The 57671-nt window shown below is 47.4% G+C and carries 55 protein-coding genes (1 of these 55 running past the window's edge); 50 read left to right on the top strand and 5 right to left on the bottom strand.

Annotated elements, in window-relative coordinates:
• Positions 1-70: the 3' end of a hypothetical protein gene (locus tag MKY98_RS06020; protein ID WP_029516151.1), read on the top strand. Its footprint begins 698 nt before the window's first position; 70 of the gene's 768 nt are visible here — the last part of the coding sequence; the start codon falls outside the window, past its left edge; it ends in the stop codon at positions 68-70.
• 71 nt (positions 71-141) lie between these two features.
• Positions 142-1119, top strand: coding sequence for a helix-turn-helix transcriptional regulator (locus MKY98_RS06025; RefSeq protein WP_029516152.1), 978 nt, complete (start codon positions 142-144; stop codon positions 1117-1119).
• 46 nt (positions 1120-1165) lie between these two features.
• Here the strand turns inward: MKY98_RS06025 and MKY98_RS06030 are convergent, their stop codons facing one another.
• From MKY98_RS06030 to MKY98_RS06045, 4 genes are all read right to left on the bottom strand, one after another.
• Positions 1166-1837: a 3'-5' exonuclease gene (locus MKY98_RS06030; protein ID WP_029516153.1), complete on the bottom strand. Its 672-nt coding sequence runs from the start codon at positions 1835-1837 to the stop codon at positions 1166-1168.
• 235 nt (positions 1838-2072) lie between these two features.
• The gene (locus MKY98_RS06035; RefSeq protein WP_069011546.1) at positions 2073-3974 is read right to left on the bottom strand and encodes a 5'-nucleotidase C-terminal domain-containing protein; all 1902 of its coding nucleotides are present in this window, start codon (positions 3972-3974) and stop codon (positions 2073-2075) included.
• A 194-nt stretch (positions 3975-4168) separates the two neighbouring features.
• Positions 4169-4594, bottom strand: a complete 426-nt coding sequence (locus MKY98_RS06040; protein WP_069011547.1) for an ImmA/IrrE family metallo-endopeptidase — start codon at positions 4592-4594, stop codon at positions 4169-4171.
• An 11-nt stretch (positions 4595-4605) separates the two neighbouring features.
• Complete coding sequence (locus tag MKY98_RS06045; RefSeq protein WP_069011548.1) at positions 4606-5079, bottom strand: helix-turn-helix domain-containing protein; 474 nt, start codon at positions 5077-5079, stop codon at positions 4606-4608.
• Positions 5080-5378: 299 nt separating this feature from the next.
• On the opposite strand from MKY98_RS06045, the gene MKY98_RS06050 reads away from it, so the two are divergent.
• The 28 genes from MKY98_RS06050 (at position 5379) to MKY98_RS06185 (ending at position 31513) form a co-directional block, all read left to right on the top strand.
• The gene (locus tag MKY98_RS06050) at positions 5379-5855 is read left to right on the top strand and encodes an ArpU family phage packaging/lysis transcriptional regulator (RefSeq protein ID WP_029516157.1); all 477 of its coding nucleotides are present in this window, start codon (positions 5379-5381) and stop codon (positions 5853-5855) included.
• A 339-nt stretch (positions 5856-6194) separates the two neighbouring features.
• Positions 6195-6329: a hypothetical protein gene (locus tag MKY98_RS06055; protein WP_256026078.1), complete on the top strand. Its 135-nt coding sequence runs from the start codon at positions 6195-6197 to the stop codon at positions 6327-6329.
• Positions 6326-7186, top strand: a complete 861-nt coding sequence (locus tag MKY98_RS06060) for a hypothetical protein (protein ID WP_069011549.1) — start codon at positions 6326-6328, stop codon at positions 7184-7186. The genes MKY98_RS06055 and MKY98_RS06060 overlap by 4 nt, the downstream gene beginning before the upstream one ends.
• Positions 7187-7196: 10 nt before the next feature.
• Positions 7197-7415, top strand: a complete 219-nt coding sequence (locus MKY98_RS06065; RefSeq protein WP_069011550.1) for a hypothetical protein — start codon at positions 7197-7199, stop codon at positions 7413-7415.
• A gap of 2 nt (positions 7416-7417) precedes the next feature.
• On the top strand, positions 7418-8884 hold the full coding sequence (locus MKY98_RS06070; protein WP_029516160.1) for a phage tail sheath family protein: 1467 nt from the start codon (positions 7418-7420) through the stop codon (positions 8882-8884).
• 122 nt (positions 8885-9006) lie between these two features.
• Entirely contained in the window at positions 9007-9414 is a 408-nt protein-coding gene (locus MKY98_RS06075) for a phage tail tube protein (RefSeq protein WP_069011551.1), read from the top strand.
• A gap of 76 nt (positions 9415-9490) precedes the next feature.
• Positions 9491-9925 (top strand): phage tail assembly chaperone, encoded by a 435-nt coding sequence (locus tag MKY98_RS06080; protein WP_007429164.1) that lies wholly within the window; start codon positions 9491-9493, stop codon positions 9923-9925.
• 23 nt (positions 9926-9948) lie between these two features.
• Positions 9949-10080, top strand: coding sequence for a hypothetical protein (locus tag MKY98_RS06085; protein ID WP_019686368.1), 132 nt, complete (start codon positions 9949-9951; stop codon positions 10078-10080).
• A 21-nt stretch (positions 10081-10101) separates the two neighbouring features.
• Positions 10102-12114 (top strand): hypothetical protein, encoded by a 2013-nt coding sequence (locus tag MKY98_RS06090; RefSeq protein ID WP_069011552.1) that lies wholly within the window; start codon positions 10102-10104, stop codon positions 12112-12114.
• Between the two features lie 36 nt (positions 12115-12150).
• Positions 12151-12795 carry a LysM peptidoglycan-binding domain-containing protein gene (locus MKY98_RS06095; protein WP_069011553.1) on the top strand — a complete coding sequence of 215 codons (645 nt, stop codon included), beginning with the start codon at positions 12151-12153 and terminating at the stop codon, positions 12793-12795.
• Positions 12792-13769: an XkdQ/YqbQ family protein gene (locus tag MKY98_RS06100; RefSeq protein WP_069011554.1), complete on the top strand. Its 978-nt coding sequence runs from the start codon at positions 12792-12794 to the stop codon at positions 13767-13769. The genes MKY98_RS06095 and MKY98_RS06100 overlap by 4 nt, the downstream gene beginning before the upstream one ends.
• The gene (locus MKY98_RS06105; protein ID WP_014280222.1) at positions 13762-14169 is read left to right on the top strand and encodes a hypothetical protein; all 408 of its coding nucleotides are present in this window, start codon (positions 13762-13764) and stop codon (positions 14167-14169) included. Before MKY98_RS06100 ends, MKY98_RS06105 begins: the two co-directional genes overlap by 8 nt.
• A complete protein-coding gene (locus MKY98_RS06110) occupies positions 14162-14626 on the top strand; it encodes a DUF2634 domain-containing protein (RefSeq protein ID WP_039269491.1) in 465 nt (154 codons plus the stop codon). The genes MKY98_RS06105 and MKY98_RS06110 overlap by 8 nt, the downstream gene beginning before the upstream one ends.
• Complete coding sequence (locus MKY98_RS06115) at positions 14626-15777, top strand: baseplate J/gp47 family protein (RefSeq protein WP_069011555.1); 1152 nt, start codon at positions 14626-14628, stop codon at positions 15775-15777. The genes MKY98_RS06110 and MKY98_RS06115 overlap by 1 nt, the downstream gene beginning before the upstream one ends.
• A complete protein-coding gene (locus MKY98_RS06120; protein ID WP_069011556.1) occupies positions 15770-16444 on the top strand; it encodes a YmfQ family protein in 675 nt (224 codons plus the stop codon). The genes MKY98_RS06115 and MKY98_RS06120 overlap by 8 nt, the downstream gene beginning before the upstream one ends.
• A 1-nt stretch (position 16445) precedes the next feature.
• Positions 16446-19043, top strand: a complete 2598-nt coding sequence (locus tag MKY98_RS06125) for a hypothetical protein (RefSeq protein WP_069011557.1) — start codon at positions 16446-16448, stop codon at positions 19041-19043.
• A gap of 12 nt (positions 19044-19055) precedes the next feature.
• Positions 19056-19673 carry a hypothetical protein gene (locus MKY98_RS06130; protein ID WP_069011558.1) on the top strand — a complete coding sequence of 206 codons (618 nt, stop codon included), beginning with the start codon at positions 19056-19058 and terminating at the stop codon, positions 19671-19673.
• A 58-nt stretch (positions 19674-19731) separates the two neighbouring features.
• Positions 19732-19998, top strand: a complete 267-nt coding sequence (locus MKY98_RS06135) for a hypothetical protein (RefSeq protein ID WP_069011559.1) — start codon at positions 19732-19734, stop codon at positions 19996-19998.
• An 87-nt stretch (positions 19999-20085) separates the two neighbouring features.
• Complete coding sequence (locus tag MKY98_RS06140) at positions 20086-20532, top strand: phage holin family protein (RefSeq protein WP_039269501.1); 447 nt, start codon at positions 20086-20088, stop codon at positions 20530-20532.
• Between the two features lie 153 nt (positions 20533-20685).
• The gene (locus MKY98_RS06145; RefSeq protein ID WP_069011560.1) at positions 20686-21651 is read left to right on the top strand and encodes a glycoside hydrolase family 25 protein; all 966 of its coding nucleotides are present in this window, start codon (positions 20686-20688) and stop codon (positions 21649-21651) included.
• A 754-nt stretch (positions 21652-22405) separates the two neighbouring features.
• Positions 22406-24061 carry an ABC transporter substrate-binding protein gene (locus tag MKY98_RS06150; protein ID WP_069011561.1) on the top strand — a complete coding sequence of 552 codons (1656 nt, stop codon included), beginning with the start codon at positions 22406-22408 and terminating at the stop codon, positions 24059-24061.
• 29 nt (positions 24062-24090) lie between these two features.
• Complete coding sequence (locus MKY98_RS06155; protein ID WP_029516174.1) at positions 24091-25095, top strand: ABC transporter permease; 1005 nt, start codon at positions 24091-24093, stop codon at positions 25093-25095.
• Positions 25096-25130: 35 nt separating this feature from the next.
• A complete protein-coding gene (gene nikC / locus MKY98_RS06160; RefSeq protein WP_029516175.1) occupies positions 25131-26042 on the top strand; it encodes a nickel transporter permease in 912 nt (303 codons plus the stop codon).
• A gap of 233 nt (positions 26043-26275) precedes the next feature.
• Positions 26276-27418 carry a hypothetical protein gene (locus tag MKY98_RS06165; RefSeq protein ID WP_165144627.1) on the top strand — a complete coding sequence of 381 codons (1143 nt, stop codon included), beginning with the start codon at positions 26276-26278 and terminating at the stop codon, positions 27416-27418.
• Positions 27419-27431: 13 nt separating this feature from the next.
• Positions 27432-27821, top strand: a complete 390-nt coding sequence (locus MKY98_RS06170; RefSeq protein WP_185156333.1) for a hypothetical protein — start codon at positions 27432-27434, stop codon at positions 27819-27821.
• Between the two features lie 262 nt (positions 27822-28083).
• Positions 28084-29499, top strand: a complete 1416-nt coding sequence (locus tag MKY98_RS06175; protein ID WP_069012216.1) for a deoxyguanosinetriphosphate triphosphohydrolase family protein — start codon at positions 28084-28086, stop codon at positions 29497-29499.
• Between the two features lie 69 nt (positions 29500-29568).
• Positions 29569-30513, top strand: coding sequence for an MsnO8 family LLM class oxidoreductase (locus MKY98_RS06180; protein WP_069012215.1), 945 nt, complete (start codon positions 29569-29571; stop codon positions 30511-30513).
• Between the two features lie 13 nt (positions 30514-30526).
• Positions 30527-31513 (top strand): methyltransferase domain-containing protein, encoded by a 987-nt coding sequence (locus MKY98_RS06185; RefSeq protein WP_069012214.1) that lies wholly within the window; start codon positions 30527-30529, stop codon positions 31511-31513.
• Between the two features lie 4 nt (positions 31514-31517).
• On the opposite strand, the gene MKY98_RS06190 is transcribed toward MKY98_RS06185, so the two are convergent.
• Positions 31518-32474 carry a D-2-hydroxyacid dehydrogenase gene (locus MKY98_RS06190; RefSeq protein ID WP_069012213.1) on the bottom strand — a complete coding sequence of 319 codons (957 nt, stop codon included), beginning with the start codon at positions 32472-32474 and terminating at the stop codon, positions 31518-31520.
• A gap of 225 nt (positions 32475-32699) precedes the next feature.
• On the opposite strand from MKY98_RS06190, the gene thpR reads away from it, so the two are divergent.
• The 20 genes from thpR (at position 32700) to MKY98_RS06290 (ending at position 57628) form a co-directional block, all read left to right on the top strand.
• The gene (gene thpR / locus MKY98_RS06195; protein ID WP_069012212.1) at positions 32700-33275 is read left to right on the top strand and encodes an RNA 2',3'-cyclic phosphodiesterase; all 576 of its coding nucleotides are present in this window, start codon (positions 32700-32702) and stop codon (positions 33273-33275) included.
• Positions 33276-33376: 101 nt separating this feature from the next.
• Positions 33377-34189: a cell wall hydrolase gene (locus MKY98_RS06200; protein WP_029516185.1), complete on the top strand. Its 813-nt coding sequence runs from the start codon at positions 33377-33379 to the stop codon at positions 34187-34189.
• Positions 34190-34344: 155 nt separating this feature from the next.
• Positions 34345-35028 carry a metal-dependent hydrolase gene (locus MKY98_RS06205; protein ID WP_029516186.1) on the top strand — a complete coding sequence of 228 codons (684 nt, stop codon included), beginning with the start codon at positions 34345-34347 and terminating at the stop codon, positions 35026-35028.
• A gap of 463 nt (positions 35029-35491) precedes the next feature.
• Entirely contained in the window at positions 35492-40090 is a 4599-nt protein-coding gene (gene gltB / locus MKY98_RS06210; protein WP_029516187.1) for a glutamate synthase large subunit, read from the top strand.
• A gap of 315 nt (positions 40091-40405) precedes the next feature.
• Positions 40406-42043: a sensor histidine kinase gene (locus tag MKY98_RS06215; protein ID WP_029516188.1), complete on the top strand. Its 1638-nt coding sequence runs from the start codon at positions 40406-40408 to the stop codon at positions 42041-42043.
• A gap of 116 nt (positions 42044-42159) precedes the next feature.
• Positions 42160-42798 carry a response regulator gene (locus tag MKY98_RS06220; protein WP_029516189.1) on the top strand — a complete coding sequence of 213 codons (639 nt, stop codon included), beginning with the start codon at positions 42160-42162 and terminating at the stop codon, positions 42796-42798.
• A gap of 281 nt (positions 42799-43079) precedes the next feature.
• Positions 43080-43823 (top strand): YveK family protein, encoded by a 744-nt coding sequence (locus MKY98_RS06225; RefSeq protein WP_029516190.1) that lies wholly within the window; start codon positions 43080-43082, stop codon positions 43821-43823.
• A complete protein-coding gene (locus tag MKY98_RS06230; RefSeq protein WP_029516191.1) occupies positions 43807-44445 on the top strand; it encodes a CpsD/CapB family tyrosine-protein kinase in 639 nt (212 codons plus the stop codon). The genes MKY98_RS06225 and MKY98_RS06230 overlap by 17 nt, the downstream gene beginning before the upstream one ends.
• A 39-nt stretch (positions 44446-44484) precedes the next feature.
• A complete protein-coding gene (galU, locus tag MKY98_RS06235) occupies positions 44485-45378 on the top strand; it encodes a UTP--glucose-1-phosphate uridylyltransferase GalU (protein WP_013309151.1) in 894 nt (297 codons plus the stop codon).
• A gap of 16 nt (positions 45379-45394) precedes the next feature.
• Positions 45395-46093: a sugar transferase gene (locus MKY98_RS06240; protein ID WP_013309152.1), complete on the top strand. Its 699-nt coding sequence runs from the start codon at positions 45395-45397 to the stop codon at positions 46091-46093.
• Entirely contained in the window at positions 46093-47028 is a 936-nt protein-coding gene (locus MKY98_RS06245; protein ID WP_029516193.1) for a glycosyltransferase, read from the top strand. The genes MKY98_RS06240 and MKY98_RS06245 overlap by 1 nt, the downstream gene beginning before the upstream one ends.
• A gap of 10 nt (positions 47029-47038) precedes the next feature.
• Positions 47039-48376, top strand: coding sequence for an O-antigen ligase family protein (locus tag MKY98_RS06250; protein WP_039269528.1), 1338 nt, complete (start codon positions 47039-47041; stop codon positions 48374-48376).
• 4 nt (positions 48377-48380) lie between these two features.
• On the top strand, positions 48381-49151 hold the full coding sequence (locus MKY98_RS06255) for a WecB/TagA/CpsF family glycosyltransferase (protein WP_013309155.1): 771 nt from the start codon (positions 48381-48383) through the stop codon (positions 49149-49151).
• 5 nt (positions 49152-49156) lie between these two features.
• Positions 49157-50599 (top strand): O-antigen ligase family protein, encoded by a 1443-nt coding sequence (locus MKY98_RS06260; protein ID WP_069012211.1) that lies wholly within the window; start codon positions 49157-49159, stop codon positions 50597-50599.
• Between the two features lie 5 nt (positions 50600-50604).
• Positions 50605-51984, top strand: coding sequence for a lipopolysaccharide biosynthesis protein (locus tag MKY98_RS06265; protein ID WP_029516196.1), 1380 nt, complete (start codon positions 50605-50607; stop codon positions 51982-51984).
• Positions 51985-52006: 22 nt separating this feature from the next.
• Positions 52007-52846, top strand: a complete 840-nt coding sequence (locus tag MKY98_RS06270; RefSeq protein WP_039269533.1) for a glycosyltransferase family 2 protein — start codon at positions 52007-52009, stop codon at positions 52844-52846.
• Positions 52833-54020: a glycosyltransferase family 4 protein gene (locus tag MKY98_RS06275; RefSeq protein WP_069012210.1), complete on the top strand. Its 1188-nt coding sequence runs from the start codon at positions 52833-52835 to the stop codon at positions 54018-54020. Before MKY98_RS06270 ends, MKY98_RS06275 begins: the two co-directional genes overlap by 14 nt.
• A complete protein-coding gene (locus tag MKY98_RS06280) occupies positions 54017-55165 on the top strand; it encodes a glycosyltransferase family 4 protein (RefSeq protein ID WP_029516198.1) in 1149 nt (382 codons plus the stop codon). The genes MKY98_RS06275 and MKY98_RS06280 overlap by 4 nt, the downstream gene beginning before the upstream one ends.
• A 28-nt stretch (positions 55166-55193) precedes the next feature.
• Positions 55194-56294, top strand: a complete 1101-nt coding sequence (locus MKY98_RS06285) for a glycosyltransferase (protein ID WP_029516199.1) — start codon at positions 55194-55196, stop codon at positions 56292-56294.
• 5 nt (positions 56295-56299) lie between these two features.
• Entirely contained in the window at positions 56300-57628 is a 1329-nt protein-coding gene (locus MKY98_RS06290) for a UDP-glucose dehydrogenase family protein (RefSeq protein ID WP_029516200.1), read from the top strand.
• Positions 57629-57671: the final 43 nt, after the last annotated feature.

The following is a 57671-nucleotide window of genomic DNA, read 5'->3' on the forward strand; positions in this document are numbered from 1 at the left end:
TAAAGTCTTTTTCAATAAGGCAATATCGCTAGAAGATGTTCATTTTACTGAAAATGATACTTTGAGATAGGCAATTATGCTAGTTTATTTGTGTAATATAGTGAGTCTAATTTACTATCTTTTTGTAAAGGAGAGACTTCCTTGACTGATCGGTTGATACGTTTAATGCGGATTATTACTATTGTTCAGGCAAATCCAGGGATATTGGCAAGAGAGCTTGCCGAACGTTGTGAAACATCAGAACGTACCATATACCGAGATATGGAGGCGCTAAGCGCTATGCATATACCGATTGCGAATATGGGGCATGGCAAGGGGTACATTTTTATTAGCAATTTCGCTTTGTATCCTCTGAATTGGACGGAAGAAGAGGCAGAGGCTTTTACTAAGCTGGGAGAGATTATGGAAACGGTAAAGCCTCTTTTACCGCCAGCTTTTGAAAGTGCTTATGAGAAAGTGATGGCCTCTAGTCAGAAAAAAAAGATGGAACAGACGAGCTTCGCGCAGGAAATGAAAAATATTGTCCGGCTCGGCTCGACACTTGATCGGGAAAACCAGCCCTATCTGCTCAGGCTGATTGTTTTAGCGAGTCTTACGCAGCAGACGATTGAAGCGGAATACAGCTCACCTCAAAATGAAGATGTATCACTCGTTCAGGTGGATCCTTATTGCTTGGTCCCGCAGGATCGGCGATTCTATATGCTTGGTTTTTGTCACAAGCAATCCGCGATGAGAACCTTTCGGATCAGCCGATTTCGGAACATGAGAATTTTGCCGTATACGTTTCAAAAAAATACAACTGAAATGGAAATGTTTTTTAAAGGGACCTGGTCGGTGACCAAAGGAAATCAGAATATCCGGTTTGTGGTACGTTTTTCTGCCGAGTCTGTATATCGGGTCAAAGAAGAGGAGCTGTTCATCAAGCCTTTTCTTAAGGATTTGCCGGATGGAAGTTTGTTGTTTGAGGTGACGGTCAATCATGACCGTGAATTTTTGGATTGGCTCACTTCCTATGGAGCTGAGGCCGAGATCCTGGAGCCTTTACGGTACCGCAAACGAATGCAAGAAATGCTGCGGACCTGGGGGGCATTCTATTTCGATAAAAAGGCAGGAAATTAAGAATAACAGGGGGAGATCCCCCGGAACGGGCCGGGGAGCTATCCGCTTAACGGTCCTTAAACAGGTTGGCGAGATTGCCAAAAGGACTGTACTGTTCCTGCTCTTCTTCTGGTGAGGAGTAGACGAGCTTCGATCCACGGCTTTCCTCATCGTCAGCAGCATTATGAACTAATGTAATACGATCAAAATGGTACATGAAAACCTGAGCGGTGTTCACGGCATCATCCAGTGCCCGGTGTTGTTGACCGTCAAAGTCAATGTTGCACAATTCCAGCGCCTGAGACAGGCTCAACTGACGGTACTTTCCATTGGAACCAAGCAGACGGGAAATCTGCTTCTGTATATCATTTGTATTATGAATCCATCCGAGATCTACATGATGGGTACGACAATGGGATACCAGCTTCTGACGGTCATCCGGGCCCCATGCGCATAAATAATAAGGGGAATCCGTACCGAGCCAGGCTATGAACTCCTTCACAGCTTCAGGAAATAGTGGAGCGGCATCAATGTCTCGTTGAGTAATACCCGTGAACTGAACGGTATCAGTAGAGAGTACAGGTCGATTCGAGGGTCTTACAAAACTGTGAAACGTATCCGCAACGTATAGGCCATCGTCTCCCTGAACAACTTTGACGGCACCGATATCAATGATTTCGGAGGAATATCTGGCGTTACGACTAACGGTAAATTCAAGATCGTAAATAATGTATTGCATTTCTGGACTCCTTCCACACATATAACTGATCCCGATGGGGATCGGGACGAATGTTCTTGCCCGAGTGACTCTTCTCCATCATACCTCTCGGTTCACAACTTGTCAGCGGTTAAAAGGTTTGCTTTTTAAAAAAATATGCGATGTCCAAATGAGCTTGGACTATCGCATATCTATAAACGCCTGACCTACGGCAGCATCCGGAACCACTAGGATGCTGCCTTTGCTAGCTATCAAATTAGGCCGGGAGATCTAACTTTTGTCCGGGATAAATACGGTGAGGATTCTTCAACTTATTCAACTGTTGAAGCTGTTGCCAGGTGGTACCATGTTTGCGGGAAATGTCATACAGCGTATCCCCGGATTTCACAACATATACATGGCTATTTGTAACTTGTGCAGAATCGGATGTCTGCTGTGGCTTGGCTGTTTGAGACTTTGCCGGTGCAGGTTTTGCGGGCGCTGGTTTCGCAGCCGGTGTAGAGACGGATTGCGGCTTTTCCTGCACAGGTGCGGGTGTTGCGGTTGAAGCAGATGGCGCAGCTTGTGTGGCAGGGACAGACATTTTACCGTCAGCCTTGGCTTCTTGAATGCGACCGTCTGCTTGTACTTGCAGGCTAGCGGAGCCCACCTTTTGCATGTAGCGGATTAACGCCTCATCAAGCGAGCCGAACATACCTGCCTGTGGATATTTAGCGAACATCGTATATTGGTCACCACCTACGGCAGTAAAATCATTGGTGGCCAGTGTATATGTTGCCTCAGGATCAAGTGTCTTTCCGCCGATCAGAATGGAATGAACACGGCTGCCTTTGGCTGCTGATGTGTCTATTTTGAACGAGATACCTGATACCTGCGGGAAACCTCCGCTTGGCTCTGGATAGGAGGCTGTACCATTTTCCAGTGCGGCCTGAATGTCAGAGCCTTTCACCTTCAAGGTAACGATCTGGTTGCCGAAAGGTAGCACAGTGATGACGTCTCCCTTGGTTACCGTTCCCGTCTTGATGGAAGCCCGGATGCCGCCACCGTTCGTTAAAGCCACATCTGCTCCCGAAACGTCACGCATAGCATCGGTGAGCAGGTCACCGAGATTGGTTTCACTTGCACGTACCTTTTCGCGTGCTCCTTCCAGATCCACACTCGTTTGCGTTACAACCTCTTTAAGAATAGGTTCCTGGTCCTTCTGAATGGAGGCGATCAATGCAGCAATTTCAGCGTTGGGCTGAACGTCCACTGCTTGAGTCGAATCAATCAGCTTGGCTTGCTTTTGCGTAACCTTACCGCCGTCGACCCATAAGTCCACAACACCCAAATACTTGGTGTATTCACCTGCGCTAGCGATCAATGTATCATTGTCACTAACCAAGCCTTTTTCCAGTACAGTATGGCTGTGTCCATCGATGAAAATATCAATGCCAGGCACTTCCTTAACAACTTTGAGGCTGGTGTCCTTACTAGACGCATCCTGCCCCAGGTGACCAAGAACAACAACGACATCTACTTTGCTGCGGATTTCATCAACAGCCGCTTTGGCCTCAGCCGCAGGATCGGTGAATTGAATACCCTCAACATTTTTGGGATTCGTCTTATATGCTGTTTCTGGCGTAGTCAGACCGATAATACCGATTTTAACGCCATCCACTTCTTTAATAACATAGGGTTTGAACAAACGTGTTCCGTCTGTTTGTTTAATATTGGCGCTGAGCACAGGGAACTGAATTTCCTTACTTAGCTCGACAAGATGCTTCCAACCATAATTAAACTCGTGGTTACCCGGAACCATAGCATCATAGCGCAGCTTGTTAATCACTTTCACAATGCTCTCACCGTAAACCAAAGTAGCGAAGGTCGTTCCATGAACGGTATCCCCGTCATCTAGCAGCAGTGTATTGGGATTAGAAGCCCGGTACTGATCAATGATACCCGCCAGCTTGGCGAATCCCATTTCCTTGTCATTCGCGACCACGTGGGCATGGGTATCGTTCGTATGTAGGATGGTGATGTGTTTACCGCTGACTGGAGTCGTTGCCGTTCCCGCTGTTCCCACATGGGTTGCTGGGTCTGCTGCTGCTGTACCGAGACACCCAAGTAAAAGCGCGGCAGTCGTCAGGATCGACGAGAGTTTTTTCCATGAGTTCATGTTGTTCCTTCAACCTCCCATAAAATGAATGAATTAGAGAAACCGCTTACGACCACATTTTATCAGATGATTGTAAAAATAACTTCTATTTTATATCAAAGCACTAAAATTTTTTGATATATCGGTTGTTAAACCCATCGTCTAGTTACCTATATTATAGAGGAAGTAATAAACAGTAACCTACGGGTGGGGAACTAGTGTTCTGTTTTGCGATCAAAAAAAAGGGCAGTCTCTTTGGGCAGCCCAATGCGGGGTAAATAGTGATCCAACGTTTCGTCAGCTAGTGGCGGTTTTCCTTCACTCAACAAAAGCACGGCAAACCGATTGGCCTGCTGTTCAAATTTTCCTGGGGAAAAGTAGGAATGCTCCTCCATAAAAAAGCGGCTGATGCCTTTATGCAGTCGGTCATGTCCCAATTCATGCGCACAGACGAACCGTTCCCATTCGGGTGTGAGGCCATTGTGGATAACGATAAATCTTCTACGTAGCTTGTGGTAATACAGCCCTTTGGTTGTGGGGCCTAGATCGCAGTATCGGATATGGATACCCAGGGCTTTCGCAATATCGAAGGGGCAGTTGGTACGGTATTTTCGGACAAGTTTGTGAATGAGTTCGTTCATACGCTCACCTGCTATCCCTGATCTTTGCCCGCTTGGGGCTCTTTGGGCTTTTTATGTTTGTTCATCTGTTTGGCTTCCCAGAACAGACCTGTCAGAACGTCCTTGATCCGTTGACGATCTTTTTCATCCAGCGGAATGCCATCGAACATTAATTCGTCGTCTTCCTCCAGCATTTTTTTAAAATCCCGGCGGTCTTTAGAGGTTGCCCATTCCGGTACAGTAGAAGGATAAAGTTCATATGGACTTTGCTCCATTGAATCATCGTCTCCCCAATATCCGGCGGCCTTCATCATTTCGGTATAGGATACGCTGAGCGCGTCCGCTATTTTGCGGAGAGTGGAGGGTTTGGGAATTCCGCGCAGTCCATTTTCAATGCGGGAAATTTGTGAATTGCTAATACCTGCGGCGTCTGCCAATTGGTTGATGCTCAAGTGTTTGTGCTCGCGCTGCTGTTTTAAGTAAGTTCCGAATGCTGGCTGTTCCACAATGGGGGCTCCTTTCTGCAAGAGAATCATAGATATTGCTTTTATTATACCATTAGGTAAATAGTAAAAGCACGTAATATGCCAAAAGGCATAGGAAAATAAAGCGAATATCCTGTTTTTGGAGCTATACTGCTTTTTTTGAGGATGGATACCTATCCTAAATAATGTTATGTTATACTCAAGATACGAACAAAAGGGGAACACAATGTAAACATGAGCGTTTTCTATTTGAGGATTTTGCAAAATCTTCATTTAAAAATACATCATTGTCAAAAGGCATATAAGGAGTGTTGCTTTACATGAGAAATAACTTACCCGAATTGGACCGTCGCAAAACGCAGAATGCATTGGAGGGTGTGTTTGAGAAATACCGAATTTATAAAACGATTACCTTTATGGATCGGGAGAGCTTTATTACGGCTGGCTATACGGATCGCCCGAGCGGCCCAACAAATGTGACAAGCGATCCAACGGCCCGGACAGCCGTATATAATGTAGATGCTCCTGCCGCCCGCTTGGCCTACTGCGAAATGGTGGATGCCGTAGTGAGCCGCTTGAATGAACGCGAACAGCTGCTTATCCGTGAACGTTATTTAAAGGATGACGATGTGTTCGATTACAAGGTTTACAATTATGTGTTAGACCCGCCAGTCAGCAAGGATACGTATACGAAGCTTCGCACGCGTGCTTTTTACAAAATGGCGCTTGCACTGGCGGACCAAGGCGTTTTAAATTTGGCAGGCTTGCAGAAGGGCGCGGATCGAAAATTGGGTTGATGTAATAATTATCCACTTGTTCTCATTTCTATTTTAAAATGGTTTCCTAAAAGGCTTTGATTTCCTGTAATAACAGGGGTCAAGGTCTTTTTTTACGATACGAACATGTGTTCTCAAAAAACCTCCCAACATCATCCCTATCCTCTGCTTTTATCGTCCATTTCCCCGGCAACGCATTCGTTATTAGGGTGTAAGATTATATCATCGGGAATCAAGACAAGAGGACATACCGAAGACACACACAGTCAAACGTTAGCCGGCCATTAGGGCCGGTTTTTTCATGCGGTGATCGTCTCTGTCGGTTCCCGGGAATTCGTTGAATAGAAAGGAGGAGTCGTGTTGCCTAAGCAAGGGATGCTGCAATGCATGAGTATGGAGCTGCGCCGGATGAGAACACGGAAGTGGAAAAAAGCCTGGCTGAATAGCCACAACATGCGAACGCAGGGTACGCAAAGGTGGCATGCCGCAGAATGAGACAAGCCTTTAAGCAAAAGCTCATTGAAATTATTCCAGCGCTGCAAGGGCGTGTATACGATGTTCAGCCACCGTCGCAGACGGCAGAGGAGCCGTATGCTGTTATGGCGCTGGGCGAGGAAATCTGGAAGTCTTCCTGGGCCGGCTATCGGCAGGTTGTCCGCATCATGCTGTACGCAGGACAAGCCGGACTGGCGCAGGCTGACGTATGGGCGAATGCCCTGATTGCCGGGCTGCACCGGGAACCCGTGACAGGTGCAGGTGAGGATACATCGACTTTTACCGCGCACTATTTGGGCGTGCGGGATGCAGAAAAGCTGGACACCGTTACGGGCAAGGCCTATAGAACGCTTCGTTTTGGCGTGTATGTGCCTGAGACGGAAGGTGGTTTGGCCGTTCCAGCAAGCGGTGCTACACAGCCGGAAGAGTGGCTGGCCGCGCTGGTCCGCTGGACGCAGAAGCAACTGGGTGAAACGTGGTCGGTATACGCCGACGCATGGCCCGCACAGCCGGGGCGGCAAGCGGTACTATGGCGGATGAGCGGCTGCGAAACTAGGATGGCGGGAGCCTCCATGTATGAGCTGCGCAAACGGTTCATCGGGCATATTACCGCCCCGGACACCACCGAGGAAAACCGCGCAGCTTTCGCACTGATCGAGGGCTTTGCCGCTCAAATCCAGCTTCCTCTGGATCAGGACAAGGGCCGTTATATGTCTACAGCTGAAGCTTCAGCCGATTTGCAGGCAGATGCCATTTTAGATGGTCAGCTTCGGCTGATGTTAGTACAGCGGCGTATGCGTCCGGCTGAGGAAGCGGCGTTGATTCGCAGAGTGGAAATTCATCCTATTTTGAAATGAGGTGGTCCGAGTGACCTTGGAAAACCATGAGAAGGCCCCGGTATATGCCGGGCAAGAAGCAAGTGGCCCTCGCTATACGCTGGAGGAGCTAAAAGAGCACGCAGAACCATTGTTTTCCGTGAAAGAAGAAGTGCTGGCAGGCGCCTTTTTTGGCACACAGGACAAGCTGTTTACGGTAGCAGAAGCACACACTAAAATCGAACAATTTATGAAAGCGAAGGTGGACTAATTATGGCAGGCGGAACATGGGAAAACACGAATAAACCGGTATTGCCGGGTTTGTATATGAATTTTCAGGCAGCAGCAGCTTCAGCGATTCAAGGTGGGTCGCGTGGTACGGTCGTTGTGCCCGTTAAGGCGAATTGGGGCCCTGTACGTGAGTTTGTAGAGATCGGCAGTGAAACGGCAATCAGCCAAATCTTTTCGGGTGACAGTCTGGACGGTGCGACCGCGTATTCGACGCTGTATCTGGCTTTGCTGGGCGGTCCGAAAAAGCTCTTAGCCTACCGTTTGGCAGATGATACAGCTGCTGAAGCATCTGTGACGCTGAAAAGCGGCGGTGCGACCCCGGCGGATGTGCTGCGTCTGAAGGCTTTGTACACAGGTAGCCGCGGTAATGGTTTTGCTGTAACTGTACAGCCAACTTTGGGTGATGAGCAAGCTCGTGAGGTGCGCCTCTATGAAGGAACCAAGCTGCTCGGCACGTACAAAGGCAGTGACGGTACGGCTGCCTCTATCGCCAAGGCGATGAACGAGAACAGCGAAAATGTATGGGTGAAGGCCGAAGTTGTCGGCGACGGCGGCATTCCGGTGGATGTCAGCGGCGTACACCTCACTGGCGGCAACAGCGGCAATAGCAAGCTGGTTAATGCCGATTACATCGCGATGCAGGAGGCACTTGAAGGGCAGGAATTTAATGTCTTGGCTCTGGATTATGCAGCTGATCTGGCATTGCTGCAAAGCTTCGCTGCCTGGATCAAGCGTGTCCGGGGCGAAGGTAAAGGCGTAATCGCTGTATTCGGCGGTTCTGCGGCAGATGATGTGTCCAAAACGGCTGTTAGCTTGGCCTCTGCACGTTCCCTGGCGCTGAACCATGAAGGCATCGTGAACGTCGGTACAGGCGTACGTCTGGCAGGTACGGACTACAGTTCTGCCCAAACGGCTGCTTATGTAGCCGGACTGATTGCAGGCCAACGTCTGAATCAATCGGCGACTTATGCGGTTACGCCTTTTGAGGATGTAACCCGCCGCTGGACACGCTCTGAGCAGGAGCAGGCTGTTCGTAATGGTGTCTTCCTGCTGTTCTTCGACGGCCGTCAGGTCAAAGCGCTGCGCGGGATCAACAGCTTGGTGAATCCATCTGCCGGGCAAAACAACGCATGGAAGAAAATTCGTTCCATCCGTGTCATGGACGCTATTAACGCTGACTTGCAGCGTGCAGCTGAAGAGACTTACATTGGCAAAATCAACAATACGGTGGAAGGCCGTCTGGCACTTATCGGTGCAATCAAAGAATACTTGGCACAGCTGTCGCTGAGCAATGTCATCGAAGCAGATGGCTACGATGTCATTCTCGACCCGGCTTACTACGGCGATGCGCCAGTCATCAAACCGGAGCCGGATCAAGTGTTCCTGCAATGGAACGTGAAGCTCACCGACGTGATGGAGCAGCTGTTCGGCACATTTTACGTGCAATAAATAAGCATTTTACGTGTATAAGCATTTTGCAGGCAATCGGCAGAAATGAAGTAGCTTTTTAACAACGAGGATTTTATGAAATCCCGAACTATATTATGGATTATTTTGAGGAGGAAAAAGAAATGTTGGATGCTTCAAGAGTCATTTTAGGTACGTTTGGTCAGGCGCATGTGGACGGGGTGTGGCAGACGAATATCAATAAGCTGGAAGCTAGCGTAGAAATGGAAAAACGCGAGCTGAATCTCGTGGGCAACGAGTGGAAGGTGCACAAGCGTGGTATCAAAAAAGGGACGGGAACAATGAGTGGCTACAAGGTCACATCCGATATGATTCGTCGCGGTTTTAACCGTTTTGAGATTATTACTAAATTGGATGATCCAGAAGCCTTCGGACATGAAAGTATTCGTCTTATTCGTTGCACTCCTGACAAAATCCAGCTGGCCAACTGGACAGCAGGTGAAGAAGTACAGGAAGAAACGACCTTCACCTTCGAAGGCTATGAGCTGCTGGATCCGATTGTAGCGAACTAAATTGGAAAACGGGGGATGGGATGCTGTCAGGCGTTCCGTTCCCCAAATACAAATGAACAATAAGGGAGAATGACTTATGAGCTTGAATGAGAATATGACAGAAGAACAAATTTTGGACAGCCTGTTTGAAGCTGCTGAAAAACTACCAGAGGAAACGGTACGTATCAAGCGCCTCGATATGAAAATTGTACTGCACGGTTTGACCTCCAGCAAAGTGGACAGCATTCGTGAACGCTGCACAATTCGCCGAACCGTGAAGGGGGCTGTAGATGAAAAAGTAGATACTGAAACGTTCAACGCCTTGTTGATTTCGGAAGCTACCGGCAAGCTGGAAGTGAAAGGCTTGTCCCTTAATGGTTGGGGCGATCCCCGTATTACAAGCCGCTTAAAGCTGTCCGGTGGCGAACAGTCTGTCCGCCGTATGCTGCTGGCGGGTGAGCTGGATGCAGTAGGGGATAAGGTGCTGGAGCTGTCCGGTTTTGGCGTTGAGATTGCTGACCTAAAAAACTAATCGGCTCCGGGGGAATGACGACGATGCTGTACCACTTGTGGGTCCGGCACCACCTCCGCCCCGGAGACTTTTGGCGGCTTCCCCGCGGTGAGCGTATGCTGCTGCTGGCGTTTGCCGAACAGGAAATGGATAGCATAGCAGCTTCAAAAGCATAAACAAGGAGGTGAACATGATAGATGGCAGAAGCATTAAATTACCGCATGAACCTTGTGATTGATCCTAAAAACGTCATTAAGGCGAACAGAGAATTGCGCGCAATGGAACGTTATTTTGAGCGGATTCAAGGACGTGTGTTGAAAATCGGCCGCACTCGCATGGCCCCGGAAATTGTGCTGAACGATATGGCTTCCAAAGGCTTGGATAATCTGTTAAACAAGATTAACCGGGTTAAATCCCAGATTATTAATGCCTCGGGCAGTGTGAATTTGAAGGTAAGCAGTAGCAGTAGTGTGTCCATCGACGGCATTAGTGGTCTTATAACAGCGTTGGAGAACAACACGAAGGCAGTTAGAGGCAACACTGGTTCAAACATACTAAATAGTACAAAACCTAAAGCAGAAGAGGAAAGTAAACTTCCTGCTTGGGCTGAGGCACTGCAAAAGTATAATGAACCTGCTAAGGTTGTCCAGGAAGTGTACAAAGGGGTTACAGGTGAAGATTTAAGTCTTCAAACGTTTAAAAAGATGCCCGCCGCTTTTATGGAAACCAGACAAACGTGGAAGGAAGGCGGAGCAAAAGGAGTACTTAAAAAATTCTTTTTTCCAGATAAGAAAGAAGATGCTGCAGAAGGAAATGCTGAAGGCGCTTCAGGCAATAAAGACCTTTCGGAGATTAAAGAGTTAATTCAGAAATTAATTCAAGTTACCTCAGATAAATCTACTGGCGGGTTTGGCGGTGGCGGCGCAAGTAGCCCGGGAAGAAGGAACAAACGTTCAGGGGGTAGAAGATCTGGTAATAGAGGCGGTAGTCGTCGGTCTTCGAGTAGTCAAAGAGATTTTAATTCAAGAGCCGGAGAGATAGCAAGAATTAATATTAGAGATCGGAACTCGATACAAGGAAACAGAAGCGGACGACAAAACGCTGGAGGTTCAGCAGAATCCAATCCTCGGATTAACCCTGCCCGAAGGGTTCCAAGCCCAAGAAATCATCCGAGAAATCCTGGTAATCGCCGCTCTTCCAAGTCGGGTGGTATTCTTAGCTTTGCAGGCGACTTGCTAACGGGTGGAACAGATATAGATGCTTCTTCTGTCCTAGATATGGTGAGCGATAGCGGATTAGTTGAAAAAGTGAGTAAGGGCCTGGGCGTAAGCAAAAAGTTCATTAGTGGGCCTTTGGGGGTTCTGGCAGATGCAGCAAGCATAGCTACAGCAGCTCCGGGCAAGGAACGCGCACAAGCGATTGGTTCCACCGTAGGTGGGGCGGTTGGGAGTACGGTAGGCGGAGCAATTGGAACATTTTTGCTTCCAGGTGTCGGCACTGCTGTTGGCTCATATGTGGGCGGTTTAGCAGGTGACTTTTTAGGGGGCAAAGTGGGCGGTTGGATTTCAGACCATGGCTCTGAAATAAAGGAAAAGGCATCCAAAGTAACCGGATGGCTTTCTGAGAAGAGCGAAGCCTTTGGTGATAGCATCTCTAACTTCTTCTCTTTTGGTAAAAAAGATGAACCTAAGAAAGCCCCAGCTAAGCCGCCTGAAGTACCTAAACCTGCTATACCACCTCAACCTGCTGTAGCTGTGGCTACCAAACCGTTAACACCTATGCCACCATTTCCGGGGTTACCACCCGGCTCTCAAGTGATGTATGGACCTCAGCAACCAGGTGCAAAAGGTGTCCCTAATCCTTATGGACCGATGGCTATAGCTAACCAGGGAGTCAATCCCAACCCACTACTGAATACTGCGGCTCATGCGAATAATGGAGCCAAAGCTAAAGGCAAAGGTAATGGTAATCCGACACCTCAAGTAGTACAGATCAGTCCTGAACAAATGGGAACACTGTCTGGCTTTTTGAAGGATTTTAAAACGGAAACCACCAACCAATTCAATCTTCCTGCGGGGGCTGTACAGGTCACTGTACATGAGAACAAGCTGGATGTGGATGGGCTTATTATGCAAATTGGCCACCGTCTCAAAGCTGAAATTCTGCGTGCAACGCAGAACACCAAGCCTGTAGGCGCTGTAGCTAAGTAATACAGTAGATGGGAGTAATGGGGAGGGAGGAAAGAGATGGAATTTAGTTTGACGGATGGTAAAGGAAAAAAGTTTCAGTTTCCGGTAAATCCTGAGGAAGTGACGATCTCACGGCAAAAAGGGTTTGATACAACGACGATTTTATCCTATGGGGAGTTTGACTTCCCGCAAGGGGAGAAGGTGAAGGAAATTTCCTTCTCTTCTTTTTTTCCGAAAGAATACAATCCAGCGTATTGCACATACAAAGATATTCCTGATCCGCAGGAGGCCATGAACACGTTGAATGGCTTTTTGTTATCTAAGAACCCGCTACGTTTTATTATTACGGAGACAGCCGTGAATGTGCCAGTAATTGTGGCATCTCATAATTCGATCTTTCGCGGCGGCGAGTATGGAGATGTGAATTTTGATCTGTCACTGCGGACCTGGAGTGATATGAAAGTTGCCAAAAAAGCTGGTGGCACAGGAAGTAAGGCGGCTACGGTTAACAAAAAGCCCCGCACAGATATGAAAGAAAAGAAAAAAATATATACGGTTAAGTTCGGGGATTCCTTGTCCAAAATTGCCAAGCTCGAATTGGGGGATAGCTCGCAATGGAGTCGTATTTATCAGCTTAACAAAAAGGTTATTGGGCAAAATCCGAATGCAATTAAACCGGGGCAAAAGCTGGTGTTGTCATGAGCTATAAAGTCATTTTACAGGATAAATATGATTTGTCGCCGCTTGTGGAGAACATTAATTTGAGGGACTCGCTGGAACAAATCGCCTATCAGGGAACCGTCAATCTAGTCGTTACGTCGGATATGCCCGCTATTTCCCCTGGGATGTCCATTCGGGTTAGCGGGATTCCTTATGGTAAAAAAGATTATGTTCCCTTGTTGTCCCCTGCCGTGATTTGGGAAGTAGAAACATCTAACAACGGGCTTAAACGCATGACGCTGACGTTGTATGACCGTACAGTGTATTTGGACAAGTCAGAGGATGAATATTTACTCCCTGCCAAGCAGACGGCTACTCAGCGTTTTCAGAAGTATGCTAGGGACTGGAAGTTGAAAATCGCTTCATTGCCAGATACGAAAAAAACGCTGGGACGCGCCGTATACCGCACACAGTCCATCTATTCTATGATGCTGGGAGATCTGCGCGAAACGGCAAAGGCGGGGGGAAAGCTGTATCATCCGCGGATGATTTCTTCCGGGTTGGATCTGTACGAGCTAGGAACGAACAAAGACGTGTATGTTTTGGAGAGAGTGACTGATACGACACAGTCCCGCACGCTGGAAGGTGCAGCTACGAGGGTGAAAGTGCTGGCTACGGCGGCTAGTGAAACAGGTAATGAGGTTCCTTCCAAGGTGATGGCGCTTGAGGAAAAGGACATTGCCAAATATGGGACACTTCAGGTGATCGTGCAGGATGACGAGGTCAAGTCCGGTGCAGCAGCCCGTGAGCTGGCTAAAAGTAAGCTGAGAGGCATACAGCAAACGATATCGGTAAATGCACCAGATATGAACACGATTCGAGCAGGAGACGCAGTGATGCTAGGTTCCATAAAGCTACTGGTCATTTCAGTGAGCAGGGAATTGGGCAACCCCGGCAGTATGTCGCTGGAGCTCGGAACGTATGACGATGTAAAAAGGAGGTTTTACCTTGAATAAGGACCCCTACGGGCATTTGGCTACTGCGCTGCAATCTTCATTTCATAAGCACACCAAGCAAGCGCTGAGTGGAGTGGGCGCGGTACTAGGCACGATCACCTCCACGGGACTCAAGCTGGACGATTTTAAACATGAGCTTCAGGATTATCTGGTCGCGGAGCTGCCGGGACTGCTATCTGTACCACGCCATATGTACAAAGGTACCTCAACCGCAGTGGAATCAGAAAATTGGGAAGGTAAAGAGCTGAAAACTTCCTTTTATATCGGGGAAGACGAGCTGGAGGATGTGAATCTCAGTTTGAACGAAGGACTCAAGCCTGGAGATCGTGTACTGGCGGTTCGGGTGAATAGCGGCAATGATGTGGTGGTCGTGTGCAAGGTGGTGAGTGGACGTGGCTAATTTATTTCCCGAAACAGATGATATGATCTGGACAGACAGGGATATGACCGACCCGGATATACTGGAGGATAACCGTGCAGTATTTGGGCGAAGCTGGAGGTTTGATTTTGAAGCCGGCGAGTTTGTTATGAGCCCTAGTCGTAAAATCGTGACTACAGGGGAGAAAGAAGCGTGGGTACAGTGGTGTGAAAAAGCGATTCGCACTCCTCGCTACCGGCATGTGATCTATTCACCTGACTATGGGAGTGAGCTGGAGGAGCTCATTGGCAGCAGCTATGGGCACGGTGTGCAGGAAAGTGAAATTAAACGCATGGTCACAGAGGCGCTACTAGCAGATGCACGTACGGCTAGTGTGGATCAGTTCACGTTTCGCTGGGAAGGCGAGGCGTGCCATTTTAGCTGCCAGATTACGAACGTGCGGGATGAAACGGAAATTGTGGAAAGTGTGGTGATCTAATGGCAGACTTGCCGGAATATTTGGTAGACCAGACGGAAGAGGAAATTTTAAATCGAATGCTGGAAAAAGTGCCTTCGGATATTGATAAGTCCGAGGGCTCTTTTATTTGGGATGCGCAGGCGCCGGTGGCATTCATGCTCTCGGAAGCGGCGATCTGGGCGCAGGAGCTGCTGCGTCGGGGCTTTGCCAGCACAGCAGCCAGCGACAACCCGGATTTTCGTTCGCCGGAGCTGGATTTGCGGACAGCAGAGCATGGGGTGACACGGCGAGAAGCGGTTGCGGCCTCAGGTATGGTTACGTTCACGGGCACAGCGGGAACGACTGTCCCGGCGGGAACCTTGGTGGCGACCCCGGCAGATGATGTATCCGGGGAAGCTTCTATTGAGTATGCGACCACGGCTTCGGTCACGCTGGATGAACAAGGTGCCGGGGAAGCGGCTATTCGGGCGGTCAACCCCGGGCGCAGCGGTAATGTACCTGCGGGCGTCATCCAGGTGATGGCCACTCCGATTAGCGGGGTTGCCTCTGTGATCAATACGGAGGAAACCAAAAGCGGTACAGACGTTGAGAGCGACCAGCTATTGCTGGAGCGTTTTTATGCCAAGGTGCGGAACCAGGGCACAAGCGGCAACAAGGCGCAGTATACTCAGTGGGCGAATGAGATTGCTGGAGTGGGTGGCGTGGAAGTAGTTCCGCTCTGGAAAGGACCGGGAACAGTGGGGTTATATGTGCTGGATACGGATAAACGCGCAGCCAGCCCAGATATCGTCGCTGCGGTGCAGAAGTACATCGATCCGACGCAGGATGGACAAGGAGAAGGACTGGCGCCAGCGGGCCCTGTGGTGACGATCATGCCAGCAGCAGAAGTGGAGATTAACATCTCAGTCAAGGTACAGCGTACCAAAGAGAAGCCGTCCACACTGGATGAAATCAAAAAGCTCATCGAGAGCGGTGTGCGGACGTATTTGAAGCAGCTTGCCTTTTACAAGGAAGACCCGTTGGTACGGTATACCCGGATTTCTGCTGTTTTGCTCGATATTCCGATTATTATTGATTTCTCTGAACTGAAAATCAATGGACAGAGCAATCAGAATATTGAGATTGGCTCAGGCCAGGTAGCCGTGCTGGGGACGGTGAGCGTCAGTGAGTAACAATGGAACGAACAGTTTTGGCGATTTATTGAATAACCCAGACCAGGGAAAACATGCAAACCGTAGTGGCACTTTGGTTAATCGAGTAACGATAGCGGAAGATACAGTGGGCCAAATGAGCAGCGAGCGAGGACGTGAGCTGCTTTCCTATTTGCCTTCCTATTACGAAACCTCACGCGTGATGCGTTCCGATATGGATGCTAAAGGAAGCGAATTGGACGCCTTGTATCTTGCAATGGATGCAACGGTGGGACAGTTTTTTGTACGTACCGCCACATGGGGGTTGGAACGCTGGGAAATGGAGTTGGGGATTGAAACCGATCTGGCGAAGCCATTGGACCAACGGCGTGCGGTGGTGGAGTCGAAGCTGCGAGGGGCAGGAACTTTTTCCGGTCGGCTTGTCAAAAATGTAGCAGAGGCGTATGACGGAGGTACGGTAGATGTTATTTTTCACCCTGCCGAATGGGGATTTACGGTCAAATTTATAGATACCATCGGGATTCCACCCAACGTAGATGATCTTAAAGCAGCCATCGAGGAGATCAAGCCCGCCCACATGGCAGTGGAGTACAAACTACGCTACCTGACCATTGCCGAAGTGGAGTCTATGACCCTCTATGAAAATGAACATACAACACAGGATAGATATTTAGGAGGTGGCGCATAACATGGCAAGTGAAAAAACACCGAATCTTGGTTTAAATCAAATTGACCGCACATCGCCCAAAACCACGTATTTTGATTTGGAGAAGTATTTGGACCAAAACTGGCGGGCTGTTGATGAATTTGCTGGTGACGTGAATGATGGTGTGAATGCGATCAAGAAGCGTTTGGATACGACAGAGCGTAAGACGGTAACTCTCGAACCCGGGGTGCAGATGGTTCATACGGAAAAGGCTGCGCCATTTTCGCTGACGGGGCTGAGCGGGCGTACGTTGGTGAATTTGTTGGGACGGATGGGTAGCTGCGAGACAGTGAGCGAATGGTCCTCAAACGTAGCTATTGCAATAGACTCTAACAGCAAAACCAACGGCAGCAGTTCATTTAAAATTACGCTGGGTAGTGCGTCTGCAACTGCGTCTGCAAGTTTTTTGACCACACCTGGACGAAAATATATCGCAATAGCGGACGTGAAAAGTGGTAATACCAGCAAGGTGGCGATATCAATAAATGGTATTGCTGGTGCTGTGGGTAACGAGGTAACTTCTGCCTCTGTTTTTGCTCCGTCTGTTGTACGGTTCACGACGAAGGACTATTTTCACATTGTTACAGTCACAGGCACGGGTGCAAGCGGCAATACGTTTAATATGGACAGTGTGCGCGTATACGAGATCAGCGAGGCAGACTACACAGCAGCTGCAAGTTATACGCCAGCACAAGCAGCAGCCAAATGGCCCTATGTTGACAGTTTAATGCCCGTTCGTAATCCATATGCGATACGGTACGGGGAAAACCTATTGCCGAGCTTTTATGAATGGTCCACCGTTGCGCAGGCGGGAACGGCAACAACTATAGGTCCTAATCAGGTGCGGCTAGATAAATCGACGGGGCTGTCTGGCTTTAATACACTGGGGTATAAAGTCAATGCGGTACCAGCAACAGACTATACATTATCGGTCACGGTTGATGTGTCTAACATAGGCGGTACTATTGGATCAGGGGCATACTGGAACTTACAAGCCATGGGAAAGAATGGGGAAGTGTTAGCGGACTTCACAACTGGTCCGTTTGCCACATCCAACGGAACAAAAACAATGGTTAAGAGTTTCACAACGCCAGCCAACACGTCATATTTACAGGTGATTGTAGGTCTTGATATTGCCGCAACAGGTACGGCGGTATTCCGTGATGTTTCTATCAACATCGGCAGCGCAGCCAAACCATTCAAACCACGCGAAGACTCAATGTTAGCGTTGCAAACAGACCTGTACGCCGACCCAGTTACGGGGGCTAATGCGGATACAGTGTTTGAACGTGATGGTCAATACTTCAAGTCCAAGAAGTGGCATGGGGTTACGTTAGACGGGAGTTTAGCATGGGTACAAGGCGAAGGCGGCGCTACTAACGGGAATAGACAGGTTAAAGTGTCGGGGCTGTCGGCTGGAGCGGTAGCGGGTAGCGGCATTGGTACAAAGTTCGACGGTAAGATATTGCCACAAGGCAGTACGGGCAATACACCCGATTCAAACGCAGTCACAGCAGCCGGAGAAATTTACCTAGGCATCCCACTTGCCGATAGTGGATGGGCAGACAGCTACGGCCCGGACCAGAATGACATCAAAGCATACTTTTACGGGTACAAGGCGTACGATGCTAACACCATCACTCCTGCGAATGCTCAAACCATGACCACGGCAACGTGGAACGGTACAGGCACTAAGTATTGGGTTCAGCGTGTAGGCGCACCTAACTTTACCCAATCCGTACCGCAACAATCCTATGCAGGGTATACGCCGTATCAACTTGTATATCAACTTGCAACGCCTACCGTGGAGCCTATCATATCAGAGGGTCAACTTTCCTTTACTGAGGGAGACAATCAGGTTGAAGTAGGCACAGGGATTGTGTTGCGTGAACGGGCTAATCCGGTATTTGAGAGTAACGGCAACTACCAAATAAATAATGCTGCCTTACCGGGTTCGAATCTGTCTAAAATGACAGAAAAGATACTGGCTGTATACCGTGGAAATGTCGTTGATAATAGGTTCAGTCTTATCAGTTTTGCGTCGGCTTATGGTAAACAGATGGCTATAATATACACAAGCAACTACGACCAAGCGGCAACATACACCGCTACGTACCTTATGCTTGACCGTTCGCCAGTCGTGCCGTTTATAGGCTCATATGCAGCCAACGAAAAAACGCTACTTGCGGATTTGGTAGATAGCGTTCAGCAGAACACGGCGCGTGTGTCGGTGCTGGAGAACAAGAAGGCTGACAAGGATAATCCTGCTTGGTTAACACCTACATTGCTTAATGGGTGGTCTTCTTCTTCCGTAAAGTACCTTAAAATGAACGACGAACTTGTCGTTATTAGAGGCATCACAACAGGCGGTGTAGTAGCACCAGGAACGTTGCTGTTCACCTTGCCAGTAGGATACAGACCTGGAAACCTAACAGAAATAAGAGTGCGATCTAGCAACGGGAGCGGGGTCGAATCCCCCAATGCTACAATAATGATAGATTCAGCAGGACAGGTAAAGACGCAGAATACAACCTATATGACCGTCTGGTTAGATGGGCTGTCATTCCTTGCAGAAAAATAAGGAGGTCACAACATGAAAGTAGTTCCTAAAGTAAATACAGAAGGCCTCTATCTGGAGGACGAACTGGTGGACGACACCTTTTCAGGTATCGTCCCTTTTTACACTCTATCTTCGCCTACGCAATCTGAATCTGATACAAACCAACAACTAGACACCCATCGGCTTGCTGACAGTAGCTCTAGTACCACAGATGTAACAAGTTCAGAAAGCATCCCTGCTGGTTATACAGTAGGGATTTCAGTACCACCTGGTCTATACCATCCTCGTTTTGACATCCAAGGTTGGCTGACCTATGAAGCAGTATACGCAGAAAAACTGTTAGAAGCACAAAACGCATACGAGCAACTTAGCAAAGAGGCTCATGCAACGTTTCAGAAGCTGCATGGTGAATGGCAAAACAAGCCTGAAAACGAACGTGGAGACGAACCTGTATATTCTGCTCAGACATTCACGGCCCCAGAGCGCAGAGACCCCACGACATTTTGGAGTGAAGGATTGAGTGAGGAAGCAATTAAGGAACTGACACAAAAAGCAGAGCAACAGCCGAGTGAGACAGATCAATTGAAGCAACGTATTGCAGATCTCGAAGTGACACTGACCCAGCTCATGCTTGGTAACGCAGGAAAATAAGGTGTACTGACAATTATTCGTAATAGAAAAATTTATAAAAAGAGGTGAAGTTATAGTTATGGCCGCTTTATCAGAGGCTCAAATGCGTATTTGTGCTCATGCTTGCATCACTCGCTATGAGCGGGGTGAGGGCGATATAGCAACGATCATGGGAAGTTACGTTTTAGATGAAGAACAGCGTGAACAAGTAATGAAGATTATTTTATCCAAGCGTTCTGATCTAATAGCGGGCAACGTAGAAGGATCGTCATCAACCGATGCTTTAAATGAACAGGAAGAAACGGTTAAATGGTATACCTCTATTTTCCGTAAAAAAACAGTATAGAGAACAAAATAAAAATCATTGTTTTTATGCCCTTGGATCAGTCCAAGGGCATTCACTTTACACCTAGGTTCAAAAGGGGGAACAAATATGCATGAAAAGATCGATCAGATTTGGCTGGGGCTTTCCACGGGGACCTTGATCGGTTATTTTTTCGGGGGGTGGACCACAATGTTGACGTTGCTGTGGTGGATGGTCGTGATCGACTTTTTCACCGGATGGGCAGCGGCCTGGATTAATGGGGAGCTAAAAAGCCGCCAGGGGTATTACGGTATTTTTCGCAAGGTTACCGTGTTTTTGCTCATTACGGTAGCTCACCTAATCGACGGTATTCTCGGGGATGCACATTACTTCCGGGATGCCGTCGTTTTCTTTTATTTAGCGAACGAGCTGTTGTCCATTATTGAAAATGTGGGCAGAATGGGAGTGCCGATGCCGGATATTTTACGGAATGCGGTAGCTATTTTTGAGTCCAAGTCAAGTGGAGAAAAAATAAAGTCAACCGACCCTTCCGACAAAGAGAATAAAGTTTCATAAAGTGCCACCAGTGACCACCACCCAAATAGGCTGACTACCTTTTTGCCCTTTTTTCGGTGTAAAAGTGGAAAAGCCCAGACCGTATGGATGGTCCAAGCATATATAACAGAGACAGAGTGCTACAACATTATAATGACAGGGAGGGAGCGCCTTATGCAAAGTCGTAGCCCTAATGCTACCGAAGGCATTGACGTGTCCCGATATCAGGGAACGATTGATTGGAAGCGTGTACGAGCCGATGGTAAATCGTTTGCCTTTATTAAAGCGAGTCAAGGACAGCGTTACGTCGATCCGACATTTATCACGAATGCAAAAGGGATCAAGGCAGCCGGGCTCTTACTGGGAGCGTACCATTTTGTAGATGCGACCGATGTAAATGCAGCAAAAGCAGAAGCCAGGCATTTCGCCGAGGTGTTGGAGCAGGTGGGTGGGGCGAAAGCGCTGGACTTGCCAGCGGTGATGGATTACGAAAATAATCCGGGAGGGCTTAGCTCGGCCACGATTCATGAGGTTGCGTTGGCATTTGTAACGGAATTTGAACGGGTAAGCGGCTGTAAGCCGATGGTATACACAGGGAATGCTTTTGCTGCCCATTTCAAAGCGCCATTGGGCAGTTATAAGCTGTGGATTGCACGTTATAGTACACGGGTGCCCGGCGACACCACAGCATGGAAGAACTGGGACTTTTGGCAATACAGCGATAGTGGACGGGTTGATGGAATTCAAGGGCCGGTTGACCTGAATGTATACGCCGGAACAGAGGCCGAGCTACGCCAAGCATTTGCAGGAGAAGAGGGGGATGAGTCAATGACAGCAGAGGAAAAAGCGGCATTTAAGGCCCTGCAGCAGCAGGTCGCCGCTCTTGAAAACAGCAAAGATGTGCTCAAGCAGACGTTGAATGAACAAAGCGCTTATATTAAAAAAGTGGATCAGCGGGTAGCTGAGCTGGAGGCGCATCAGACTATGCCTGTACCGACCTGGGCGAAGGAAGCAATGGCTGCCGCTGTTGCATTTCATCCAGCAAGCCCGATTGTGGATGCGAAACTGCCAAGCAGTTACGATTTTTATCGCTTACTGGTCGTACTGAACCGTCTGGGTGTGTTTAAAACGACCAAATGATCTTTTATAAATTTTATGCGAAAAAGGGATTATTTTCATGAAAACTAATCCATACGCCTGAAACGTAAATAGACAGGCGGTTCAAAGGCAACCGCCTGCACTTATTGTAAAGTGATGTTCTTCATGATTTCTACATAAGCTGAACTAGAACGTTTTAAAAGTGTGAATCATTGGGTGGAAATGCAGCATGTCTACCAGCCAAATCAAGCGGTAAAAGCTCTTGTATGTTTGTTTATTTCAGAACATACCTGGGAATTAGGATATTAAGGATGTAGGTTTGGTGCTGAATACATTTTTGAGGTAAGATCATGCTCCTGCTTGGAGGTTAAAGACCCCCAGCAGGAATATATGTTTGGTATGATCGTGTAAGTTGGTTTGTAATATTAATTGACATGATGTATAAAAACATATCGTAATGTATGAAAAACCCCCTTGTCGTCTTCCAGATTTTATAGTAAAGTATCCAATAATCAACTTTGTTTGAGCATAATATTCACTGTTTGTGAGTATATGTCACACTTTCACCACGACCTGACATACTCCTCTTTCTCTTTATCACATCACATTTATTTATTACCCTACAGCATCTCTTACACCACTAGATTATGAACACTTCTGTCCTACTACACCTATTTGATGAACTCGGAACCTGGGATTACAGCTTGAGGACAAGCTTGTCATGTCAATTCAAGAATTGACATTCATCCGGTATCAACGAATTAACAATATATAAGGTGTGAAAGGGGTTTGCTGCATGAGCAAAAAGTATGCAAAACACAAAATCTGGACCGTTCTGCTGGTGCTTGCGCTAGGAGCTGTTTTGGCGCTTTCCGGTTGTGGGGGATCAGGTGAAGGAGCAAAGCCAGAGGCAGGGAAAACACCAAGCGGAGCAGGAGAGGGCGTGCAGGACACGCTTATTTATGGACGCGGCGGAGATTCCGTGGCGCTAGATCCTGCCATTGTGACTGAAAGCGAGTCGCTAAAAATTGGAATGCAAGTGTTCGACACACTGCTGGAATATAAGGAAAACACAACGGAGATCCAACCGGGACTTGCAGAGAGCTGGGAAGTATCACCGGATGGACTGGTCTATACGTTCAAGCTGCGCCAGGGTGTAAAATTCCATGATGGAAGTGACTTTAACGCTGAAGCGGTTGTGTTTAACTTTGACCGCTGGGCTGATCCAAAAAGTCCATACAAATTTGAAGGTGACTCGTTTGACTATTATGATTCTATGTTCGGTCCTGAAGGAAGTAGGGTGATTAAGGAGATTAAAGCGGTAGATGCGAACAGTGTCCAGTTTACACTAAACAAGCCGCAGGCGCCGTTTTTACAAAATATCGCTATGCCATCCTTTAGTATTGCAAGTCCCAAGGCAATTCAGGAGAAAAAGGCTGATTTCAAGAGTAATCCGGTCGGCACGGGGCCTTTTGTATTTAAGGAATGGAAACGGAACGATACCATCACGCTGGAGAAGAATCCAAACTATTGGAAAGAGGGCCAGCCGAAGTTGGCAAAGATCATTGTTCGTTCCATACCCGACAATACCGCGCGATTTAATGCTCTGCAAAATGGAGAAATTGACCTGATGGAGGATTTGAATCCGGATGATGCAAAGCAGCTAGACGGTAATAGCGAATTGGTGAAAATTGAACGTCCCTCCTTTAATGTGGCGTACATTGGATTTAATTTAAAGAAAAAAACATTCAATAATCCCAAGGTGCGCCAGGCGCTGAATCACGCAGTGAACAAACAGGCCATTATTGATGCATTGTTTGCAGGGCAGGCTAAGCCTGCGGTCAATCCGATGCCACCTACGTTATGGGGGTACAACGATAGTATTCAGGACTACGCCTATGATCTGGATAAGGCTAAATCTTTACTGGCGGAAGCAGGCTTTCCTAACGGGCTTCCCGAGCCGTTAACCTTCTATGCAATGCCCGTATCTCGTCCTTATATGCCTGACGGCAAAAAGGTGGCCGAGGCCATTCAAGCCGATTTTGAAAAAATAGGCGTCAAAGTCAACATCCAATCTCCAGAATGGGCTACGTATCTGGATGATCTTAAAGCAGGAGAGAAGGATGATCTGTACATGCTGGGATGGAACGGGGACAATGGTGACCCGGATAATTTCCTTTATACATTGCTGGACAAGGATACGATTCCAGGCAATAACCGTAGTTTTTATGTGAATGAGGAACTCCATAAAGTATTGGTGAAGGCGCAGGTTGAGGTCGATCAGGACAAGCGTGGGGAACTGTATAAACAAGCACAAGTGATTATTAAACAGGATGCACCGTGGATTCCCTTGGTTCACAGCACACCGTTGATGGCAGGTAAAGCGAACCTCAAGGGTTTTGTACCTTCTCCGGCAGGTATGGAAGCGTACGGAAATATTTATTTTGAATAGCCCAAACGCAAGCAGGCGGTGAATAGGATATGAACTCATATATTGTAAAAAGACTGGCCATATTGATTCCTGTATTACTAGGCATGACGCTTATCGTATTTTCGATTATTCATGCTATTCCGGGTGATCCGGCGGAAACCATACTAGGAGATAAAGCTACGGAACAGTCCAAGCAGGCGCTACGTGAGCAATTGGGACTGGATAAGCCGTGGTTTCAGCAATATGGAACCTATTTGAGTGAACTGGCACATGGAGACTTGGGTGATTCCATTCGCACCAGACAGCCGATTGCCCGGGAAATGCTTCCTTATCTGGCGGCTACGCTGGAGTTGACAGTAGCGAGCATGTTTTTTGCCATAGTAGTTGGAATGAACGCTGGCATCGTGAGTGCCTGGAAGCGAAATTCCTGGTTTGACTATGTCAGCATGGTCATTGCACTGGTCGGAGTATCGATGCCGATTTTTTGGCTGGGCTTGATGGAGCAATGGATTTTTGCAAATAAGCTGCATTGGCTTCCTTCCATCGGACGCATGAATTCCCGTGATCCGGTGGAAGCTGTGACACATTTAGCCGTGATTGATGCGTTCATAGGTGGACGTATGGATCAGGTGTGGACCGTTATCAAGCATTTGATCCTACCCAGTATCGCACTGGGAACGATTCCAATGGCGGTCATTGCGCGCATTACCCGTTCCAGTATGCTGGAGGTTATGGATGCGGACTATATCCGTACGGCTCGGGCGAAGGGGCTGGCATCTTTTCAAGTCGTGTACAAACATGCGCTTAAAAATGCTGCGATCCCTGTGCTTACTGTCATCGGTCTTCAGACGGGATCACTACTGGGAGGCGCGGTACTGACAGAAACCATTTTTGCCTGGCCCGGCATCGGGCGGTACATTTTTGAAGCGATCAGCTCGCGTGACTATCCGGTTATTCAAAGCGGAATTCTGATCATAGCGTTTCTGTTCGTCATCATTAATCTGATTGTCGATTTGTTGTACGCGGTTCTCGACCGGCGTATCCGTTATCAGTAATCAAGTCGTCAATTGTTCAAGGGGGAGCTTGTCCGATGTCACAATTTTCAATGGAACCCAACAACATACCGACGACACGCAGTACATTGGCGCATTTGCCTGTTGTGACTGGCCCTTGGAGGGACGCGTGGAGGGCATTCCGTCACAATAAAATGGCGTTCGTCGGCCTGAGCATTATTATCTTCTTTGTCATCATTGCTTTGATCGCGCCGTGGATTGCTCCTTTTGACTATAAAGAGCAAAATTTGGTGAGCCGTTTGCAGCCTCCTTCTGCGGAGCATTGGTTCGGTACGGATGATCTCGGTCGAGATTTACTGACTCGCACGCTGTATGGAGCCAGAATCTCGTTGTGGGTCGGTTTCTTGTCTGTTATTGGTTCAATGATTGTAGGAACCGCCTTAGGTTTAATCGCAGGATTTTACGGAAAATGGGCAGATATGATCATTTCGCGGCTATTCGACATTTTACTGGCATTTCCGGGGATTTTGCTGGCCATTGCTATTGTGGCCATTCTAGGGCCTTCATTGGAAAATGCGTTGTACGCCATTGCCATTGTCAATGTGCCAACGTATGGAAGGTTAGTTCGCTCTAAGGTGCTGAGTGTCAAAACAGAGGAGTATATCACTTCTGCTAGAGCGCTTGGAGCCAATAATACACGAATCATCCTCCGTTATATTTTGCCTAACAGCCTGACACCAATCATCGTACAGGGAACGTTGGGGATCGGAACGGCTATCATTGAAGCGGCAGCGCTTGGATTTCTAGGCTTGGGTGCACAACCTCCTGAGCCAGAGTGGGGTAAAATGTTGTCCGATTCGCGGCAATATATCCAGAACGCGCCGTGGACAGTTATTTTTCCGGGGATATCTATCATGCTGACCGTATTAGGCTTTAATCTGATGGGTGATGGGCTGCGGGATGTATTGGACCCGAGGGCAAAGCGTTAGAGCAAAAGTGGTGAGGGATATAAAGTTGAGTAAAAGGTGTTCTCTGGCCTGTAGCAAATGGCTGGGGGACACCTTTTTTATATTAGATTTTCAAATTCGATTCGAACTGAAAAAGTACAAGTTAAAAATATGTTTACTATTTAATATCTTTCGTATATATTAATATTTGGAAATTATTTTTTCACAAATATTTCCTACAAAACTAGATTGAATTAACAGAGGAGATTATTTCAATGAGCATTTCATTAAGAATAGAACGTAAATCCGGTGGTGAACCAATCGAGTTTGTAAAAGGTGAGATCACTGGCTTTACTTATAAAAATAATAGTTCCCTAAACCTTTCAGCTAAGTCTACAAACTTGGTTCATTCGCTACATATTCTAAGCAAAATTCCGCTTCATTCGCTTCCTTCAGTTATAGACAATGCGGATAATTCCAACATGCTGTACACATGGGCAAACACAGAATATGAACCTGATACTGAGGATTACTATCGAAAATGTAATATCCAAATCGTTAGAAATGAAAACACAATTCGAGATATTACGTTTACACACGCTTACGTACATGAGTATCAAGAACAGATTGATACCAGCAAAGAGATTCTTGAGTTTGAACTTGTTTTAAAACAAAAAGAAGATCAATTGGGAAAAATTCAATATAGTCCTCAGTTAGAACTTAAGGAAACAAGAGAAAAGGAACAGTCTGATGTCTCGGAAAAAGTACTAGAAGATGCATATAGTAAGAATATGTTAGTGTATGCAGGAAGTAATACTTTTCCGTTTGAAAATCCTATGGTAGAACTAGAAAAGACTTGGGTGCGAGGCGTAGAGAAGGTAAAGAATTCTTCAGATACTGTACTACATTATCCTGATCGTAAAGCTTTTACATTAGTAGCTGTTCCTATAGCTCGAAAGAAGTACGGGGACATCACAGCCAATTTACTTCAACATTCACTTGATTACAACCCAGGAAATTTACACTTTAACGAATGGTCATATGAGGCGCAGCAAATTAAAAAATCTAAAGAACACATCGCAATAGTTAATGACGAAGTCAAAAAAGCTAATGCTAATAAAGCTAAAAGTTTTTCGAATAATGAATCTAAGGGATTAGAAAGTGATAAAGATTTATATAATGCTTTTCACAAGATGTATTATAAAATAAATGGAAACTACGTTGACGGGCAATGGAAAATTACTACAATATATTATGATAAATATAATTTTGAGTATAATTTTAAACAAATGTTTACTGGGAACAACAAACTTGGTTGGGCTGCAGCAAACCTAACAAATTTAATGGAATCATGGGGAACATTAAATGAGTATACGTCTTATGTAACAGTAACTGATACAAGAAAAGCTTGGAAGTGAGTGTGAATTGTAGATGAAGCGTAGATATATCTTTATTTTGATCTTGATCTCTCTACTAGTTATAATTACTACTCTAATTTTCCTGGTGAATTCTGGGGATGATACGAAGTATAAATACCCATCAGGCAAAGATACCGTAGAATATTTTGGTGACGGGACTTTTCAAATTTTTAGAGGGGGGCCGGACGACCCTTTAATACTTTATAATCATCTTGCTGATCCAACGGAAAATACTGTTGATAATATTGTGTCATATAAGATAAAAAACAATATCGTATATGTGGTTGGTGAAAATAGCTTCATTAAGCTGGATTCAAGTACCAACACATACAAGCAAAAGAAACGGATTTCCGATTTTACTTCCGAAGATAGAGAAATATTCAATAAATTAATGGAAAAATAGAAGTTATCATAAGCAAAAACAAGTCTCGGGACATAGTTGGGACTTGTTTTTTTATTTCTCATCGTCTGACCACTGGCTTGACTTGATAGGCGATAATGCGCTCAGTCCATAAATCTTGCAGATTGGTATACAATCCTTTCTACTCTTACGAATAGGTGAGATAGTTTGATGCTTACATATATAACTGAAAGTCATGTGAGCTTTCATGAAGCGCGAAAAAAATGTATAATCACTCCAATTGAGTACGTAGGGAGTGGGATTTATGACATGGCAGGACAAGAGAGAGCATCGGCAATTTGCGGAACAGACACGAAGCGACGCTTCACGGGCCGCATATGAACGGGATTACTCCCGTTTGATTCATTCACCGACTTTCCGTCGGTTGCAGGGTAAATCACAGGTATTTGGTGCAGGCACGGGCGATTATTATCGCACACGACTGACGCATTCTTTGGAGGTAGCGCAAATTGCGCGTGAAGCATCCCGAAGCTTGCTGCGCCGCCATCCTGAAGTAGAGCTGGAACAGGCAGATAACGCAGGACTGATCATTGACCCTGAGGTGGTAGAATGTGCTTCCATCGCACATGACTTTGGGCATCCCCCGTTCGGGCACAAGGGAGAAGAAGTACTGGACGGGATTTTGGATCAACTGATTGAAACAAAGGTAGAAAAGATATCCTCTGCCGGAGGCTTCACACTGGAGTCCAAGCGTGGACAGGAGGCCTATGCGCGTGAGCGACGAATTTATGAGCATTTTGAAGGGAATGCGCACAATTTCCGGCTGATTATGTTTTTGGAGAAGCGTGAGAACGTGGATGGTTTGAATTTGTCGGACGCTGTGTTACTGGGGATCAACAAATACCCGTACCCAGGGATTCTGAACAAAAAAGGGTTGTATCTGCATGAGTGGGAATATATACGTTCCATCCGCGAGGATTGGGGTATCCCTGATGGTAAAAAAACGCTGGAAGCCCAGCTTATGGACCTGTGCGACGATATCGCTTATTCTGCGCATGATTTGGAGGATGGGATTAAGGCTGGAAAAATCGAGGTACACGAGCACTTCTTGTATGATCCGTATTTAATTCGTCTGATTACGGAGAAAATCACCACGTTGGAGGATAGCTTCTGGCAAGGCTGGCAACTGGCTCAGATTGAGCAGAAGGTAGCGGCTGTGCTGAGTGAATTTTTGAAGGTGTGGAATGGCAAGATGCCGATGTGTGAACACGATTATTCCAGGACCCGCCGTGAAGTGAAGGCATACTGGGTCAGTCTGTTTGTCAGCAGCTTGGGTGTCATTGATGATGGAAATTGGAAAAAGGTGACCTTTGTACGGGATGGAAACGAAGATTTGGATATGCTGCGCACGGTGAGTGTATTGAAAAGCTTTGCTTGGGTTACGATGATCCGCGATCTGCGCGTACAGCGACTGCAAAAACGGAGTGAGTGGATGCTCAAACGACTTTGGTTGGCTTTTCTGGACCCGGAAACATCCAAATCTATTATTCCAAGCGACTGGCTCCAGCGCTATGAGCGCGACCAAGCCAAGACGAAGCCGATCTGGACATGGGAGCATATGGTCATAGACTATATTGCAGGCATGACCGATGCTTTTGCTGAAAAAATCTATAATGAGTTATACGGCCTGAAGGTGGGTTCCATTTATGATCTGGATTAACCTTTAAATTCCCCCTATATAGTAGAAGAAACTGGTTTATAGCTGATAGTAGGAGGGAGGATTGTGTCTATGCCATCTCGGTCTTTATCTATAAAAAGGTTGAATCTCGGTGTGCTCGATATGGTGCCGTTGCTGCCCGGTAACCGTCCGGAGCAGGCGGTTCAACGAGCTGGCGAACTAGCGAGACAGGCAGAAGCGTGGGGATATACACGCTACTGGACCTCGGAGCACCATGATATGGAGGGGCTGGCTTCCTCCAGCCCGGAAGTGCTGCTATCTCATATCGGGGCGGTGACGAAGACAATCAAATTGGGTGCAGGTGCTATTTTGCTCCCGCATTATAGTCCAGTCAAGGTCGCGGAATGGTTTCATCTGCTGGCCGTTCTATATCCTGGCAGAGTTGAATTGGGTCTAGGGAGAGCACCTGGTGGGGGACCTCATGCTTCGATGGCACTGAGCGGCAATTTTCTTCAACATGTGACGGAGCTGCCACAGACGATGGAAGCTCTATTGGCTTTGCTGGAAGGTACTTACGAATATGAGCAGGTGCCTGTGTTTGCTCGGCCGATGCCTGAACAGCCGCCAGCAGTGTGGATGCTGGGCACAAACCGAAAAAGTGCCGAATATGCCGCCCAGTATTCAACAGGCTATGTATTCGGTCAGTTTATGAGTGAACAGCAAACGGAAGAAATGCTCAGCATTTACCGCTCCAGCTTTCAGCCATCCAACCGGATAGACAAGCCACGTACCATGGTTGCTGTAGGCGCAGTATGTGCCTTGACGGATGAGCTGGCGCAGCAATGGACTGCTCAGATTTCATTGGGCGACCCGGCAATGCGAGCCAGTTGGCTGGTGGGAACGCCGTCGGTTATTGCCGAACGGTTACGTGGCTTGCAGATTAAATATGATAACGATGAGTTTCTGTTGGTCACACCGATTCCCGATTATGAGCAGCGGCTTCACTCCTACCGTCTAATAGCGGAGGCCGTAAATTCTAGCCTTGATTCCAAATGAAAAGAGATATGACATGAATAAACAGAAAACGAATATCGATGAAATGAAACCAAGCTACGTGTATACCTATGCGTGTCATGAAACAGAGCGTGAGTTATGTCTTTTGGAATTAAAATGTTTGTTCGGTCAGCCGCCCGTGCAGGATTCCATCCTGTTGTCCCATCGACGGCTGGAACCGGGGACCAGCCCGTTTATTCATCTTCGGCTGGATGTAGTGACAGATGCGGGAACACTGGAAGAGCTATGCGAAGCGGCTTCCATGTTACAGCTTGAGGAAGGAAAGACCTTTAAGGTGTTGTGCCTTAAAGAAGGTGACCATGAGGCCGGTTATGACGAGCGGCGCGGGATCGAACGCCGGATTGGTGCGCGTATTCATGGGCAGGCGCAAATGAAGACACCGGATATCACCCTTGGTGTTATTCGGATAGGAGAACGGTGGCTACTGGGCAGGTGTCAGTATAGCGACAGATCGTGGCAGGAGCGTCGTCAGAAGCCGCAAAATTATTCTACTGGACTACCTGTTCTGGTAGCTAGGGCACTTGTGAATTTGGCAGCAACTGATCTAACAGCAGCAAAGGGAGAGTCAGGCTCATTGAAACTGCTGGACCCGTGTTGTGGTATGGGCAATGTAATGATTGAAGCATTAAGTATGGGAAAGGATATTCGCGGTTGTGATATCAATCCGTTGGCGGTGCGTGGAGCACGAGTGAATTTGCGTCATTTTGGATATGAAGAAGATTTAGTGAAACTCGGGGATATGAATAAGCTCGAAGGCACATACGATGCGGCCATATTGGATATGCCCTATAACCTGTGCTCCGTGCTCCCGGCTGATGAACAAAAGAAGATGCTGCGCAGTCTGAGACGCTTGGCCGCGCGGGCGGTGGTCGTGAGCACGGAGCCGATGGAAACATTGTTATCCGAGTCAGGTTGGACCCTTACGGAGCAATGCCGCATACATAAGACAGGTATGAGTCGGGAAATCTCGATCTGTAAGTAGTGTGTTAATACTGAGTTTTATAATTAACCAAATTCAATGGCAGTTCCTGATCAGCGGCATAGGCATTCAAATTAGTAAGAAAAATATCTACCGCCCGTTCGGCGTATCGGTCCGTATCACCTGCAATATGCGGTGTGATCAAAACATGGTCCAGACCCCATAGTGGATGTGACGCAGGTAGTGGTTCTTCCTCGAATACATCCAGGCCGGCAAAGGCAATATGCTTTTGCTCCAAAGAGCGTACAAGCGCATCCGTATGAACGGTTCCACCGCGACCTACATTAATGAAGAAGGCTCCCTTACGCATAGCTGCAAATGCTTTTTCGTCAAAGAAGTGATGAGTCTCCTCGGTGAATGGCAATATATTTACCACGATATCCGCTGCTCCCAATGCATCGTGTAGTTGTTCGTTAGTATACATATGCTCTACATGCGGAGCTTCCTTACCAGAACGCCGGACTCCGATTACCCGCATGCCAAAGGATTCTGCAATCCGCGCTGTTTCACGGCCAATTTCGCCAACGCCTGTAATCAACAGCGTTTTGCCACGTAATTCCGTCAGTTGGCCTTTCGGTGGCTGCCATGTTTTCTGACGCTGAAAGAGAGCTGCTTGCTGTAAATAACGTGTATGCGATAGCAGCATTCCAAAGATCTGCTCTGTAATTGGAATGGCATGCACACCACTCGTATTTGTGAGTAAAATGTTACGCTTCTCCAATTCGGTAAGCGGTAGCTTATCAATCCCAGCCGACCAGGTTTGTATCCACTTCAGCTTGCTGTCTGGATGTAAGGCCTCCTCGGCAATATGCTTGGACCAGCCTAGAATAACCTCGGCCTCCCGGATTTGTTTAGACTCTAATTCCTGAGCTTTGCCAATAATCAACTCGTAGTCCGAAGCCGCTGCACGGACTTGTTTTTTTTGCTCTTCCGTCAGTTGATGTAAGCTTAAAATGTTTCCCATAGTTCATAGCCTCCTCGATTTTTGATTCCTTGGAGTTTCCAATATATTCTGGCGAACCATCTTTTCAAGAATAACAGATTGCTGAAAAAATTGCATAAGAAGGATAAAAACGAGCTCGCGGTGTCACTATATATAACAACAAATGGCTTTACCCTGATTAGGGACAATCCAAAATGCTGCTTTTGAGATATCCACAAATATCTATAGCAAAGGAGGTAAAGGTTGATGAAAGATGAATCGCAAAGACTTTTTACAGCTATTGCTCTCCCAAATGAGCACAAGAAGAACTTACATCATTGGGTGGAGCAGGATTTGAATGATCTTTCTTTTCGCAAATGGGTTGATTTCAGAGATTACCACGTGACACTTCAGTTTTTGGGTGATGTGGAGACCTCGGTTATCCCGAAACTTGAGCAGGTTTTAGTTCAAGCGGCAGCTGAGCATCACCCGTTCACACTTGGCATTGGAGAAGCAGGTTTTTTTGGCCGTGAAGAATTTCCACGTGTACTCTGGAAAGGAGTGACTGGACAGCGAGAGTCGCTAGAGCAGCTATATCAGTCTATACTTCGTGCTACCAAACCGCTTGGTTTTAAACCTGAGGACAGACCCTATCGGCCTCATATCACCGTAGCACGTTCGTACACAGGGGGACAGCCCGTTCCAGCTTCTGTGTGGCAGCCCAATGATCGAAGCGGCGGGCCTTGGGAAGTGGGAGAATTTGTTTTATATGCAACACGATTGGGTCAAAAACCATTGTACCAAATAATTCAAACATTCCCATTAATGAGGCGAAACCCTTGATCTATCAGCGAATTTAGTGATATAGTGTTTCAGCGTTATTCAAAAAGCGCATTTTGGGTTACATATCTGAGGAATGTGCTTAAGTTAACGGGAGGAACATTATGGAAATTATTAAAGAACATCGTTGGTTTGCACCTCTTTTGAGTGTGCTGCTTGTTTGTATATTGGGGATAGGCCTCTACGCTGAGGTTCAGCAAACACAGAATAATCATAAAAATGCATCCATGCATTCTCTGAGCTGGTCAGGGAACTCTGCAGCTCCTACATATGGCGACAGGATGGGGACCCATAAAGGGTCTAACAGGACAAGCCCCATCTTTGTTGCTGCTCATGGGCAGCCAAGCTGGAAAGAAATCATGCCGACTCCGTTACCCGCTTCCCAGATGAAGCAGGCGGAACAAGCTCGGAATAACGTTGCTACAGGCAAGAAAAAGCCTGAGGTCCAGCATAGCAAGTCCGCAATCCTAACCCCTCCTACAACCATCTACTTTACGAAGACAAAAATGCTCACGCAGGATGACAAGGCGTTGTCTACCTGGAGCTACACAGTCTCCGCTAAAGAACTGCTCCTGCTGCAAAAAATAGTGATGGCAGAAGCAGAAGGCGAACCGTACGAAGGCAAAGTGGCAGTTGCCAACGTTGTCTTAAACCGGCTGCGGTCAGCCCCATTTCCCGATACGATTCAGGCAGTGATTTATCAAAAAGCGCAATTTAGTCCGGTCGCGAACGGGCGTCTTCGTCGTGTTCAGCCCAACCAGGACAGCATCCGTGCGGTTACTGCTGCTTTGAACGGCCATAAAGCCGTGCCTGATAACACCTGTTTTTTCCTGTCGCTTACGTTGGCTCAGGACCTTACGGTTCATCATTCCCGTACCAAGGTGAAAACGATCGGTCATCATACCTTTTATAAATAAAGGCACCCTTCTACAAATAACAGCCCTTTCTAAACAATAGGGTTCAGCTTTGTGAACGGATTTTGTGGTACAGGTGAAGCCAGAATGCAAAAGAGGTATAATAGGTAAAGGAAAGTAACCCAAATAATTAAAGTGACAAAGGAGGCGTAGATGATATGAAAATCACATATTATGGACATTCAGTTGTACTGGTAGAGGCAGAGGGGAAACGGATTATTATTGATCCTTTTTTGACGGGAAATCCTAAAGCAACCGTACAGGCCGAGGATATTCAGGTGGATGCCGTGTTGTTGACACACGGTCATGCCGATCATTTTGGTGATGCTGTTGAAATTGCCAAGCGCAATGATTGTCCAGTAATCGCGGTCGCGGAACTGGCCGAATATTGTTCATCCTTGGGGGCCAAAGCTCACGGTATGAATCTGGGTGGGGGTCACCACTTTGACGGTTTCCATGTGAAATTCACACTTGCGTTTCACAGCTCATCTTTGACGGTGGACGGACAAACCATTTACATGGGAGAGCCTGCGGGGATTTTATTGACCATGGGAGGCCAAACCTTTTTCCATGCAGGGGATACTGGTCTGTTTGGCGACATGCGTCTCATTGGGGAGACTAACTCCATCGATGCTGCGGTATTGCCGATCGGAGATGGTTATACGATGGGACCGGAGGATGCATTGCTGGCAGCAAAATGGCTGCGTGCAAGCCGCGTAATACCGGTGCATTACAATACGTTCCCGGGTATTGAGCAGGACGGAGATGGCTTCTGTGATCGTCTGCACAAAGAAGGTATTGAAGGGAAAGCATTGAAGCCCGGCGAAAGTCTCGAATTTTAATACGGATATCTGATTTGCGTGAATACACTAGATGGTCTATTAACTTATCGTATCTCCTTTGTCAGCCTTTTCTGTTCCTTAGAGGAATAGGGAGGGTTGTTTTTTAAAAGTGAATATTTATACATAAAAATGAGATAAATTTGCATTGATACGTTGAAGCTGTAATGTAAAAGATTTATTATCACAATCATAAAAACTTTGAATTGCTAACATGATAGGTCAATGATAAAATGATAGAACTAATTAGATTCATCAGTGGAATCGACGTATTTTTCAAGTCAAGCCATTGCATAATTATTGAAAAACATACGCATTCGGTGGACCGTACCGCCTTGAATACGTCACATGTTTTGTCCCCCATTCCTCGTAGTTGTTCTTTGAGTTACCTCTTGTTGCCACTGTCTTCTATTCGGCCGCCTGTATTTCAGGCCAGCATGACTTTATAACAGAAAGGTTGCGTTCCATGAGACAGACAGGTTTACCACCCAAACAGGGACTATATGATCCCCAATTCGAAAAAGACGCCTGCGGCATGGGCTTTGTTGCCCACATCAAGGGAAAACCATCGCACGATATTGTAAGTCAGGCTTTGACCATGCTCGTGAATATGGAGCATCGGGGCGGTCAGGGAAGTGAACCTAACTCCGGTGACGGAGCAGGGATTATGATTCAGGTCCCTCATCTGTTTTTTCAAGAGGAAGCGGAGCGATTGGGCTTCAAATTGCCAAAGGCCGGACATTATGGCGTGGGTATGCTTTTTGTATCCAATGATCCAAAAGTTCGTGAGGTGCATGAGCAGAAGCTAAGAGATATCATCGTGGACGAAGGTCAAAATTGTTTGGGTTTTCGCGATGTTCCAACTTATGACGAAATGCTGGGTAAATCGGCAAAAGCAGCTAAACCGGGTGTGCGTCAGGTATTCATCGGTCGCAGTAGCGATTTGAAGGAAGAGTTGGACTTCGAACGGAAACTGTATGTCATTCGCAAACGTGCAGAGCTTGCTATTCGCTATAACCAAGAGGATGAGAACGGTGAGTCGTTCTATATTCCAAGTTTGTCCTGTCGCAAGGTTGTATACAAAGGAATGCTGACAACCGAGCAGGTAGGTAAATTTTATCTGGATTTGCAGGATGAGCGGGTGACATCAGCGATCGCGCTGGTCCATTCCCGTTTTAGTACGAATACGTTCCCGAGCTGGGATCGTGCGCATCCTTATCGTTTTATGATTCACAACGGTGAAATTAATACGATGCGCGGCAATGTGAACTGGATGCATGCGCGTCAGGCGCAGTTTGAAAGCGAAGCGTTTGGCGGAGACATTAAGAAGGTAAAACCCGTCATTAACCCAGATGGCTCGGATACAGCCATGTTTGATAATACGCTGGAGTTTCTGTATCTGAGCGGACGATCCCTTCCTCATGTAGCCATGATGATGGTGCCGGAGCCTTGGAACAAGCATGAAACCATGGACCCGAAGAAGCGGGCATTTTATGAATATCACAGCACTATGATGGAGCCGTGGGACGGACCTGCTGCAATGGCGTTTACAGACGGTATCCAAATCGGGGCGATTCTCGACCGCAACGGTCTGCGTCCTGCACGTTACTATGTGACCAAGGACGATCTGATCGCACTGTCTTCAGAGGCGGGTGTATTGGATATTGATCCTGAAAATGTGCTCTATAAGGATCGTCTCCGTCCGGGTCGTATGCTGTTGGTTGATACCCAAGAAGGCCGTATCGTTTCTGACGAAGAGTTAAAGGAACGTATTGCTTCCGAGGAACCTTATCAGCAATGGCTGGATGAGCACTTGGTTGATTTGGATGAGCTGCCGGAAGCACTAGAACAGCCGGAGCCTAAACATGAAAATGTAAATCAGCTTCAGCTCGCTTTTGGATATACGTTTGAAGAACTGCGCAAAATTCTGGAGCCGATGGCACTTACAGGTGCAGAACCGATTGGCTCAATGGGATACGACGCACCATTGGCGGTGCTGTCTGATCGTCCGCAACGTTTGTACAATTACTTTAAACAAATGTTCGCCCAAGTCACAAACCCGCCGATTGACGCCATTCGTGAAGAGATTGTAACGTCAACCGCAACTACGATTGGACCAGAGCGCAATTTACTGCATCCAGAACCGGAAAGCTGTCGCCAGATTCGTTTGGATTCGCCGGTGCTATCGAATGAGGAGTTTGCCAAAATTCGCCACGTGCACCGTCCAGGCTTCAAATCGATGACGATCCCGATCTTCTTTGAAGCGAAGGAAGGTGCTGAGGGCTTACGCAAGGCGCTGGAAGGATTGTTTGAGGCGGCTGACCGTGTCATTGACAAAGGTCATAACATCCTGATTTTGTCCGACCGTGGAGTGGATGCGGAGAATGCAGCCATTCCGGCGTTGCTAGCTGTTTCCAGCCTGCATCACCATTTGATTAAACAGGGTACCCGCACACGTGTAAGTATTTTGCTGGAGTCCGGCGAGCCAAGGGATGTTCACCATTATGCGGTGCTGCTTGGCTACGGTGTGAGTGCGGTTAATCCGTATCTGGCTTTTGAAACGCTGGATGTCATGATTCAGCAGGGTTTGCTGCGCGGCATCTCGCACGAAAAGGCAGTTAAAAATTATATTAAAGCGGCAACGAAGGGTGTCGTTAAAATATTGTCCAAAATGGGTATTTCCACGATTCAGTCGTACCGTGGGGCGCAAATTTTTGAGGCCGTAGGTTTAAAACAGGATTTTGTTGACCGTTATTTCACCTGGACACCTTCCCGCATTGGCGGTATTGGTCTGGAGGAAGTGACTATCGAAGCGCTGGTTCATCATAATCGTGCTTTCACCGACAAGGACGGCAACGACAAAGTGCTGGATTCGGGCGGCGAATATCAATGGCGTAACGATGGGGAAGAGCATTTGTTTAACCCGCAAACGGTGCATTTGCTCCAGCAGTCGGTTCGCTCGGGAGACTACAAGCTTTACAAGAAATACGCCAAGCTGGTACAGGGTGAATCTGAACAGTATTTGACGATTCGCTCCATGCTTCAATTGAAGCCTGCTGGTGAGCCTGTGCCGCTGGATGAAGTGGAATCCGCTGCATCCATTATGCGTCGCTTCAAGACAGGAGCCATGTCCTTTGGCTCGATCAGTCAGGAAGCGCATGAAGATATGGCGATTGCGATGAATCGGATCGGTGGCAAGAGCAATACGGGTGAAGGTGGGGAGAACCCTGCACGTTTCATACCGGATGCCAATGGTGATTCTCGTCGCAGTTCGATTAAGCAGGTAGCATCGGGCCGATTCGGTGTAACATCGAATTACTTGGTGAATGCCGACGAAATTCAGATCAAAATGGCGCAAGGCGCGAAGCCGGGCGAAGGTGGACAACTGCCAGGACGTAAGGTGTACCCTTGGGTCGCTGAGGTCCGTGGCTCTACGCCAGGAGTAGGTTTGATTTCACCACCGCCGCATCACGATATTTATTCTATCGAGGATTTGGCAGAGCTCATCTATGATCTCAAAAACGCCAATCCGCGTGCTGACATTAACGTGAAACTGGTGTCAGAGGTAGGCGTAGGTACGATTGCTACAGGGGTAGCTAAAGGCCGTGCTGACATTATTCTAGTCAGCGGTTACGACGGTGGTACAGGCGCTTCTCCGCAAGGCTCCATTCGTCATGCGGGTATGCCTTGGGAGCTGGGTCTGGCGGAGACGCATCAGACGCTGATGCTAAACAACCTGCGCGACCGCGTAGTATTGGAGACAGACGGCAAGATGCTGTCTGGCCGCGATTTGGTAGTAGCTGCCCTGTTGGGCGCGGAAGAATACGGCTTCTCTACAGCGCCGCTCGTGGCGTTGGGCTGTATTATGATGCGGGTATGCCAAATGGATACATGTCCGGTTGGTGTGGCTACGCAGAATCCGGAGCTGCGCAAAAATTATATGGGCGATCCTGCCCATGTGGTGAATTTTATGCGTTTTATTGCAGAAGATGTCCGTGAAATTATGGCGGAATTGGGCTTCCGTACGATTCAGGAAATGATTGGACGTACGGATTGCCTGGATACCGTGAACGCCGATTCGCACTGGAAGAAGAAGGGCGTAGACCTGAGCTTGCTGTTGCATGTTCCTGAGTTGGAAGAAGGTAGTGTACGTTACCGTGTACAACGCCAAAACCACGGTCTGGAAGAAACACTCGACATGCAGCAGCTCGTACCGATGGCTGCGAAAGCGTTGGAGAACGGAACGCCTGTTGAGGGTACCTTACCTATTACAAACGTGAATCGGGCGGTAGGGACGATTCTGGGCAGCGAGGTCACCCGTAAGTATGGAGCGGCGGGTCTGCCTGAGGATACGATTCGCTTTAACTTTATTGGATCGGCAGGTCAGAGCTTCGGAGCATTTATTCCGAAAGGCATCACGTTGAGCGTGGAAGGCGATAGCAATGACTATGTCGGTAAAGGGCTATCTGGCGGTAAGGTTATTGTGAAAAAGTCTCACAAAGCGACCTTTAAGGCAGAAGAGAACATTATTATCGGAAATACAGCCTTGTATGGAGCGACCAGCGGTGAAGCTTACATTAGCGGAATCGCAGGCGAGCGCTTTGCCGTTCGGAACTCCGGCGCACGTATTGTTGTTGAGGGCGTTGGAGATCATGGTTGCGAATATATGACAGGCGGACGTGTAGCTGTATTGGGTGGAACCGGACGGAATTTTGGAGCTGGAATGTCCGGAGGTATTGCATATGTCTATGACCCTGAGGGGACGTTCCTGAGCCGTTGTAATCTGGAAATGGTGTTGCTGGAAGGTGTGGAAGAACCTACAGAAGCAGCGGAGTTGCGCGGCTTGATTCAACGCCATGTCACTTACACGGGTAGTGAAGCGGGACAACGTATTTTGGATGATTGGCAGACTGCGATTCAGCAGTTTGTACGAGTGATTCCAAAGGATTACAAGCGTATGGTTGAACAGATCCAAAAAGAAGAGGCAACTGGTTTGAGCGGAGATGAAGCTCTATTGGCAGCATTTGAAGCCAATATGCGTGAATTAGCACGTGCCGGGGGCTAAAATGTAGACTACCAGGTTCACTAAAAAAGGACTCGCTGAATACCGCTGTTGTAATCACAGTGGTACCAGCAAGTCTTTTTTAGGTCGCAAAAATGTGATTTATTTCCTTGACAAACGTCATAAATTCTGACATTACCCCCAAAATGTTTTCCTGAAACGGTAAATATGTTATAAAAAGTACCAAATTTTTTGGAATGTAACCGTTTACGTAAGAGTTTATGTCTTGTTATTTATTTTTGGATTGGTTATGATTTTTTAGAGTACACAAACCTAATATGCCCATCGTCCCTTCAAAACACAGAATAGGGTGACAGGATGAAGTTGAGGAAGTCAGCAGAAGACAAAATGATTTTTCTATACCGTTATGTATCACTATCTTTAACGTCACTTGTTTTTCTGTTCGAATCATCTAGATTAATCGTGTGGCAGAAGCTGTTACTGATTGGGTTTCTATTTTTATCCGTTACAGCATTTACTTGGATTTACCGTAAATACAGACTTCATGATATGGTATTGAAATGTAGCATTGCACTAGAAACAGCAGGGATCATTTTGTTGTTATTCCCGACCGGAGGGATAAATAGCCCGTTCAAATGGTATGTGATTACTCCCATGCTGGTAGCTTGTGCTCATCTATCTATGAGGTACAGCTGGACGCTCCTACTTTCTTATATCGGTTTGGTGCTTACATTTTGTTATATCTTTTTTACACCAGGTCAATATTTTTTGTGGGATCTTATATTGCAGAACATTAATTTGTTTCTGGTATTGATCGTAACCACGATGGCAATGCAGGTTATCGGCGTCATGAAGGACGAACTGAAGGTGGCTAAAGAACAAGCCAATGAGACGATGGATCATATCAAGTCAATTTACCACATCATGGAGACGACCAGCCATAATGAGGCATTAAATCTGGGTCAGGTCATCTCGGATTACACTGTCAAGCTTACCAAGCAGAGCCGTGCATTTTTCTGGCTGGATAGTCAGGAGGAGGATGCACCGGCAAGCAGCCAGACAGGCTGGACGGTGGAGGAGGAGGAGCAGCTATTCGAGGAACTGGAGAATTACCGGGAGGAGTTCAGGGAAGAACGCGAACCATTTTTCAGACATCTGCCAGAATGGGGCGACTTTCTCATGATCACCGTACCGATGACGACCCGCTTTGTAGCGACGATTGGCCTCAAGCTGGGACCGGATCAAAGTCTGACAGGAAGACGCTGGCTCGTGCAACAACTGATATTCTTGGCTGAGCTGAGTGCTGTGTTTTTGGAGCGCTATGAGCTGGAGCGTATTGAGAATCAATTGATTGTGACGAATGAGCAGAACCGGATTGCAAATGAAATGCATGACAATGTTTCTCAGAGCCTTTTTGGTATTGTGTACGCAACGCATTCTCTCCGGCAAACCTGGTGTCATCAGCCAAAGGAGCAGGTGGAGGAGCAAATTGATCTAATTCAGCAATCTGCCAACCAAGCGGTTAGAGAGCTGAAAGGGGCGATTCATAGTCTAAGCTCGAAAAAAAGTGGAGGCTCAACTTGGTTAGGGACGGTGAAAAGTCATCTGCATACACTATCCAAGCTGAATCATGTACAAATTGATTTTGACATTCATGGTGATCATTATTCACTTCCGTATTTGTACCAAAAGGCTTTGTTCCGCATCATTTCCGAAGCGGCGGGGAACGCAATCCGTCATGGATTGGCCAAGCGAATTGATGTGAAGTTAAAATTGACGCCCCAAGTGATTAGACTGTCTATTCATGACGACGGAGTAGGGTTTGAGACGGCGAGAATGGTAGCAGGAGGTGAGGCGGTCAGTGCAGGCGGGGGCCTGGGCATGATGAATATGGAATATTTAGCTCAATCGATGGGAGGCGAATTTGATATTTCAAGTCGAATCGGAGAAGGAACACAGATCCGATTGTCCATTCCGGTAAATGCTTATGAATGAGGATTTTGCAAAATTCTCGAATAAAATGTGTGAACATTCTGCAATACAAAATCTGCGGTAACAATCGGATACATAGGGATTATGCAAATCCTGAACTGTAGACAGGAGGCCGAATCATGAAAATTGTCATTGTCGATGATCATCCTTTAGTACGGAAAGGACTCGCTGCGGTTATATCCATGCAGCCCAATGTTCAGTTTGCGGGAGAGGCCCAGAATCAACAGGAAGCACTTGTGGTGATTGAGGAAACGGATCCGGATCTGGTGCTGCTGGATTTGAAACTAGCTGATGAATCAGGGCTGGATATTATCAAGATAGCGCGCGGACGTGGTTTCAGAAGTAAATTTATTTTGCTGACCTCTTCCGCAACACGTGAAGATTTTCTGAAAGCAGAGGAAGCTTCCGTGGACGGTTATGTGCTTAAGGAAGCGTTGCCTGAGGAACTAATTTACGCGATTCATCTTGTCAACAAAGGACGCAAATATTATGATCCGGCTATTCTCGAAAACAAGCTGCGTGAAGATGCGGGCAATCTGACGGACGACCTGACGCCAAAGGAAAAGGAAGTGCTGGTCGAGTTGGGACAAGGAGCTTGCAATCGTGAAATTGCATCCCGATTATTTATCAGTGAGTTTACAGTCAAAAAGCATGTCAGTCAGATCCTGGCCAAGCTGCGGCTGGCGGATCGCACGCAGGCAGCGTTGTATGCCAATGCCATTGGTCTGGCGAAGTACGAGCCAACAAACATGGTATGATGCGCTGACTCTATAAGTTGCATTGCACTTTCATATGCGAGTGGAATGAAAAGCCTCAAAATCACCAATTTTTGTGATTTTGAGGCTTTTTTCGATTTCTTTTTCCATAATCAACAATGTATGGTACAAAAGTATACCATGCTGTATCCGAAAGTATACATTTCCCTCCCCCTGTAGTGAGGGAGAAAGTGCCATTCGGTTCCATGTCGTTCACAGAGCCAATTGTTACAATAAAGTCATACTTAAATATGAAGAGAAATTGTATAGGAGGGAGGATTTTTGTGGAGAAAACCATTTTGGATTATCTAGTCCTGATTAAAAGAAGATTGTGGCTGATTGCGATTTTTGTCATTCTCTCATGTGTAACAACATACTTTGTGAGCGACAATGTCGTGAAGCCAGTCTACTCCGCTTCAAGCCAACTGCTGGTTAATCATATTTCCGCCAAGCAGGGGAGCAACAATCTGAACGACGTCAACACAAGTCTTAATTTGGTGGAAAGCTACAAGCAAATTCTCACTTCACCTAAAATTATGGACGCTGTTGTAGCGACTCATCCCGAATTCGGTTTGACACAGCAGAAGTTGGCAGAAAAGCTGCAGATTAAATCCTCGGATAAAAGTCAGGTTATCGGTTTGACGTTTGAGGCAGGGAGCTATCCACAGGCCGCAGCGGTTGTAAACGCGGTTACCCAGAAATTCGTACAGACGGTTCCGGGATTGATGGAATTGAATAATGTGAAAATTTTAAATGAAGCGGATCCTCAGGCCAATCCTGACCCGATTAATGGGAACCCGCTCATGAATATTGCGATTAGTTTTCTCGTATCGCTGATGATTGCATTGGGCACGATTGTGTTCCTGGAAAGCATTAACGGCACGCTGCGCTCGGAAAAAGAGGCAGACGCAGACATCGGTATTCCGGTAATTGCATCGATTCCAGTCATTCGCAAGAAGGACATCGATGGAGCAGCCGGAAATTCCAAAGAACGGGTAGGGGAGCGTAAATATGCTGCGATTGAATGACATGTTGATTACAGAAAGTAATCCATCATCGTATATCTCGGAATCATTTCGATCCCTCCGTACATACATTCGGCAGCAAGTGATTGGACAAAAGGACCGTGGGACGGTTCTATTGTTGACCTCGCCGGAAAGCGGAGCGGGTAAAACAACACTGCTCGCCAACATCGGAGTTTCTTTTGCACAAGAAGGCAAGAAGGTGGCTCTGGTGGATTGCAATCTGCATAAGCCAGCGCTGCACGAGATATTCGGAATGGAGAATACCGGAGGTCTATCGGCTTATTTGCGCGGTGGGGCTTCTTCCAAGTCTATCGTTAGGCATGGTGGCCTGGAGCTATCGGTTGTTCCCGGTGGAGACACCCTGTACAACGCAGCGGATCTGCTCGGTAGCGAACGTATGGCTGAGCTGCTGGAAGAGCTCAAACGTGAATATGACATCATCTTACTCGATTCAGCTCCGGCGCTGAATTATACGGATGCCCGCCTGATTGCAGGCTTGACAGATGGTGTGATTCTCGTTGCTAAACATGGTCGTACCAAACGGGAAGATCTGCGCAAAACAAAGCAACTCATGGAGCAGGCCAGTGCGACGCTGGTTGGAATTGTGATGAATCAGGTGAAGTAAGCAACACCAAAATTCGATGAAGCAAGGAGAATGAGTGCGATGACGAAAAGAGTGAAAAAGGCCATTATTCCAGCAGCAGGGTTAGGTACGCGCTTCCTCCCTGCCACCAAAGCGATGCCTAAGGAAATGCTTCCAATTATCAACAAGCCTACGATTCAATATATCGTGGAAGAAGCAATTGCTTCTGGTATTGAGGACATTATTATCGTTACGGGTAAAGGCAAACGTGCCATTGAGGATCACTTTGACAACGCATTTGAGCTGGAGTCAAAACTGCTCGAGGACGGTAAGCTGAAGCTTCTGGAGGAAGTACAGCGTTCTTCGGGAGTGGAAATTCACTACATTCGCCAAAAAGAACCCAAAGGTCTTGGACATGCGGTATGGTGCGCAAGACGCTTTATCGGGGACGAGCCGTTTGGTGTGCTGTTAGGCGATGATATCGTAACAGGTCAGAAGCCTTGCCTGCGCCAGCTGATGGATCAGTATGAGGAAACACAAAATTCGGTTATCGGTGTGCAGCGGGTACCGCAGGAATTTACGAACCGGTATGGCATCATTGAACCGGATCAGCAGGACGGACGCTTGTACCGAGTGAATAATTTTATAGAAAAACCGGCTCCAGGCACAGCGCCATCCGATTTGGCTATTATGGGTCGCTACGTGTTCTCACCGAAAATTTTCAAATATCTTGATCTTCAGGAAAAAGGAGCTGGCGGCGAAATTCAGTTGACGGATGCGATCCAAAAGCTGAATCAGAGTGAGCGTGTGTACGCCTATGATTTTGAAGGCACACGTTATGACGTAGGTGAGCGTCTTGGATATATTTTAACCACACTTGAATTTGCACTTGCCAGCGATGATTTGAAGTATCCGGTTATGGAGGCCATGAATGAATGGTTGAAAAAGACCGAGAAAGCAACCACGGCAGGTTGAGAGGGGGTACGTCAGCATGAGCATGGAAAATTTACCGGAGGACGGCGAGGCTGTCATGTCAGGTAAAGCGTTTTACATGCCATACGGAAATACACAAATTCAGGATAAAACGTCCTACCTGGTCACAAAACGCCTCCTTGATATGCTGCTGTCGTTCGTGGGCTTGATCGTCTTGCTTCCGCTTTTTGTAGTGGTAGGCGTTCTGATTAAGCTCGAAGACCCAAAGGGAAGCGTGTTTTTCAAGCAAACTCGGGTGGGCAAGAATGAGAAGTTATTCGATATGTATAAATTCCGTTCAATGGTGTCCAATGCTGAGGAACTGAAAAAGGACTTGATGGAGCTGAATGAAGTGAGCGGCGCCATGTTCAAAATTAAAAACGATCCTCGGATCACGAAAATTGGTAGTTTTCTGCGCAAGACGAGTATTGATGAGATTCCGCAGCTGTGGAACGTGTTGGTCGGCGACATGACTTTAGTCGGTCCGCGTCCGCCGTTGCCCAGCGAGGTCGAGCAATATTCCGATTATGATAAGCAACGCCTGATTGTAACACCAGGATGTACGGGTTACTGGCAGGTGAGCGCACGTAACAGTGTAGGCTTCGAAGAAATGGTGCAAATGGATTTGAAGTATATTCATGTACGCAATACGTGGCTCGATTTGAAAATCATCATGAAAACAGGCGTTAAAATGCTGTTCTCCAAGGATGCTTATTGATGGATGCATTCAAGCGATGTCCCGCAGTATCCGTCGTTATTTGCACCTATAACCGGGCGGATCTGCTGGAGAAAACGTTAATGTCCCTGCTGGAGCTGGAAGACCTCGCACTGGCTGAGATCATTGTGGTCGATAATCGGTCCACCGATCATACAGCGGCGACGATCAAAAGGTTCACCGTCGCCCATGGTCAGAATATCCATCTCCGATATCATTATGAGCGCGAACAAGGACTGTCTGCTGCTCGTAATGCAGGCATTACGTTATCAAGAGCGGAAGTCATTGCTTTTCTCGATGATGATGCAATTCCGTGTGTTACATGGTTGCAAACGATTATGTCAGCATTCGGGAACAATCCTGAGCTGACGGCTATGGGTGGGAAAATTGACCCTATGTTTGAGACGGAACGACCGGGTTGGCTGACAGGCCCGCTTGAACTGCCTTACACGATTATTGATCTGGGCAAAGCCATTCGTGAATATCCGTCGGGACTGAATCCATTTGGAGCGAATATGGCGATGCGTAAAACGGCTTTTGCCGCTGTTATGTTCCCGCTTCATCTAGGCAGAAAGGGAGATATCCTTCTATCTGGTGAAGAATCGTGGGTATTCGAGCAAATCCGTAAAAATGGTGGAACGATTATGTATCATCCACACATGTCTGTGGAACATTTTGTGCCGGCTTCACGGTTAACAAAAGAATGGATCATGAACCGCTACTATTGTCAGGGCATGTCTAACGCTGCTCAGGCCGTAGGTCTGCGCGGCAACGCGATGCTGATGGCGAAGACGGCAGCCAAAGTGTTATACATCACTTTGGATTCCCTGCTGGCGCGTAGTGAGGGCAGGAAGCTGTTGAACCGGTGCAGGCTTGAAAGTATCCGTGGGACGCTGGATACACTGCGCAACCGGAAAAGCGAGTCAGCTGCGGGGTGAAAGATGGAACATGAGTAACTATCCTTGGACTACTAGAATAAACACCATACAGCATGTTTTTATTTTTCTACTGGGCGCTCTTGCTGTAGGAATTGCGGCTACCTATCAGCCGGTGGTCAGTATTGCGGCGGTATGTTTACTGCTCTTGCTGGCTGTTTCTATCCATCATCCGGAGCGCATCAGCTATGCTGTTTTGCTAAGTACAGCAGTCTCAGTCGATTCTTTGTATCAGGGCGGCGTGTTCGGTATTGAGATTTTGTCATTGTACAAATTGGGCATTTTGGCTCTGCTGGTGCCGTGCATGCTCGTGTATGGCATACGTCTCAAGTTCAGCTATCCGGTCTGGGCATTGGTGATCATGCTGGGGATCACATTTGGATTTTCAGCATGGATGCCTTTGTTAACGACCTCGATTGCCGTCAAGGCGTTCGTCGGTTTATCACTCCCTTTCTTTTTTTTACTGATCCAGTGGAAAAAGGATGTGGCAGAAAAGCATATCCGACTGATCAGTCTGTTGCCAATTATTAGTGTGGTCATTGGGCTGGGTTTGCAGGTTCTAGGGCTGCATTCGTTTACGGATGTGGAATTTACGGGCGCAGTCAGAGTACAAGGAGCGAATATACCGCCGCATCTGGCAATGCTCTCCTTTCTCGGAATTGCCGTCTCTCTAATTGAGGTCAAGCGCAAACCCAAGCAAGCCGCTTTTTATTACACAGTGTTGGCACTGAACTTTTTGATTCTGATCGCCACCGGTACACGTGGACCGATTCTGGCATTGTTATTAATGTTTGCTGTGTATCTGTTTGATATTGCCCGTCAGTACCTCAAGGGGAAAGTCAATTATTTGCTACCGCTGGCCGGATCGTTTTTGGTTGCTCTGGGGGCGGTGGCCCTGCAATGGAACAATTTAAAAAAACGCTCCTTCGAACGGGAGACCGATACAGGCATTGACCTGTCGGGACGCTCGGAGGCATGGGAATATTTTTTGAACAGAGTACATGATTACCCTTGGTCAGGTAGAGGTCTTGGCGCGGTAACGGTTGCGAACGACGGGACGTTATTCAATGGTTTCGTTGTACCGCATAATGAGTATATTCGCTTTTATTTTGACACGGGATATATCGGTTGCGGGCTATTAATGCTTTCATTGCTGATCGTGTTCGCTCTCATTTACCGGTCGCTTGCCAAGTCTATCAAACCTTATTTTGCAAGCTTAATTGCAGGCTTTCTGATCTACTCGTTTTCAGATAATACGTTGTCGACGGTTCAGATGATTATTCCATTTTGCTGGTATTTAAACGCGTTATACCAGACATCTACTCAAACCGATTTTCGCAAAGAGAAGTGATACGATGAGCAGAGTGAACATGTTCGATGTCAACTTTGATAATTACGATTTTAATGATCTACTCGAATTTATAGATACTTCTATTGAACATCAGCGTCATTCCTACATTTTGACCTGTAATGTCGATCATGTGATCAAGCTTCGCAAGGATGATGAATTCCGCAAGGTGTATTCAGATGCCGGAGCTGTAGTGGCCGATGGGATGCCTATCATATGGGCGTCCAAGTTACTGAAAAAGCCCCTCAAACAAAAAGTGTCCGGGTCAGATTTGTTCACTCGGTTGGGGGAGGCTTTTGAGGATCGAGGCTATCGTTTATTTTTTCTGGGTGCAGCTGACGGTATTCCTGAGAAGGCTATGCTCAATCTCCAGGAATCTTATCCGAACATGAACGTGGTGGGCTGTTACTCTCCTTCTTATGGATTTGAGAAAAACGAAGAGGAGAACAGACACATTGTCCAATTGCTGCAAGAGGCTCGCCCGGACATCGTTTTTGTTGGTGTAGGCGCACCTAAACAGGAAAAATGGATTTACAGATATTATGAGACTTACCGCGCTCCGATTTCGATTGGGGTGGGAGCGACCTTTGATTTCCTGTCGGGAAATGTGAAAAGAGCACCGGAGCTGATGCAGAAGACGGGATTTGAATGGTTCTGGAGATTGTCTCAGGAGCCTAAACGATTGTGGAAAAGATATTTGATTGAGGATTCCCAATTTCTCGTTCTGCTGTTTAAGGAGATGTTCAAGCGGAAGCGGATGAAGGGAGGTCAGGGGTGAGAAACATGAGTCGGTTGGCAGATCAGCAGATTTCCGTTTGGCTAGGAAATCGGCGTGGAATCGGCATGATCGGCATGGGGTTGCTGGCTTGTATGCTGCCACTCGCCATCGGATTTGCCAGCGCCAAGATGAATCCCACCATGAGCCAGCAGGGAGCCATATTGCTGGCGCTCGTTTTTCCGGCCTTCCTGCTGGCGATCTTGCAATCCCGGCTACTGATTCCTTACACGCTGGTAGTGTGGGCAGTAGGCCCGGAAATCCGCCGTATTGCGGATTGGTTGGAGGGAACCTACCACTCGGTTTCCTTGTTGAGTGTGGCACCGCTGCTGGTAAGCAGCATGTTGATTATTCCTGTGCTGCGGGGTATTCATCTGGCGGAAAAGCCATTAACCCGAATTGCTGTATTTTTCGGCATGGAATTGGCCTACGGAAGTGTCGTCGGGTTATTCAAAAATGGTATTGTTTTTGCTTATGATTTAGCCAATTATGTGGTTCCTTTGATCCTGTTGCCTTATCTTGCGATTAAGCCCATGAAGGCGAAGGAGCTGGACCGACTGCTGTATTCATATGCCAACATTGCTGTTCTTGTGGCAATTTACGGCATTATCCAGTACTTGACGGTGCCTCCGTGGGATGCATTTTGGATGAATCATGTAGAAATGAATTCCATTGGTGTTCCAGAACCACTTCAAATCAGAGTATTTTCTTCCATGAACTCGCCCGGTCCGTGCGCTATTTTCCTGGCAATGGCACTTGTACCCATGCTAATGGAAAAACGTTGGCGTGGCACTTTGGGATGGATCGGAATCCTGCTGACGGTCGTTTGTCTCTTAATCACGCTGGTACGTTCAGCCTGGCTAATTGCATTCGTCATGTTGCTGGCTTATATTCTCAGTTCATCTTCCACGGGGAAGTGGAAGACCTTGGTTCAACTAGCTGTCGTCGGTCTTCTTCTCTACATTATTGTTCCAAAACTTCCAGGGGCAGAGGGTTTGGTGGCTCGTATGCAGACGTTGACGGATATTCAACAGGATCATTCGTACAACGAGCGTTTGGATTTACTGCATACGATGCTTCCGGCGATTACTAGCAATCCAGTCGGGCAGGGGATCGGGAGTGTAGGAATCGGAACCAAGCTTGATAACGGCGGCGATCTCGGTGAACTTGGGATTATGGATAATGGGTATATTGCCATTTTCCTCACCTTCGGTATTTTCGGAGCATTCTTTTTCTTCGGTGGTCTGTTCGTTATCATCAAGCGCCTTCTCGTCCGTATTGCCGAACGAGATTCCAGTCAGCCTTATATCAGACTGGCGTTGGCTACGTGGGCTGGAGCTGTAGCCAGTCTCATATCGGATAATGGTTTCCCGGGTATGCGCGGCTATCTGATCTGGATGATGATCGGAATAGGACTATGGGCAAAAGATGTCATCGCGGAAAGAAGGTAAAGGCTGTGCAAAACTTACAAGCATTATCCGCACCTGTCCGGACACTATGGTCCACAGTGATTCGGTTTGCCAAAAGCAAGGATAACAGCTCTGCAGCAGTAAAAACGATGATATTCAGTATGCTGATTCTCGTCGTGAACATGCTGACTGGTGTGCTAACGGCACGATTCCTGGGTCCTACTGGACGCGGGGAACAGACAGCGATGGTGAACTGGTCTCAATTTCTCGCCTTCTGCATGAGCTTCGGTGTCCCTTCTGCATTGATTTACAATGCGAAAAGGAAACCGGAGGAAACGGGCAAGCTGTATGGTTTGGCCTTGTTGCTGGCTACCATGTTCGGGGGCTTGGCGACACTCGTCGGAGTATTTCTAATTCCTTATTGGCTGCGCTCTTTTTCTTCATCGGTCATCCTTTTCGCGCAGTGTTCCATGATGATGTGTCCGCTCATAGCGATTTCACAGATCAATAATGCATTGCTTCAAGTTCGCTCGGAATATAAGCAGTACAATTTATTCCGGTATCTGGTACCGCTAAGTACGTTGCTGGGTCTGGCGATTCTGATCCTAACCGGAAATATGAATCCGTACACCTCGGCATTGGCTTATTTACTACCAGGCTTGCCGATTTATATCGGTGTCACGATACGAATGATTCGGCTGTACAAACCCAAGGTAAAGAACAGCTGGACGCAATTTAAAAATCTCTTTACCTACGGTATGGGTTCATACGGAAATGATCTCATGGGGCAGGTTTCCACTTATATTGATCAGATTTTGATTGCGGGTCTGCTCAGACCCGCTGATCTCGGTTTATATGCAGTAGCGGTCAGCTTGGCCAGGATGGTGAATGTATTTTCTACCTCGATCATTGTCGTGCTGTTTCCCAAAGCCTCTGGTCTGAATAAGGAAGAGGCGGTGGACATAACATTTCGGGCATTTCGAGTGACATCAACAGCAACCTTTCTGGCTGCGATGATGCTGATGCTGATTGCTCCGTTCGTATTTACATTGTTATATGGTCAAGAGTTTAAACAAGCGCTTACGGTATTCCGGTTCCTTGTGCTTGAGGTTGCTATCAGTGGAGGGACCATGGTGCTGGCACAACAATTTATGGCGTTGGGTAAGCCCAAACTGGTTACCATTCTACAGGGTGTCGGATTGGCGCTCGTCATTCCATTGCTGTCCATACTCGTGCCGAGATATGGATTGACGGGTGCAGGGATAGCAATGCTGTCTTCGGGGATTCTACGGTTCATTTTCATTTTATGTAATGTTAAATTCGTTCTAAAAATGAAGATTCCAAGACTGCTTATTTCCAAACAAGATTTTCAATGGCTCCGATCAACGATGTCACACTACATCCGGAAAAAGCCAGTTAACGGTTAGATAAAGAAGGAGGCACCCGCTAATGAACCACATGTCTAGCGTTCCCGCGGACAACCGGATATCCGTAGTTATTATCGCTCAGGATGATGGCACTCGAATCACAGCCGCCATTAAATCCTGCAAGCCCTTTGCGGACGATATCGTCGTCATTGACGGAGGGAGCAAGGACAATACGATTCAGGTAGCTGAATCCTTGGGCTGTCGGGTGTTTTCTAACCCGTGGCCCGGTTATGCCAAGCAGCGCATGTTTGGTGTTGAAAAAGCGGAATTTGATTGGATATTCCTGATTGATACGGACGAAGTAGTGGATGCAGAGTTGCTTGGAGATTTGTTGAAAGTAAAAGAAACGCTCCACGATCCGGCCAAAGCATATTCCGTATTTCGGATTGGTGATTTTCTCGGCAAATGGATGAATAAAGGCGAATATCTGGTTCGTTTGTACAATCGTCGTATTTATGGCATTACGAATAGTCTTGTTCATGAAATGCCGGATGTAGCCTCTTCCCAGATTGTCAATCTGGAGGGTGTGTTATGGCACTACGGCTTCCGCAGCATCAGTGATCATATGACCCGTTTTAATAAATATACAGATCTGGAAGCAGAGACGGCGTTTAACAAAGGAAGATCCTTTCGGATGACCAGACTGTTGTGGCGGCCTCCTGCCCGCTTTGTGCAGAAGTATTTTGTCCAAGGCTTATACCGCAAGGGATTGGCGGGTTTTGCCGTAGCCGTTTTCTGGGTGATGTATGAGTTTCTCGTCTGCTTCAAGCATTATGAGCTAACCAAGCGGCGAAAAAAGATAGAAATCGTGGATGACGGACATACCGAGCAGAAAGGAGAAACCAGCTATGTCGTACAATAACGGATTTCGTATTGCGGCAACGGGGTTGAGCTGGCCGTCTTTGCAGCCAGGAGGCCTCAACACATATTTCCAATCGATCTGTGAGCAGCTTACGTTAGAGCGCAATACGTTGGATGCTCTAATCTGTAGTGACGAGCAGCCGCAAGCACCCGACCGTATTCGGATTCATACGATTGGCAGCAAGCAGCAATCCATCTGGAAGCGCCGGGAGCTAATGCAAAAATATGCAGCAGAGTTGTTCGACAAGCAACCGATGGATATATTGTATTCCCATTTTGCTCCCTATAGTGTCGGGCCAGCGCTGGAGGCGAAAAAAAGAGGAATCCCGGTAGTTACCACCTTTCACGGACCGTGGACGGAGGAAATGAAGATTGAAGGACAGGGTATCAAGCATTTTCTAAAAACGACGTTGGCTAAATCCATTGAAATGAAGGCCTACGGTCTGTCGGATAAATTTATAGTGCTTAGCGAGACTTTTCGGAATATTTTGCATGAGCACTATAAGGTTCCACTCAGCAAAATTCACATTATTCCCGGAGCGGCGAATGTAGAAAGGTTCCACCCAGCAGAGGATCGGGGAGCAGTACGAGAGCGTCTGAATTTGCCGCAAAACGCGACGATTGTGCTAACCGTTCGTCGTCTTGTTAATCGAATGGGACTGCTACAGCTACTCGAAGCATGGCGACGAGTAACCGAGCGTCATCCTGATCATCTGCTGCTGATTGGAGGGAAGGGCCCCTTGATGGAGGAATTGGCTTCCAAGGTAGCGGAATACAATCTTCATAACCATGTAAGGCTGCTCGGTTATGTGTCGGATGAGGAGCTTCCACTGTACCACCAAGCATCGAATTTGTTCGTCGTACCTACACAGGCGCTGGAAGGTTTCGGTCTGATCACGGTGGAGGCAATGGCTTCGGGACTGCCAGTGCTGGCCACTCCTGTGGGCGGTAGCAAGGAAATTTTAAGGGGATTCCGTCCCGAGCTATTGTTCCAGGGAACGGACAGTGAAGCCATTGCTGAAGGGTTGCTGCGTGTGCTGGATCATCGTGAACTTCTACCGAATGCAAGGGAATGCCGGGACCATGTCCTGAGCAGATATACATGGGGACATGTAGCGGAGCAGGTGGAAGAGGTGTTCCGACAGGTCCTTGACAGAAAGGCGGCGGCGAAATGATGAGAGTAGCTTATATTGACCATACGGCAAGATGGAGCGGCGGCGAAGTCGCTTTGTATAACATACTGACGAATATCGGGGAACATATCGACCCGCTCGTTATTTTGGCAGAGGAGGGCGATTTGGCAGATCGGCTTCGGCAGCGTGATATTGATGTGCGCATCGTTCCATTGGACGATTCGATTCGCAATCGGGGACGGAACGCCGTGAATCTAGGTGCGCCTGCAGCAGCTTTTCGTTTGCTGGCATACGGTAGAAAACTTGCGCCCTTGCTGCGTGAGGAAAAGGTCGTGTGCGTTCACACGAACTCGCTCAAGTCTGCACTGTATGGTACAGTAGCTGCCAAATCGGCGAAGCTGCCCTTGATCTGGCATATCCGTGATCACATCGGTCCGCCGTATCTGAAGCCGATTGTAGCCAAAGGGATTCGGCTGATGTCCCGCTTTTTGCCCAACGGAGTGATTGCCAATTCCAAGTCCACGCTGAGTGCATTGGAGTTACCCCCGGACAAAAAGACGCTCGTCGTTTATTCCGCTTTTGCCAAAGCAATTACAGCACGTGACACGGCTGCGCATTCACGTGGTGATGACTCGTTTAACGTCGTATTGGTCGGCAGATTGGCGGAATGGAAGGGACAACATATTTTACTGGAAGCGGCACGTTCCTTTTTACCAGATCAGCGCGTGAAATTCTGGCTGGCTGGAGATGCATTGTTCGGAGAAGAGGAATACAAGCAACGATTAGAGTCCACGATGCGCGAATACGGGTTGGCTAATGTCAATCTGCTGGGGCACGTCGATGACATTCAAGGCCTGATGCAGCGTTGTGATTTACTGATTCATACCTCTATTACACCAGAACCATTCGGTCAGGTCATTATTGAAGGCATGGCTGCTGGTCTCCCAGTGATTGCTTCCAATGAGGGTGGACCCAAGGAAACGGTGGTACCCCATGAAACCGGGCTACTTATTGAACCGGGTGACCCGGCTAAGCTGGAAGAAGCCATCCGCTGGATGTTGGAGCATCCACAGGAACGTCAGCAGATGGGTGAGAGAGGGATGGAACGGGTCAAGAAGCATTTTGTCATCGAGAACACAGTTAAGGATATAGTTCATTACTATAAGGGTTTGTTGGCAGGAGTCTGACCGACATTCGCGTTAAAGGATGATTTAGATGAAAATAGCGATAGCACACGATTACTTAATCCAAATGGGCGGAGCGGAAAGGGTAGTAGAGGTATTCCACGATATGTATCCGGAGGCTCCTATCTTCACAACGGTGTTCAGCGACGACCGCCTGTCGCGTAACTTGAAAGATGCGGATATTAGAGCCACTTGGCTACAAAAAGTCCCAGGAGTGAAGGCCAACTTCAAAGGAGTGCTGCCGCTATATCCCATCGCTATCCGTGATTTTGATTTTAGGGATTTCGATATTGTTTTAAGCTCCAGCAGTGCATTTATGAAAAGCATCCAGGTACCCAAACATACGTTTCACATTTGTTATTGTCACACACCGATGCGGTTTGCCTGGGATTACGATACATATATGGCCCGGCAGTCCAAATCCAACCTGCTCAAAAACATGCTAAAGCTGTACATGAACCGGTTGAAAACATGGGATGCCAAAACTTCGCGCAACGTAGACCAGTTTGTCGCCAACTCTTCGGTTGTTAAAAGAAGAATTTTGCACTATTACCAAAGGGATTCGGATGTCATTTTCCCACCTATTAATACATCCCGTTTTAAACGCGCTACAAACATCGGTGACTATTACCTGATCGTATCCCGATTGGTGTCCTACAAGCGCATCGATCTCGCGATCGAAGCATTCAAACGTAACGGTCTCAAGCTGCGCATTGTGGGTGAAGGACCAGATCGTAAACGACTCGAAGGTATGGCTGCCCCGAACATTGAGTTCCTCGGCAGGCTTGAGGACGAAGAGGTTAACAAGCTGATGGCAGAATGCCGAGCGCTCGTTTTTCCGGGCGAAGAGGACTTCGGTATTACGCCTTTGGAGGCGAATGCGGCCGGACGGCCTGTCATCGCTTTTCAGGGTGGGGGAGCGCTGGATACGATTGTTCCTCATGTGAACGGCGTATTTTTCCGCAAGCATCAAGTAGAGGATGTGCTAGAGGCCGTCGCAAAGGTCGAGCAGCATGCATGGAATGTGGACGATATCATTACCCATGCCCGCAAATTTGATGAAGATAACTTCAAGGATCAACTGAAAAAGTATGTAGAACAAGCCTATGTGAACTTTCTAAAAGGAGGATGAACGGAATGAAGCTGGCTGTAATTGGTACTGGATACGTTGGGCTCGTCTCGGGTGTATGTTTTGCGCAAAAAGGTAATGAGGTGATTTGTGTCGATCTGGAGCAGTACAAAATCGACATGTTGAACCGGGCAGAATCTCCGATTTATGAACCGGGTATTGAGGAATTGATCGCGCTGAATCTGGAAGCAGGTCGATTGGAGTTTACTTCGGATTTGGCTGATGCGGTACGCCGCTCGGATATCGTCATTTTGGCGGTAGGTACGCCTTCTCTGGCTAACGGCGAGGCGAACTTGTCCTACATTGAACAGGCGGCTGCTGATGTTGGGAAAGCCATGAACGGGTATAAGATTATTATGACCAAGAGTACTGTACCTGTCGGAACGAACGAAAAGATTAAGGACGTATTGGCTCGTCACACGAGTTTGTCTTTCGATATCGTATCTGCGCCGGAGTTTCTGAGAGAAGGCTCAGCCATCAATGATACGCTTCATCCGGATCGCATCATTATTGGTTTGGACAATACTGGATTGCGTGAAACAATGGTCACTCTGCATCAGGTGTTCACGGATAAAATCTATGTGACGGATATCCGTAGTGCTGAAATGATCAAATACGCGTCAAATGCGTTCCTGGCAACTAAAATTTCGTTCATTAACGAAATCGCTAATATTTGCGAAAAGGTTGGCGCCGATGTAACCTGTGTGGCTGATGGCATGGGTATGGACAAACGGATCGGCTCCTCTTTCCTACAAGCAGGGATCGGGTATGGTGGCTCTTGCTTTCCAAAAGACACAAATGCGCTTATCCAAATTGCGGGTAATGTAGACTATGAATTTAAGTTGTTGAAATCGGTGGTCGAGGTGAATACCGACCAGCGCTTTATGATTGTATCCAAGCTGCGTGAATCGCTGGGTCAACTGAACGGTGTGTCGATTGGCATTTGGGGCCTCGCCTTCAAGCCAAATACAGACGACATCCGCGAAGCTCCAGCACTGGAAATCGTAGAAACACTCATTCAGGCAGGCGCAATTGTCAAACTGTATGATCCCATTGCGATGGATAAATTCAAGGAGCACGTGGATCACCCGAATATTGTGTGGTGCTCATCCCCACAGCAAGCCGCCGAAGGTAGCGACGCTGTGTGCCTGTTGACCGATTGGGAAGAGTTCAAAAAGGTCGATCTCGTACAACTGGCCTCCCTTCTGCGCAAACCGGTTCTAATTGACGGTCGTAACGTATTCGCCGAGGAACAGATTCAAGGCTCCGGGCTGGAATACTATTCCGTGGGTCGTCCGCGGATGAGTGGGTGGAACAGAGATAAAGTGGAAGTTTAAAAAGTGACTGTGGTGGTGGGGGAGGCGCTGCGCGTGCAGATTG

This window comes from Paenibacillus sp. FSL M8-0228 (assembly GCF_038007385.1).
In the GTDB taxonomy this organism is placed as follows: domain Bacteria; phylum Bacillota; class Bacilli; order Paenibacillales; family Paenibacillaceae; genus Paenibacillus; species Paenibacillus polymyxa_D.

Bases quoted from the DNA above. Each gene is read 5' to 3' on its own strand.
- MKY98_RS06135 (WP_069011559.1), top strand. From the start codon at position 19,732: ATGGCCGCTTTATCAGAGGCTCAAATGCGTATTTGTGCTCATGCTTGC.
- MKY98_RS06090 (WP_069011552.1), top strand. From the start codon at position 10,102: ATGGCAGAAGCATTAAATTACCGCATGAACCTTGTGATTGATCCTAAA.
- MKY98_RS06185 (WP_069012214.1), top strand. From the start codon at position 30,527: ATGAATAAACAGAAAACGAATATCGATGAAATGAAACCAAGCTACGTG.
- MKY98_RS06275 (WP_069012210.1), top strand. From the start codon at position 52,833: ATGTCGTACAATAACGGATTTCGTATTGCGGCAACGGGGTTGAGCTGG.
- galU (WP_013309151.1), top strand. From the start codon at position 44,485: ATGACGAAAAGAGTGAAAAAGGCCATTATTCCAGCAGCAGGGTTAGGT.
- MKY98_RS06100 (WP_069011554.1), top strand. From the start codon at position 12,792: ATGAGCTATAAAGTCATTTTACAGGATAAATATGATTTGTCGCCGCTT.
- MKY98_RS06035 (WP_069011546.1), bottom strand. From the start codon at position 3,974: ATGAACTCATGGAAAAAACTCTCGTCGATCCTGACGACTGCCGCGCTT.
- MKY98_RS06125 (WP_069011557.1), top strand. From the start codon at position 16,446: ATGGCAAGTGAAAAAACACCGAATCTTGGTTTAAATCAAATTGACCGC.
- MKY98_RS06050 (WP_029516157.1), top strand. From the start codon at position 5,379: ATGAGAAATAACTTACCCGAATTGGACCGTCGCAAAACGCAGAATGCA.
- MKY98_RS06115 (WP_069011555.1), top strand. From the start codon at position 14,626: ATGGCAGACTTGCCGGAATATTTGGTAGACCAGACGGAAGAGGAAATT.
- MKY98_RS06095 (WP_069011553.1), top strand. From the start codon at position 12,151: ATGGAATTTAGTTTGACGGATGGTAAAGGAAAAAAGTTTCAGTTTCCG.
- MKY98_RS06280 (WP_029516198.1), top strand. From the start codon at position 54,017: ATGATGAGAGTAGCTTATATTGACCATACGGCAAGATGGAGCGGCGGC.
- MKY98_RS06155 (WP_029516174.1), top strand. From the start codon at position 24,091: ATGAACTCATATATTGTAAAAAGACTGGCCATATTGATTCCTGTATTA.
- MKY98_RS06130 (WP_069011558.1), top strand. From the start codon at position 19,056: ATGAAAGTAGTTCCTAAAGTAAATACAGAAGGCCTCTATCTGGAGGAC.
- MKY98_RS06220 (WP_029516189.1), top strand. From the start codon at position 42,160: ATGAAAATTGTCATTGTCGATGATCATCCTTTAGTACGGAAAGGACTC.
- gltB (WP_029516187.1), top strand. From the start codon at position 35,492: ATGAGACAGACAGGTTTACCACCCAAACAGGGACTATATGATCCCCAA.
- MKY98_RS06175 (WP_069012216.1), top strand. From the start codon at position 28,084: ATGACATGGCAGGACAAGAGAGAGCATCGGCAATTTGCGGAACAGACA.
- MKY98_RS06165 (WP_165144627.1), top strand. From the start codon at position 26,276: ATGAGCATTTCATTAAGAATAGAACGTAAATCCGGTGGTGAACCAATC.
- MKY98_RS06260 (WP_069012211.1), top strand. From the start codon at position 49,157: ATGAGTCGGTTGGCAGATCAGCAGATTTCCGTTTGGCTAGGAAATCGG.
- MKY98_RS06285 (WP_029516199.1), top strand. From the start codon at position 55,194: ATGAAAATAGCGATAGCACACGATTACTTAATCCAAATGGGCGGAGCG.
- MKY98_RS06290 (WP_029516200.1), top strand. From the start codon at position 56,300: ATGAAGCTGGCTGTAATTGGTACTGGATACGTTGGGCTCGTCTCGGGT.
- MKY98_RS06075 (WP_069011551.1), top strand. From the start codon at position 9,007: ATGTTGGATGCTTCAAGAGTCATTTTAGGTACGTTTGGTCAGGCGCAT.
- nikC (WP_029516175.1), top strand. From the start codon at position 25,131: ATGTCACAATTTTCAATGGAACCCAACAACATACCGACGACACGCAGT.
- MKY98_RS06030 (WP_029516153.1), bottom strand. From the start codon at position 1,837: ATGCAATACATTATTTACGATCTTGAATTTACCGTTAGTCGTAACGCC.
- MKY98_RS06215 (WP_029516188.1), top strand. From the start codon at position 40,406: ATGAAGTTGAGGAAGTCAGCAGAAGACAAAATGATTTTTCTATACCGT.
- MKY98_RS06240 (WP_013309152.1), top strand. From the start codon at position 45,395: ATGAGCATGGAAAATTTACCGGAGGACGGCGAGGCTGTCATGTCAGGT.
- MKY98_RS06170 (WP_185156333.1), top strand. From the start codon at position 27,432: ATGAAGCGTAGATATATCTTTATTTTGATCTTGATCTCTCTACTAGTT.
- MKY98_RS06040 (WP_069011547.1), bottom strand. From the start codon at position 4,594: ATGAACGAACTCATTCACAAACTTGTCCGAAAATACCGTACCAACTGC.
- MKY98_RS06070 (WP_029516160.1), top strand. From the start codon at position 7,418: ATGGCAGGCGGAACATGGGAAAACACGAATAAACCGGTATTGCCGGGT.
- MKY98_RS06180 (WP_069012215.1), top strand. From the start codon at position 29,569: ATGCCATCTCGGTCTTTATCTATAAAAAGGTTGAATCTCGGTGTGCTC.
- MKY98_RS06190 (WP_069012213.1), bottom strand. From the start codon at position 32,474: ATGGGAAACATTTTAAGCTTACATCAACTGACGGAAGAGCAAAAAAAA.
- MKY98_RS06060 (WP_069011549.1), top strand. From the start codon at position 6,326: ATGAGACAAGCCTTTAAGCAAAAGCTCATTGAAATTATTCCAGCGCTG.
- MKY98_RS06140 (WP_039269501.1), top strand. From the start codon at position 20,086: ATGCATGAAAAGATCGATCAGATTTGGCTGGGGCTTTCCACGGGGACC.
- MKY98_RS06085 (WP_019686368.1), top strand. From the start codon at position 9,949: ATGCTGTACCACTTGTGGGTCCGGCACCACCTCCGCCCCGGAGACTTT.
- MKY98_RS06080 (WP_007429164.1), top strand. From the start codon at position 9,491: ATGAGCTTGAATGAGAATATGACAGAAGAACAAATTTTGGACAGCCTG.
- MKY98_RS06230 (WP_029516191.1), top strand. From the start codon at position 43,807: ATGCTGCGATTGAATGACATGTTGATTACAGAAAGTAATCCATCATCG.
- MKY98_RS06255 (WP_013309155.1), top strand. From the start codon at position 48,381: ATGAGCAGAGTGAACATGTTCGATGTCAACTTTGATAATTACGATTTT.
- MKY98_RS06200 (WP_029516185.1), top strand. From the start codon at position 33,377: ATGGAAATTATTAAAGAACATCGTTGGTTTGCACCTCTTTTGAGTGTG.
- MKY98_RS06245 (WP_029516193.1), top strand. From the start codon at position 46,093: ATGGATGCATTCAAGCGATGTCCCGCAGTATCCGTCGTTATTTGCACC.
- MKY98_RS06270 (WP_039269533.1), top strand. From the start codon at position 52,007: ATGAACCACATGTCTAGCGTTCCCGCGGACAACCGGATATCCGTAGTT.
- MKY98_RS06150 (WP_069011561.1), top strand. From the start codon at position 22,406: ATGAGCAAAAAGTATGCAAAACACAAAATCTGGACCGTTCTGCTGGTG.
- MKY98_RS06205 (WP_029516186.1), top strand. From the start codon at position 34,345: ATGAAAATCACATATTATGGACATTCAGTTGTACTGGTAGAGGCAGAG.
- thpR (WP_069012212.1), top strand. From the start codon at position 32,700: ATGAAAGATGAATCGCAAAGACTTTTTACAGCTATTGCTCTCCCAAAT.
- MKY98_RS06145 (WP_069011560.1), top strand. From the start codon at position 20,686: ATGCAAAGTCGTAGCCCTAATGCTACCGAAGGCATTGACGTGTCCCGA.
- MKY98_RS06250 (WP_039269528.1), top strand. From the start codon at position 47,039: ATGAGTAACTATCCTTGGACTACTAGAATAAACACCATACAGCATGTT.